Raw genomic sequence first — 41,929 nt, 5'->3', positions numbered from 1 at the left:
ACCAACCGTTGATCGCCGTCGTACCACCATTCGTGATCGTGTACTTGCCCTCGAAACCGGTACCCCAGTCCGAGGTCTTGGTGAAGACGGCGGTGACCGAGGCGGCCTGGGCGGGTAGCGCGACCGTCATCGCCAGGAGGAGGGCCGCCAGTGCGACGAGGGAACGAGCGATGGCGTGTGGTTTCACGTTGACCTCATGCATTCCGTGGGGTGACCGTACGGCCCGCGCCGCGCGAGGGGGGATGCGCGGATGTGGCGCGAGCCGTACGGCGGGGTGGGCTCGGTCTCGCCCGAGGGGCGGAGACCGTTCCGTTGATCGGCGCGGGGCGCCGGGGACCGCCGGGACCGGCGGAGCGTCACCGGCTCGTGGCTCCCGGGCGGCGGTGTTCGGCCGTGGCTCGCGGGCGCCGGCCTGAGTCCTCGGGGCGGGCGACGGCGGCGCCGATGAGCGCCGTGGGGACGCCCGTATCGATGGCGGGCGTGGCGATGGCCGTGACGGCGAGGAGGGGGGCGGCCGTGACGCCGGGCGTGGGCAGGCCTCGGCGAGGGCTTGCAGCCGCAGTCAGGACGGGCGGGGAAAAGGTGCGCCGCATGATCGCTCCGATGGACGTGGAACCTGGGGGGTGAGGCGTCCGGACGGTCGGACCTTCGGTGGCGACGGCTGCCGCCGTCGGTTGTCGCAGCTAGGGGTCGGCGAGAGGGGACGCGCGAGCCATGGGCACCCCCAGTCGGCACTTCTTTTAGGAAAGTTTCCTAAGAGTTGTCGTGATCGTAGCCTTGACAGACCCCTGACACAAGGCCCAAAAAACGTCGGCCGCTCACGCCGTCCGGGAAACCCGGGAGAGGATGGCGCCGGCCGCGGACGAGCGCGGGCGCGCCGTTCGTCGACTTCGGTGCGAGGTCGGCCATCGCGGACTCCGGTTCGCGATGGCGACGCCGACGAGCGAGAGGAGCGACCCGAGGTCGGCTGTCACGAGCCCTGATTCACCGTGGTCGCGACGCCGACGAGCGAGAGGAGCGGCCCCGGGTCGGCTATCGCGAGCCCTGGTTCGCCTTGATCGCGACGCTGACGAGCGAGAGGAACAGCTCGGCGTCGGCCCGGCCCTCGATGGACATGGCCACCCACCCGTCGTCGGCTCCGGGGGTGACCCGGCGACAGTCGGTGAGCACCCGCGCCCATCGGTCGATCACGGGTTTGGTGAGGAGCAGCTCCGCCGTATGGTCGCCGGACATCCTGACGATCTCCCGGCCGCCGGCCTGGAACCCCAGCCCTTTTCTGGTGCGCCTCAGCGCCAGGTCCGGCCAGCGGAGGAGCTGGGCGGCCACATTCTCGACACCCTCGGTGGAACGGCGGGACGCGTGCGTGCGCAGCACTGCCATGTCTCTCATCGTCGCGGACCGGACACGATCGGGAAAGCTACCGTTTCTTAACCGTTACCGGCACAGTGATCCTTTTGGCGAATCGTAATGATCCTCACCGGTCTCAACCGTTATTGCAGTGTTATTGACTTGTTTTCGCGAAGGCACGGGCCGAGGTCAGGTACGGTGAGTGCCCGGTGACCACCGGAGGTAGCCCTCTCCAGCACCCCCTGCGACTGCTGACATGTTCGTGTCACGCCGGGGTAGGCGTGAGCGTCCAGCGTCTGCCACCGCACCAGCCCGTGGAGCGTCAATGAGCCACCAGCCCATCGTCCTCCCCCGTCTCGCCGCTCTCGCCAGGCAGGCCGCGCCGAGACTGCTGGAGGGCGTCGTCGCCCCCCTCGCCGTCTTCTACGCCGCCCTCGCCCTCCTCGGCCTCAAGGGCGCGCTGATCGCGGCGGTCGCCTGGGTGTACGCGGGGGTGGGGTGGCGGCTGGTCCGGCGGGTCCCCGTGCCGGGGACGATGATCCTCGCCACCATCGCGATCACCGTGCGAGCGCTGCTGGGGTTCTGGACCGGGAGCGCGGTGATCTACTTCCTCCAGCCGGAACTCGGGACGATCTGCATCAGCGTGGTCTTCCTCGCCTCGGTGCGCCTCAACCGCCCGCTGGTGCAGAGGCTCACCCTTGACTACATCCATCTGCCCTCCGCGGTGCTGAGACACGAGCGGGTCCGCCGCTTCTTCGCCCGCATCACCCTGCTGTGGGCCTTCGTGCTGCTCGCCAACTCCGCGGTGAGCATCTGGCTCCTGCTGCACGAGTCGATCGGCACCTACCTGCTGGTCCGCACCACCGCCGTGGCCGTGATCAGCGGCCTGGCGGTGGCCTTCTCCCTGTACGCCTTCCGCCGGATGCTGAGCCGCCTGCACTACGAACCCGTCGCCACCCCGGCCATCGCCGCCCCGCCCGCCTAGCGCTCCGGCTCCCGCCCGTCCCGGCCACCTGACCGCTCGGGCTCCCGCCCCGCGCGGCCGTCGCCGCGCCGGTCACCCGGTGTCCGGGCGTCCGGCGCGGTCCCCCGGTGTTCGGAGCGTCCGGAGCGGTCAGCGCCTCGCCTGGAGCCGTACGGCGGGGCGGGCGGCGAGTACGGCGGCGCAGACGGCGAGGGCCAGGCAGGCGGCGATCACCCCCAGGATGAGCGGCCACGGCACCACGAGGGGGACGTCCGCGTGCATCGCCGTGGCGAGGGCGCCTCGCATTCCCAGCAGCGCGGGCAACGCCACCACGAGCCCCAGTCCCGCGCCGAGCAGCACCACGAGCGCCGACTCGGCGGCCACCGTCCCGAGCACCTGCCGTCCCGTCGCGCCCGACAGGCGCAGCACCGCGAGGTCGCGGACGCGCCCGGCCGCCGACATCACCATCGTGTTCACGATCGCCACGCCCGCGTAGGCCGTGGACACCACGACGAGGAGCACGGTCGCGATCCACACCAGCCGGTCCTCCTCGGCGTCCGCCTCCGCCGAATAGGTGCGGACGTCCACCGCGCGTGCCCCCGGACCTGGCGGCGCCGGGGCACCGGCGACGTACGCCTCCTTGGCGAGGGTCGTCGCGTCGTGCCTTCTGAACAGTTCGCGGGACAGCAGGACGTCGGCGTCCGCCCCCCGGATCACGCCCCCCACCGTCGGTGACGCCGAGGTGCCGTCCTCGAACGACACCGGCAGCGGCGAGCCCGGCCGCAGCCCCCGATCCTCGGCCAGCCAATCCGCCACGAGCACCCGGTCAGCGTCCCTGAGCGCGTCGAGCGAGCCGGACACCACCTGGACGTCACCCGCCGACTCCAGGAGTTCCGGGGTGGCGCCGATCGCGCTCAGGACACCGCCGTCCGGTTCGAACAGAGCGCCGAACAGGGACGATCGTGCGCCCGACGCCGACGCCGCCGTGTCCGTGAGCCCCGGCGTGCCGTCCGGCACGATCACCGCGTCCGCCCGGATCGTGGTGGCGCGCACCTCGGCGAACGCCGCGGCCGTCGTCTGCACCATTCCCGTGATCAGGATCGCGCAGCCCACCGTGACCAGTACCGGGGTGGCCGTGGCCGCGGTGCGGCGGACCGCGGTCAGCGCGTTCTCCCTGACGAGCGTCCCGGTCGCGCCCCGGCCTCGGGCGAGCGGCCACGACACCAGCCGCGCCACCGGCGGCACGACCGCGGGAGAGAGCAGCGCGAGCCCCGCGATCACCCCCATCGCCGCGACCAGGCCAGACAGCGCGAACGCCTCCGAGCCGTCAGAACCCCACGCGTCGACCGCGGCCGCCAGTCCCAGCGCGCAGCACGCCGCCCCGGCGATCCACCGCGCGCGCGGCATCGGCCGGTCGTCCACCTCGGCCTCGCGCAACGCCTCCAGCGGACGTACACGCGCGGCCCGTCCGGACGCCGACCACACCCCCGCCAGCGTGACGACCACTCCCATCGCGAACGAGCCCGCGAGCGGCGGCGCCGACGATCGCACCGCGAAGCCCGGTGGTTCGAACCCGGCCGTGATCAGCACGTCCCCCAGCACGGGAGCGAGCGAGGCTCCGGCCGCCACCCCCGCCGCCGTCGCGATCACGCCGACCACCAGCGCCTCGCCGTACACCATCCTCCGCACCTGGCGCGGCGTCGCGCCGACGGCGCGCAGCAGGCCGAACTCGCGGCGCCGCTGCGCCACCCCCACCGCGAACGTCGAGCCCACGACCAGGATCGACACGAACACCGACAGCGTGGCCATCCCGGTGAGCACCTGCAGGCCGATCCAGCGGGTCCGCTCGTGTTCCCTCGTCTCCAGGACGTCGCGCCCCTCCCCCGTGCGCACCACGCCGGACGCGCCGGCCACCGTCCGTGCGGTCGCGGCGACCGCGGCGACGTCCGCCCCCGGCTTCGTGACCAGGCCGATCGCGCGCACCCCCGCCGATACGCGGGCCGCCTCGGTGTCGCTCAGGTACACGCCTGGCCCGTTCACCGTGCCGGACACCGTGTACGTCACCGGCCCGTGCGCGGTCAGCACCCGTACCCGCGCCCCCGGCGCGAGCCCCAGCGTCCGGTCCAGCGCCACCTCGCCCTCCCTCGGCGCGGCACCCGCCGTCAGTGTGTACGGCGCCAGCGTCGCCGCCGACCACGCGTACCCCCGGTCACCCGGCACCGGCCTGCCGTCGATGACCGGCTGTGCGTAGAACATCCGATCCGGTATGGCGTGCGCCACCCCGGGGATCGCGCCCAGCCGTTCCCGCAGCGACGCGACCGTCTCCGGCGACCAGGGACGATCCGGGGCGAAGTTACCGTCGCCCCGCTCGATCGTCGGCACCGAGACGAACACGGGCGTCCCCGCCAGCCGGTCGGGCACCCTCGCCCCGGCCGAGGTGAGGGCGAGGACGCTCATCGACACCATCGTCATGCCGAGGAACAGCACGACGAACCCCCCGGCGAAGGAGTGCCACCGCTCCCGCAATGTCGCGAAGGTCAGCACGGCACGGCCTCCAGTGCGGCCATCCGGGCGGCGACGAGCTCGGCGGTGACGGTTCCGGTGTACTCGTCCACCACGCGCCCGTCGGCGAGGAAGAGCACCCGGTCGGCGTAGGAGGCCGTCACCGGATCGTGCGTCACCATGATCATTGTCTGTCCGTGGTCGTCGACGAGCCCGCGCAGCATGCCGAGGACCTGGTGCGACACCCTGGTGTCGAGCTGGCCGGTCGGCTCGTCGGCGAACACCACGGCGGGCCTGGTGATCAGCGCCCGCGCGATGGCCACACGCTGCTGCTCGCCGCCGGACAGACCGCTTGGCCGGTGCCCCGCCCGGTCCGCGAGGCCGACCTCCGCCAGCGCCGCCCGGATCAGGCCGGGCGGGGCCGCGCGGCGGGCCAGACGCAGCGGCAACGCGACGTTCTGCTCGGCGGTGAGCGCGGACACCAGGTTGAACGCCTGGAAGACGAACCCCACCCGCTCGCGGCGCAGCAGGGTGAGGCCGTTCTCGCTCAGCGAGCCGAGGTCGGTGTCCTCGATCACGACCGTGCCGTCGGTCGGCCGGTCCAGGCCCGCCGCGCAGTGCAGCAGGGTGGACTTGCCGGATCCGGAAGGACCCATGATCGCCGTCAGCGTGCCCGCGTGGAAGCTCGCCGTCACCCCGTCGAGGGCCCTCACCCGGTGGTCTGCCGTGCCGTACGACCGGCGCACCGCCCGCAGCCGCACGGTCTCCCGGTGATCGGCACCGGCCCCTTTCCTGTGCGCGCGGTCCCTGCCGCCGATGGGCTCCTTCGGGTGCGCGCGGTCTCGGCCGTCCGAGGCGGCTGACGGGTGACCATGCTCTCGTCCGCCGGTGGACTCCGTCGGATGCGTGCGGTCCGGGCCGTCCGGAGTGTCTGTCGGATGCATGCCATTCAGCAAAGCCGCCCATGCCGTTCCGGCGCATTGGCGCAGGGGCGAGAGGTGAGGGTAGACCTGGCACTACCGCGCCCGCGCCCCCGGATCGGTTAACGTCGGGGGGATGTTCGCCCGTACTGCCCTGGCGGCGATGACCCGCAGGCCGTCGGTGTTCCTCCGCTCCTCGTGGCCCTGGCGTTCGCTCGCCTACCTGCTGTGCAGCGCGATCCACGCGGTGGCCGCGTGCGTGATGATCTACGCGGCCTACGCCTACGGCGTCGGGATCGCGAGCGTGGCCGGGCTGATCGCCGTGATCGTGCTCACCCTGCCGTCGGCGGCGTTCGAACGATGGCGGCTCCGGTTGGTGGACGGCGCGCCCGTGCCCGACCCGCACCTGAGGCCGCCGCGCCCGGGTCCGTGGGCCTGGATCACCACCCGCCTGCGCGAGCAGGCGACCTGGCGGGAACTCGGGTTCACGGTCGTCGCGGTGTCCGTGATGTGGCTGATGGACCTGGGACTGGTCTCGTCGGCGCTCTGGCTGCCGCTGCTGTTGATGTCGGGGCCGTTCCAGCCGAGCATGGACCCGCTGGACGGCGTGCCGCTGTTCGTCGCCGGGCTGCTGCTGTTCCCGCTCTTCGCCTACATGATGGCCGCGTGGGCGGGCACCCGGGCCCTGATCGCGCGGGCCCTCCTCGCGCCGGACCACACGGAGATCATCCGCTCTCGCGCCCGGCTCGTCGACGCGTTCGAGGCCGAACGCCGCCGGATCGAGCGCGACCTGCACGACGGCGCCCAGCAACGACTGGTGTCCCTCAGCATGAGGCTCGGCCTCGCCCGGCTCGACCTTCCGCCGGGATCGCCCGCCGAGGCGCAGATCGTCGAGGCGCACGAGGAGGCCAAACGCGCCCTCGCCGAGCTGCGCGAGCTGATCCGGGGCGTCCATCCCCAGGTGCTCACCGACCGAGGGCTGGGCGCGGCGGTACGCGATGTGGCGGGCCGCTCCCCCGTCCCCGTCCACGTCGACGTCTCGCTGCCCTGCCGGTTGCCGTCCCCGATCGAGGTGACCGCCTACTACGTCGTGTCGGAGGCGCTCACCAACCTCGCCAAGCACAGCCTGGCCCGGCGCGGTTTCGTGTACGGCCGGCTCCACGACGGCACGCTGGTGCTGGAGATCGGCGACGACGGGGTGGGAGGCGCCGACCCGGCGGCCGGGTCGGGGCTTATCGGCCTCGCCGACCGGGTCGCCGTGACCGACGGCGTGATGACCCTGTCCAGCCCGCCCGGCGGGCCGACGTCGCTGCGTGTGGAGATCCCGTGTCCCGTCTCCGGATAGTCCTCGCCGAGGACGGCGTACTGCTCCGCGAAGGGCTCGCCGGGCTCCTCGACCGGTTCGGCCACGAGGTCGTCGCCTCGGTCGGCGACGGCGAGGCGCTGATCGCCGCCGTGTCCGAGCACGAACCCGACATCGTCGTCGTCGACGTGCGCATGCCGCCCGACTTCACCGACGAGGGACTGCGCGCCGCGCTCGCGCTGCGCGCCTCCCACCCCGGGCTCGCCGTCCTGGTGCTCAGCCAGTACGTCGAGCAGACTTACGCGGCCGAGCTGCTCGACTCCGACGGCGGCGCGGGAATCGGCTACCTGCTGAAGGACAGGATCGGCGAGGTGCGGGAGTTCGTGGACGCGGTGGAGCGGGTCGCCGAGGGACACACGGTCGTGGACCCGGAGGTGGTGCGGCAACTGCTCAGCCTCCGGCGCGGGCCGCTGTCCCGGCTCACCCCGCGCGAGCGGGAGGTCCTCGGCCTGGTCGCGGAGGGCCGCTCCAACGCCGCCATCGCCCGCGCTCTGGTGGTCACCGAGGCGGCGGTGTCCAAGCACATCGCCGGCATCCTCACCAAGCTCGACCTGCCCGTCGCGCAGGACGACCACCGCCGCGTCCTCGCCGTCCTCGCCTATCTACGGGGCCGGCCGGACGGACCGGAGGCGGAGCGACCGCTCCGGCGCTGATCGCGCCTCCTCGGTCCGGCCGGTGAGCTCGGGGGCCCCACCACGAGCGGCGCGTGGCCCCGCTGCCCCGCCCGGCCGGTGCGCTCGGGGGACGCCCCCCGGAAGGCGCTTTCCATGCCTCACGCCTCATGTCGATCGAACCCCGCTCCCCCGTACGGGGAAACCACCGCGGGGTAGTTCCACGAAGAAGAGGGCAGGGGGTTTCTATGGTCATCACACAGCAACCGAAACGCTGGGCCGGCCTGCCGGTATTCGTCGTCGCGCTCGTGCTGGTGGCGGTGGTGGGCTCGCTGGCGGCCGTCAACGCGGGTGGTGAGTACCTGTCGCTGGAACGGCCGCCGTGGGCGCCGCCGCAGTGGCTGTTCGGCCCGGCCTGGACGGTCCTGTACATCATGATCGCCCTGTCCGGCTGGCTCGCCTGGTCGGCGGGCGGCCTCACCCCGGCGCTCGGCGTCTACGCGGTCCAGCTGGTCCTCAACATGGCCTGGACGCCGCTGTTCTTCGGCGCCGGGCAGTACGGACTCGCGTTCGCGGAGATCGTCGTCCTCTGGCTCGCGATCGCGCTCAACATCGCGATGTTCCGGCGGATCAGCCGCCCGGCCGCCTGGCTGCTCGTGCCCTACCTGCTCTGGGTGACGTACGCGGCCTCGCTGAACTTCGCCATCTGGCAGCTCAACTGAGTCCCCTACCCGAGGGCTTCTCAGGGGCGGTTCCTCAGGGGCGGTGAGACGGACCCCGGTGTTCTTCAGGGATGTGCGGTGAAGAACCCCGGGGCGCTCCCCGATGTCCGGGGGGTGGTGGGCCGTCAGCCTGCTGGGTGAGACATCCGCGACCCCCCGGCTGGAGCCCGACGTGACACAGGCCATCCTCGACGCCCTGCACGATGTGATGACATCTCCCTGGATCTACCTGGCGCTGTTCGCGCTGGCGATGCTCGACGGGTTCTTTCCCGTGGTCCCGGCGGAGACGTCCGTCATCACCGCCGGGGTGTTCGCCGCCGCCACCGGGGCGCCCGACCTGCTCCTGGTGATCGTGGTGGCCGCGCTGGGCGCGTTCGTGGGCGACCACGTCTCGTACGCCATCGGGCGTACCACCAACGACCGGCTGCGCAACGGCAGGCGCAGCCGCCGGGCGTTCGCCTGGGCGGAGAGGGCGCTGGCCGAGCGGGGCGGGCTCGTCCTCGTGGTGGCCCGCTACATCCCCGGCGGCCGGACCGCCTGCACCCTGACGATGGGCGCGGTTGCCTATCCCCGGCGCTCGTTCGCCCTCTTCGACGCCCTCGCCGCGGGGAGCTGGGCGATCTACTCGGGACTGATCGGCTACGTGGGCGGCGCGGCCTTCGAGAACGACCCGATCAAGGGTCTGCTCCTCGGTCTCGGCATCGCCCTGACGATCACCGTCGTGGTCGAGGTCGTCCGCCACCTCCGCCACCGCCGTACCGCGCCGCGCGTGGAGAGTGCGCCGCTCACCTCGGGTGAGCGGCGCGGCGGCGCGGCCGCCTGAGGCGGAGGCGTCCGGACACGAGGACGCCGTCGGCGACGTCGGCCTCGGGTTCGGGGCCGGGTTCGGCCTCGGGGACGGGGACGGGGACGGGTTCGGGTTCGGGGACGGGGACGGGGACGGGTTCGGGTTCGGGGACGGGGACGGGGACGGGTTCGGGTTCGGGGACGGGGACGGGTTCGGGTTCGGCGACTTCGGCGGTGAGGGAGGCGCTCCCCGCCTGGTCGAGCCCGCTCAGGAGAGGCCCGCGGGGCGACGGCCCCGACGCGAATCCCGGGGAATCCCCTGCGAAGTCAGGGAGAACCCCTATGGCTCCGCTGCCCGCCCTCGCGGGACGCTTCGACTGTTCACCACAAACCCCTCAACGGACGCCTCCACGAGGTGATCCGGTCATCTCGCCATGGCTTCATCTGCTTGGGAGGAGTGCGCATGACTGTGCTGGCGGTCGGCCTGGCGTTGCTGGGATCCCTGTTCTTCGCACTCGGTGCCGCGCTGCAGCAGTTCGAGGCGGCGGGCACGCCCCACGCCGGCCTTGGCCGTCTCGCCAGGCGACCCCGGTGGCTGATCGGCGGCCTGGCCATCGCGGGCGGCACGGCCCTGCACATCGTCGCGCTGAAATACGGCCCGCTCACGCTGGTGCAGCCGCTGGGCGTGGCCAGCCTCCTGTTCGCCCTGCCCTGCGCCGCGGCCCTGCGACACCGCAGGCCACGGGCCGGCGAGCTGGCCTCGGCCGCGGTGATCGCCGTCGGGCTGATCGGCCTGGTGATGGTCGTGCCCGAGCACGCGGGCAAACCCCACCTCAGCACCGGGGAGGCGGTGGCCCTGCTCGCGGGGGCGGCCACCGCCGCCCTGATGCTGTGGGCCCTCGCCAGGCGGGTCTCCCCCGCCGTGCGGGCCTGTCTGCTCGCCGTGGGAGCGGGCGTGCTGTACGGCGCGACCGCCACGCTCACCCGCGTCCTGGTCGACGGTGACTGGGAGTTCTGGTTCCTGCTCGCCGTCCCGATGCCCGCCCTGATCGCGCTGGTACTGCTCCAACGCGCCTACGCCGTCGGCCACTTCGGCGTGGCGTTCGCCGCCCTGCAGGTGGCCGACCCCCTCACCGCCGTCGCCTTCGGCGCCCTCCTGCTCGGCGAACCCCTGCCGACGGGCGCGGCGAGCGCGCTCACCGCCCTGGTGGCCGCCGCCCTCGTCGCAGGCGGAACCGTCGCGCTGGCCCGTACCACCCCGATGTCCCCCCACATGACGTGACAGCACGACGAACGGAGCCTTGATGGCCATGTCAGCCACCACCCTGCAGCCCTCGATACCGGGCCCCACCCTCCTGCCCACCCGGCCCCGCCGGGTGCTGATCGGGGCCGACACCTACCCGCCGGACGTGAACGGTGCCGCCTACTTCGCCCACCGGCTCGCCCAGGGACTGGCCGAGCGGGGGAACGAGGTCCACGTGGTGTGCGCCTCGGACGAGGGACCGGCCAGGACCGAGCACCTGGACGGGGTGACCGTGCACAGGCTGCGCTCGGCGCCGGTGCTGGTCCACCCGACCATGCGGGTCACGGTGCCGACCCGGCTGGACCGGCTGATCGACAGGATCGCCCCGGACGTCGTCCACGTGCAGGCGCACTTCGTCGTCGGCCGCGCGGCGATCTCCGCCTCCCGGCGCGCGGGCGTCCCCGTCGTGGCGACCAACCACTTCATGCCGGACAACCTCTTCCAGTTCGCGCACATCCCCGGCCGCCTCCGCGAGGGGGCGGGGGCGCTGGCCTGGAGGGACTTCAACCGCGTCTACTCCAGGGCCGACCGCGTCACCACGCCCACCCGGATCGCGGCCGGGCTGCTCACGGCCAAGGGTTTCGGCCCGCCGGTGGAGCCCATCTCCTGCGGCATCGACCTGGCGAGGTTCCAGCCGCGCCCCGAGCCGAAGGCGTGGGCCCGCGGGGCCTTCGGCCTGCCCGACCGGGACACGATCTTGTTCGTCGGCCGGCTGGACGAGGAGAAGCGGCTGGACGAGCTCATCCACGCCCTGCCGCACGTGCTCGACAACGTCGACGCGCAGATCGCGCTGGCGGGCACCGGAGGGCAGCGGGCCGCGCTCGCCAGGCTCGCCGACCGGATCGGGGTCGGGGACCGGGTGTCCTTCCTCGGGTTCGTGCCCGACGAGACGCTGCCCCAGGTGTACGCCGCAGGCGACGTCTTCGCCATGCCGGGCGTCGCGGAACTGCAGAGCATCGCCACGCTGGAGGCGATGGCCAGCGGCCTGCCGGTCGTCGCCGCGGACGCGATGGCCCTGCCGCACCTGGTACGGCCCGGCGAGAACGGTCACCTGTTCCAGCCCGGCGACGTCCGGGAACTGGCCGGACACCTGACCGCCCTGCTCGTCTCACCCCGGGAGCGGGCCACGATGGGCGCCGCGAGCCGTTCCATCGCGCTGACCCACGACCACCAGGCCTCCCTCGCCCGGTTCGAGAGGATCTACCAGGAGGTGGCGCGATGAGGTCCGGGGCGATCGCGCTCGGAGGCGGTCCGCGGGGAGACGCCGCGAGGAACTCCACGTTCGGATTTCAGGAAGGCCGCGTGACGGACTCCGAGACGATCCGTCGGGGGGTGAGGCGGTGAACGAGCGCTCGCAGTCCGTCTGGCCGGGTGTGGCCGGGCCGCTGGTCGCCCTGGCGGCGATGGGCTACGCGCACCTGGTCGCGGCGGACACGGTGAACCCGATGGGTGGCCTGATCAGCGACTACGCGCTGCGTGACGGCAGCGCCTGGGCGATGGTGGGCGGCACGATCGCTCTGGCCATGGGCTGTCTCTGGGTCGCGTACCTGCTCGCCCGGGTGGAGCCGGTGCGCGGCGCCGCGGCGCGGGCGCTGTTCGTCGCCTCGGCGCTGGGACTCCTGCTCACCGCCGCGTTCCCCACCGACGCGGCGCCCGGCGTCGTCTCGATCGCCGGGGAGATCCATCGCTGGTCGGCGGCCGTGGTCTTCACCGCGCTGCCCTGCGCGGGGTGGATGCTCGGCCGCCGGTCGGGGAACGGCCCCCTGGCGGCGGTCTCCATCTTCTCGACGGTGCTCCTCGCCTGGTTCCTCGCCGCCCACCCGGGCTCGCTCGTCTCGGAGCTGATCGAGGGCGCCGACCACTACGGCCTGGCGCAACGCCTGCTGGTGCTCTCCCAGACGGCGCTGATCCTGATGGCCGCCCTCTGGGCGGGGCACCGTGACGACGCGCCCGCTCACCGGTCGGCCGTACGGGCGCAGGACCTGGCGATTCCCGCCCAGCCCGGCCCTGAAGACACCCGCCATCCTCGCGAGCCGATCGGTCTCGGCTGACGGCGAAGCGGCTCCCTTGAATCGCTCATGGTCGAGTAAACGAGACATGTGGCACGTACCGATTACGGCCTTACCTACGCTAACGTAGGTTACGGTTCCGTAGTCTTCGAGGGAGAAACCTGATGCGAGAGTTCAGTGAGACCGAGCTGCTGCTCGAACTTGAGCCTGTCGTCGCAGGGGAGCTGGACCGGCACCACAAGGTGGCCAAGGAGTGGTTCCCGCACGAGTACGTTCCCTGGTCGGAGGGGCGAAACTACGACGGCCTCTACGACGGGGACGCCTGGGTCGAGACCGACACCAAGATCCCCGAGGAAGCCCGCATCTCCCTCATCGTCAACCTGCTGACCGAGGACAACCTCCCCAGCTACCACCACGAGATCGCCACCACCCTGGGCCGCGACGCGGCGTGGGGCACCTGGGTGCACCGCTGGACCGCCGAGGAGGGACGCCACGGCACCGCGATCCGCGACTACCTCACGGTCACCCGCGCGGTCGACCCGGTCGCGCTGGAGCGTGCCCGGATGGTGCACATGAGCGAGGGCTTCACCAACTCCTACGAGGGTGTGCTCGCCTCGGTGGCGTACGTCTCCTTCCAGGAGCTGGCCACCCGCATCTCGCACCGCAACACCGGCAAGGCCTCCGAGGACCCGAACTGCGAGCGGCTGCTCGCCAGGATCGCCGCCGACGAGAACCTGCACATGCTCTTCTACCGCAACCTGCTCAACGCGGCCTTCCAGCTCACCCCCGACCAGACCATGCGCGCCGTGACCGACGTCGTCACCACCTTCCAGATGCCCGGAACCGGCATCGAGGGCTTCACCCGCAAGGCGATGACCATCGCCAACGCCGGGATCTACGACCTGCGCCTGCACATCGACGACGTCCTGCAGCCGGTCCTGCGCCAGTGGGACGTGGCCAACATGAAGGGCCTCGGCGCCGAGGGTGAGAAGGCCCGCGAGGAGCTCTACGACTTCCTCGACCGGCTGGAGACCACCGCCTCCCGCTTCGTCGAGCGCCGCGAGGCCCGCCGCGCCCGCCAGGCCGCCGGCGCCTGACCCCCCGCCCGGTCGGCATACCCCCGGCATCGACCAGCGTCGCTCAGTTGCCCGGGACGCTCTCGGCCGCGGCCTTCTTCGCCGTCACGGTGGGCCGGTACCGCACGTTCACGACCGACGTGGGGTCGCCCTCGCCCACCCGGTGAAGGCGTACCGGCTCACCGCCGGGGTTGTCGTACAGCCGGATGCCCTCGCCGAGCAGGACCGGCGCGATGTGCAGGTCGATCTCGTCGATCAGGCCGAGTTCGAGAAGCTGACGGCCGATGGTCGGCGAGAGCACCTCGAGGTTCTTGCCGCCGGCCGCCGCCAGCCCGATCCGGACCGCCTCGGCCAGGTCGCAGCTCAGGAACGTGACCCCTTCGGCCGGCTCGGCGTCCTCGGGGTGGTGGGTGAGCACGAAGGTCGCCCCTTTCCAGGCACCGCCGTATGTGTTGCCGGCGTCCGGGAAGGCGTCCCAGCCGTCTCGCCCTCCCAGCACGGCGCCCGTGGTCTGGACATACTCCTCGACCAGGTCAGGACGGAACGAGATCCCGGTCATCATCCAGTCCATCTCGTGGTTCGGTCCCGCCACGAATCCGTCCAGGGACATCGTGAAGTGCCAGAGCACCTTCCCGCCCGCGGTCTGCGGCTCGGTGTCGCCCATTCTTCGCCTCCCGCATCTGCTTGCGATTTGCAATCGGTAGGCGAACGCTAGGCCAAACCGGTAGCAGATTGCAACCACTTCGGAGGTGGGGTGCGAGTCGACGCGTTCGGGTTGTGCGATCGATGGCGCGGCCGAGGCGGCTACGCGTACTCGCTCAGACTCAAGCCTCCTCACCGGCCGGTTCAGGCCGCGGAGACCAGCTCGCGGGCCGGGGAGCGGTCGGCCGTCGGCCGCAGGCTGCGCAGGAAGACCAGCACGAGCAGGGCGGCCAGGCCGGTCGTGACCGGGGGGACGAGGAAGGCGAACGTCGCGCCGAAGCGGTCCACGAGCTGGCCCGCGACGGCCGCTCCCGCCGCGATGCCCATGCCCACGGAGCCGTTGAGCCAGGTGAACGCCTCGGTCCTCACCTCGGCGGGCACGAGGCCCTCGACCAGGGTGTAGCCGGTAATGACGGCCGGGGCGATGACGAACCCGGCCACGGCGGCTCCGGCGTACAGCGGCGGGATCGATCCGGCGAGCGTCAGGGCGACGGTGGCCGCGGAGAGCAGCCCGAGGGCGGCGGCCAGCCTGGCCGGGGCGCCGATCCGCCAGCGGACCACGCCGTAGAGGACGCCGCCGACGAAACTCGCGCCGGAGAAGCTCGCGTACACCGGCCCTGCGGCACCGGCCTGGCCGAGCGCCGCGGTGTAGGAGGTGACGCCGACCTGGAGGCTGCCGAAGACGGTGCCGAGGGCGACGAAGGCCCCCGCGAGCACGGCCACCCCGCGCAGCCGCAGCACCCCGTGCCGGGAACGGACCCGGACCGGCATCGGCTCCGGGGCACCCCCACGCACCCCCGCGAACACGAGCGTTCCCACCACGACCATGACCAGCGCCCCCGACAGCGCCCACACCGGCGAGAACCCGGTCGAGATCGCCACGAGCAGCACCGGAGCGAGGGTGAAGGTCAACTCGTCGGTGATGGATTCGAGGGCGAAGGCCGTGTCCAGCCTGCCCGACCTGCCGAGCACGTACGCCCAGCGGGCGCGGACCATCGAACCGACCTGCGGCATCGTGGCCCCGGCCAGCGCCGAGACGACCACCAGCGAGACCGCGGAGGCGTGCGCCGAGGCGAGCACCAGCAGGGCGCCCAGCGCGACCGCGTGCACGACGACCTGCGGGACCAGAACCCTCGCCTGGCCGTACCTGTCGGCGAGCCGCCCGGTCCGCGGGCCGACCAACGCGGGCGCCACCGCGGCCACCGCGGCGGCCACCCCGGCCACGCCGTAGGAGCCGGTGGACCAGTGCACGAGCAGCAGCACGCCGAGCTGGAGCATCGCGTTCGGCAGGCGCGCGGCGAAGGCGGGGAGCAGGAACCGCCAGGCTCCGGGCGTACTGAGCACGGCGAGGTACGACTTCAACAGATCTCCGTCCAACATCCAGACGGAGGCTCCGCCCGGCTCGGGAGCCCACCGGGGGTGGTGGGCTTCGACCGGGGTGATACCGCTCTCGCGGCCGCCGAGCGGTCAGTGCGTGCGTCCCTGCAGAACGCGACAATTATTCACCTTATGCCACGAACCACCATCTTTCGAAGTCGGCCTCTCTCCGGCCGGGGTCCCGGGTCAGTCGGCCGAACGGCCCAGGGACTGCCGCCGGGAGGCGCCGATACTGCCGAGGAGGGTGAGTGCCTGGGCGCTAGGGCTACCGGGTTCTGCGTGGTAGATGATCAGTTGCTGGCCGGGCGCGTCGCGCACGTCGAAGGCCTGATAGGTAAGCACCAGAGGACCGACGTCCGGGTGCATGAGATGTTTCGCGTCCCGGGTCTTGCCCCGCACGTCGTGCGCGCTCCACAGGGCCGCGAACTCGCCGCTCCGCTCGGTCAGGGTCCGTACGAGCTCGCGGAGCCGGGGATCCTCGGGGTCGAAGCCGGCCGCCTGCCGCAGGTTGGCCACGGTGGCCTGGGCGGTCCAGTTCCAGCGGGTGTAGAAGTGCCGCCCGGCGGGGTCGAGGAAGGCCATTCGTGCCAGGTTGTCGGCGGGCTCGAAGGGCGAGAACAGAGCGTCGGCCAGCGCGTTGGCGGCGAGGATGTCCAGGGTGCGGTTGATGACGAACGCGGGAGTGTTCGGGTAGCCGTCCATCAGCTGGCGCAGCGCGGGACCGACCGTGTCCGGGATCCGGCCCGGCCGCTCGTCCGGCGCGGCGCCCGCCAGCCGGTACAGGTGCGCGCGGGCGTCGGCGTCCAGGTGCAGGGCACGGCTGAGCGCGTCGAGCACCTGGGGGGAGGGACGGCGTTCACGCCCCTGTTCCAGGCGGGTGTAGTAGTCGGCGTTCATACCGGCCAGAACGGCGACCTCCTCGCGCCGCAGTCCGGCGACCCTGCGGACCCCGTAGGTCACCATGCCGACGTCTTCCGGCCGCAGGCCCGAACGGCGTGCGCGCAGAAAGTCTCCCAGCTCGTTGTTGGCCATGTCCCCAGGCTAGGCGGGCGGACGGCGGCCTGCCCGGGTGTGTCACACCCAGGACCTGCCCGGGTGTGCCGCAGCGAGGGCGCTCGCCGCCCGGGTGCGGCACACCCAGGCGGCGAGCGTCCTGGTTGGCGGTCCGCACCCGGCCCAGACTCGGTGCCGAAGGACAGATCACCACGTACGGGAGAAGAGCATGACGAGAACCGTCGATGACGGGAAGGTGGACGTGGTCGGCATGTGGGTGACCGCGGACAGCCACATCCGCCAGGAACTACGAGCGGACGGCCGGTACGACGAGGCACGCGGCGGCCGACGCAGCGCGTACACCGGCCGGTACACGGTGACCGGCGGCCATCTGGACTACGTCGACGACACCGGGTTCACCGCCACGGGTGACATCCGCGACGGTGTGCTCTACCACGAGCACCTCGTGCTGTACCGGGAGAAGGAGCGGGCATGAGGGCATCGACCAAGGTCATCGCGGTTACCGGGGCGAGCAGCGGGATCGGCGAGGCGACCGCGCTCCGCCTGGCCGCCGACGGCCATCACCTCCTCCTCGGCGCGCGGCGTACGGACCGGCTGGAACAGTTGACGGCGAAGATCACCACCGACGGCGGCAGCGCCTCGTTCCGGCGGCTGGACGTCACCGACGCCGCTGACGTGCGGGCCTTCGTGTCCGCCGCGCGGGAGCGGTACGGGCGGCTGGACGTGATGGTCAACAACGCCGGTGTGATGCCGCTGTCGCCGCTCGCGGAACTGAAGGTCGACGAGTGGGACCGGATGATCGACGTGAACGTCCGCGGGGTACTGCACGGCATCGCCGCCGCTCTGCCGGTCATGCGGGAGCAGGGCGGCGGGCACTTCGTGAACATCGCCTCCGTCGGCGCCTACGAGGTGTCGCCGACCGCCGCGGTGTACTGCGCCACCAAGTTCGCGGTGCGCGCGATCTCCGAGGGGCTGCGCCAGGAGTCCGCGGGCGACATCCGGGTGAGCGTCGTCTCCCCCGGCGTCACCGAGTCCGAGCTCGCCGACTCCATCTCGGACCCGGTGGCCCGCGAGGCCATGAGGACCTACCGGTCGGTGGCCATCCCGGCCGAGGCGATCGCGGACGCCATCGCCTTCGCGATCAGCCGGCCCGCCGAGGTCGACGTCAACGAGATCGTGATACGCCCGGCCGCCGGCGCCCAGTGACGACGTCACGCCGGAGCCTGATCCGGAAACGGGCGACCAGGCTCCGGCGGGCGGACTGCCGGATGGGATGGGGTGCACGACAGCACCGGAGCCGAACTTCCGAGCGCCATCCGGTCGCCTTGAAATCCCGGCAGATCGAAAGGCAGACGTTCGGCAGATCGAAAGTGACGACCGGCAGTAAACGATCTTTTCCATCGAGCGCTCGGGTACCAGGGAAACCTCGTACGCAGGCCACGAAGGCGAATCGGCAGGGGTCAGACGGGCGTCATGGGGTTCGACCGCTGATCTTCTCCGCATGGTGAAGGTCACCGCGCTCCCACGGGGAGCCGGTGTGGACGGCCGTTCGCAGTGCGGGCCAGGACAGGGCCGCGAGGGCGGCGGCGAGGGCGGCGACGGCCACCATCGCCCCTGACAGGCCGGTCGCCTCGGCCCAGCGCCCGACGTAGACAGGACCGGCGAGGAAGCCGAGGTAGGCCACGGTGGCCACCACGGATGTCGCCCTCCCCCGGGCGGCCTCGCCGACCTGGGCCGCGACGACACCCATCAGCGTGGGGAAGAGCACCGCCGTACCGGCCGCGGCCAGGGCGAGCCCGAGCAGGACCACGGGGACGGACCGCGCGCCGGACACCAGCAGGGTTCCGGCCGCGGCCGTCACCGCGCCGGAGATCAGCACGACCGTGGCGTACCGGGAGCCGAACGCGCCGACGGCGAAGCGGGTGAGGGCGACGACGGCGGCGAAGACCGCGGGACCTGCCGAGGCGAGCGCGGGGCCGGCGCCGGCCACGTCGGCGAGGTAGACCGCGCCCCAGCTCTGGTGGGCGTTCTCCACCGCGAAGGCGAGCGCGCCCAGGCCACCGACCACGAGCAACGGGAACAGGCGCACGACGTGCCGCCCCCGGGCGGCCCCCGCCGCGTCCGGGACGGCATCCTCGGCGCCCGAAGCGGCCCCCGCCGGAACCGGCGCGGTTTTCTCGTTGACCGGAGCGGCCCTCACCGTGTCCGGGGCGAGACTCCCGCCAACGGAGGGGACCCCCGCCGCCTCCCGGACGGTTCCCTCGGCTCCCTCGGCTCCCTCGGCGGTCGAGGCGGTCGAGGCGGTCGAGGCGGCTCGCCGGTCGGCCGCGACGCCGAGTGCCGCACCGGCCGAGGCCGCCGCGACCAGCAGGAACGGTACGACGACCGGCGCCCCCAGGCCACCGAGCAGCAGCCCTGCGGAGAGGCTGCCGACCACCACCATCGCGGAGAAGGTGCCGTGCGCCCGGGTGATGACCGGCCTGCCCGACGCCCGCTCCGCCGAGGCCGCCGCCGCGTTGATCGCGACGTCGGCCGCTCCCGAGGAGGCCCCGAGCAGCGCCAGCCCCGCCGACAGGCTCCAGAAGTCGCGCCCCGCCACGGCCACCAACGTCCCCACCGCGCCGAGCGTCACCAGCAGGAACGCGGCCACCCGAAGCCCCCAGCGGTCGACCGCCCTCCCGGTGACGAGCATCGCGGGCAGCGCTCCCGCCCCCACGAACAGCAGCGTCGTGCCCAACTGCCCGTCGCCGAGCTCGGCCTGGGCGCGGATCGCGGGCACCGAGGCGCCCCACACTCCCCAGAAAGCACCGAACGCGGCGAACCCCACATAAGCGGTACGTGCCCGAACTCCGCCCTTTCCTCCTGCCATGTGTGTAACGATACACAAATCAGCTGTGTATCGATACACAGATACCCTCGGACCATGAGCGGACGGACAACGCGACGCAGGGTGACCATGGCCGAGGTCGCCCGCGCGGCAGGCGTGTCGGTGATGACCGTCTCGTACGCCTACGGGCAACCGGGCCGGGTCTCCGACGAGGCACGGGCCAAGGTCCGCGAGGCCGCCGAGCGCCTCGGCTACCCCGGCCCGCATCCCGGCGCGCGCTCACTGCGCAGCGGCAGGACCGGCAACCTGGGCGTCGTCCTCGGCGAGCACCTCACCTACGCCTTCGACGACCCGCAGGCCACTCGTTTCCTGTCCGGTGTCGCCCAGGTCTGCGCCGATCACGGCATGGCGCTCACGCTCGTACCTGTCACGGGAAGCCCTTCCGACGTCGACCGGGTCACCGAGGCCGCCGTCGACGCCTTCGTGGTCTGGACGACCGCCGACGACGACCCCGTCATCGACGCCATCTCCGCCACCGGCCTGCCCGCCGTGGTCCACGGCGGCCCGCGCCGCGACGGCCTCTCCTTCGTCGCCGCCGACGACCGCGCCGCAGCGGCGGCCGTGGGCCGCGAGGTCTTCGCGGGAGCGCGTCACCCGGGAGTGCTGAGCTTTCCCCTCGACCGTGCGAGAGTCTCCCGCGTCGCCTTCGGCGTCCCCATTAGTCGTGTGCTTCCGGGAGCGAGCGACGCTCCCGGGAGCGAGCCTCCCCAAAACGCCGGCGCCGCTTCCGGAACCGCCGACAGCACTCCGGGCGTCACCGACGCCGGCTCCCGAACCACCTCGGCCGACGCGTCCGCAGGCATCGACCCCGACACCTCGACCTTCCGGGTCACCCGCAGGCGCCTGCGCGGCTACCGCGACGCCTGGGCCGAGACCGGCGGCGACTGGTCACAGGTCCGCGTGGCGGTCTGCTCCACCAACAGCGCACGAGAGGCCGAGACACTCGCGGCCGAGTTGCTCACCGGCCCGAACGCCTGCGACGCGATCGCCGCGATGAGCGACGAGCTGGCCCTCGGCGTCCTGCGCGCCGCCGCCCACCTGGGCCTCACCGTTCCCGGCGACCTCACCCTCGGCGGCTGGGACGACTCCGACGCCGCCGCCCCGGCCGGGCTCACCACGATCGCCCAGTCCCTGCGCGACCAGGGAGCCCGCTGCGCCCGTACCGCCCTCGGCCACCTCACCCCGGCCGACCGGGACGCCGAGGTCGCCTGGCATTTGATCAGCCGTACCTCCACCCGACGACCTTGAATGGACTTTTCTCCCCGGACGACCCAGGAAACATGAAACTCATTTCATCCCTGGGCGGCCGAGTCGCTGGTCACGACATGATCGCGAGTTGAGGGTTCGTCCTCGACCGTCCCTACTTTTCGGGCAAGCATCGGGTCCACGGCATGAACGTACAAGTGATCGCGGGCCCGGACGGGACGATCCTGCGGACGTCCGGCGCGATGCCGGGCAGCACACACGACCTGACCGCGGCCAGAGGATGGAGCATCCTGCGCGGACTGGAGAAGGCGGGGGGATCCTCACCCTGGCCGACGAGGGCTGTCAGGGGGCCGAGGCCACCGTCGTTGTCACTCCGTACAAGGGCCGGAACAAGCCTCGGTCCCGGCAACAGGCCAACCGATCACACGCCAAGCTCCGCGGACCCGGCGAGCGCGCGAACGCGCAGCTCAAGCCATGGAGAATCATGCGAAAGCTGCGCTGCGGCCCCAGCAAGGCCGGCCACCTCGTCAAGGCCATTGCCGTCCTACAGAACCACCGTGTTGCCCAGGAGACCCGAAGATGAAATGGGTTCAATGAGTCCCGACACGATGAGATGACAGGTGGTCGCCGGCTATGAGTACCTTCGTTTTGATCCATGGCGCGGGAGACGTCGGCTGGTACTGGCACCTGGTGGAGGCCGAGTTACGGGCCCGTGGGCACGACGTGGTCGCTCCGGACCTTCCCTGCGACGACGACTCGGCGGGGCTGAACGAGTACGCCGACGCGGTGATCGAGGCTGTCGGTGACCGTGAGGACCTCGTCGTGGTCGGTCAGTCGTTCGGAGGGTTCACCGCTCCCCTGGTCGCCGCTCGGCTTCCGGTCGATGTGCTGGTCCTGGTGGCCGCGATGATTCCGGCGCCCGGCGAGTCGCCGGTGGAGTGGTGGGAGAACACCGGCTTCCAGGACGCGAAACGGGAGCAGGCACGAAGTGATGGTGAAAGCACCGGCGGCACCGGGGATCCGTACGCCGACTTCTATCACGACGTGCCGCGTGAGCTGGCCGAGGAGGCCATGCGTAGGGAGCGTCCGCAGGCAGAGGCCCGGATGGATGAGCCCTGGCCCCTCGACGCGTGGCCGGACGTGCCGACGAGATTCGTGCTGTGCGATCAGGATCGTTCCTTCCCGCCTGACTTCTTTCGCCGCCTGGCGGCCGAACGCCTGAACATCACCCCTGACGAGATCACCGCCGGGCACTGCGTCGCGCTGAGCCGGCCGAAGGAACTGGCGGAAATCCTGGAAGGCTATGCTGCGGCTCGTCGAGCCGGCGGATGACGCCAACGGTCACGCCTCACCCGTCACCTCCGCCGGTACGAGACGGGCACGACGGCTTCGACGGCGCCGCACCAGGGCGGGCGTCCAAGGGGCGAGACCGATGACGAGCAGCAACGCCAGCAGCGGCGTGCGCCACCATGGCGAGATGGTCGCCGGGGGCGGTGAAGGGGGTGGCGCCACCCATGGGCGGGCGGTCTTCGCCCAGGCCAGGAAGGCGTCACCGATCGGGAGGAGGCCGAAGGCGTACCTCTTGGTCCAGGGGGTGTCGATCGGCAGCCCGGCCAGCTCGCCGTAGTTCGCCAGCGCCTCGGCGAGCGGGGCGTCGCCGTGGATCTGGGCGGTGCCGAGGGCCACCGCGGTCGCCGACAGGCTCACGCCGAGCGGGAGCGGGCCGGAGTCGACATCACCAGGGCCGTCCATGCCCACGGGGTACTCGCGTACGGCCGGTCCGAGGCCGAGCGGGGAGACGACGTAGAGGTCACGGAAGCGCCGGTACTGCTCGGCGGCGAAGGCCGGGTCGATCTCGACGAGGAAACGCTGGCCGAGGCTCTGCGAGCTGCCTCTGGCCACCTCGGCCGGGGCGCCGGTGCCGGGGTCGGCGCGGTGCGGGAGCAGGGCGAGCGTCCCGCCGCGCAGCCAGTTGGTCCAGCCCCGGTAGAAGACGCCGTGCGGCGGGGTGAGGTCCGCGCTGAACGGGGCGCGGCCGGACGGCGACTCCAGCCGGGCCAGCGCCCAGCGCGCCTCCCGCAGCGCCGCCGACCGCTCGCCGGCCGGTTCGCGCATGCCGAGCTCGACCCAGCTCAGGCCGTACAGGGCGTGCAGGAAGACGTAGCCCTCGGGGAACAGGTTCTGCGCCTGGTCTCCGGCGCCGCCGTCGAGTGCCGCGCGCAGGAAAGTCAGCTGCCGCCGACCCCGGGCGGCTCGTCGGCCGTGCCCGCCGTGGCGGGCACGACGAGCCGCACCGCGCCCAGCCGCGCGCAGACACCGACCGCGACGGCGATCACTCGTCGCAGCACCCGGTGTACCGGTGTACGCGTTCTCGGAGGCGGTGTCACCTGCGCTGCGGAGGGTGGCCTGGACATTCGATGATCTTAGTTCGGCGCGCGGTCGGCATGTCCTGCCCGTCCCCGCCGGGTCCTCAGCCGCCGAACGCGGGGTAGCCCGGCAGCGGGGGGACGTCCCAGCCGTCGGCCACGTCCCGGAGCAGCAGCCGCATCGTCTCCGCGAAGGCCGGGAACTCCTCCATGGTGCTCGCCATCTCCCAGCGGTGTCTCAGCAGCTGCCGCAGCGTCGGGACGGGACGCCGGGTCCTGTGCGCCGGCTCGTCCTTCGCCGTGCGCGGGATCAGGTTGGCCGTCAGATACACCGTCCAGAGCACGACCGCCCGCCGGATCCCGGGCTGCCAGATCTCGTCCTCGACCAGCTCCGGGTACACCTCGACGACCTCCGCGCGGTAGGTCTCCTCGATCTTCTCCGCCAGACCGGCGGGCAGCCTGAAGACGCACCAGCAGGTGGCGAAGGGCATCCGGCAGTACGCGGCCGTCATGAAGACCGGCAGGTAGCAGGCCGACTCGAAGTCGATGAGCCGCAGGCCCTGCGGGGTGAGCAGGTTGTTGTCCGGGCAGGTGTCGCCGGGGGTGAAGGCGAGAAACTCGTCCGCGCCCGTCGCCGCGATCCGTTCCAGCTCCCCGGCCAGCTCCGGCGGCGCCTCGACGCCGATCCCGGCGAGCGCCGAGGGGAACCCGGCCGCGTACCGGAAGATCCACGGCTCCTCGTCCCAGGACGGCACGCCCTTGCCGTACCCGGCGGACAGGGCGGCCAGGTCGGCGCGCCGGTGAACCGACGCGGCGGCCAGTCGCCCGAGCCCGCGCGCCCAGGCCGACAGTCCGTCCAGGGCGGCCTGCGGATCGTCGCCGAGCAGCACGTCCGCCAGTGTCGGCGCGGACCCGAGGTCCTCCATCACCAGCAGCGGGACCGAGCCGTCCACGCCCAGCAGTTCGGGACCGGCCAGCCGCAACGAGAGCCCGGCCGCCTCGGCGGTGAAGGCGCGCAGGTCATCGGGCTCCGTGCCGTACTTCTTGACGACGACGCTGCCGCCGGAAGCCGTCCGGCAGCGCAGGACGACGCTGCGCGGGCTGCCACCGAGGTCCATCGGGTCGGACAGCTCAGTTCCCACCACTTCACCGGCGGCGCGCAGGATCGCATCCATCCCGACATCCTGCATCATCCGTCTCCGGACCGGTCTCATCGCGGCAGTAAGGTCGCCGGTATGAGCGGTGTACGGGTGGTGCTGCTCGGGGGAACGTCGAACGTCGGGAAGTCGACCGTCGGCCGGGCGGTGGCCGACAGGCTCGGTTTCGAGTACCTGTCGACGGACAAGCTGGCGCGACACCCCGGGCGTCCCTGGCGGACCCCGGAATGGGAGGTGCCGGCGCACGTCGCCGAGCACTACAGAACGCTCACGGTCGACGAGCTGATCACGTCCGTGCTCGACCACTACGAACGGCTGTGGCCCCGCATCGAGGAGCTGATCACGACCCGTTCTTCCGGGACCGGCACGGGCCTGGTCCTGGAGGGGTCGGCGCTCTGGCCCGCCCGTGTCGCGGAGCTGAACGTCCCGCACACGGCCGCCGTGTGGCTCACCGCGGACGACGCCGTCGTGCGTGCTCGGGTGCGCGCGGCCGGCCGCTACGAGGTGGCGACCGGCGACGAACGATATTTGATGGACAGTTTTCTGGCTCGGACGGAGCGTTATCAGTCGCTCATGTTGGAGGTCGTCGACAGGTTGGGGCTGGATCGCATCGACACGGGTGGTGGCCGGTCCATCGCGGAGCTGGTCGACTCGGTGCTCTCGGTGGTCAACGCGCAGGACGCGTTGGGTCGGTCGTCCCCTGAGCGCTGACGACACCGACGCGATGGACCGATCGCCCTGCAGGACGGTGACCACGGCGATGCGGTTCTCCGCGTGGACACGGGACAGGGCGGGGCGTGGACACGGAACGGAGCGGGCGGGCCGCGAGGGTCACCCGCGCGTCGCGCGAGTCCGGAAGTACGCGTACGGCGGCGAGGGCACCGTGGCCGGGATGTGCCAGGCGGCCGGCAGTGCCCAGCGGGCGAAGACGACCTTTCCGCCGCCCGGTGAGGGGTAGTGGCCCCATTCGTCGGCGCACATGCCGACGAGCAGCAGGCCCCGGCCGCTCTCGTCGTCCTCCCCCGCCTCGGTGACCTCGGGCGAGCCGTCGCAGCTGTCCCAGACCTCCGCGAGCAGGCCCCCTATGGTGAGCCGGAGCCGCAGCAGGATCGGGTACGGGCCGGCGGTTCGCGCGTGGCTGCTGCCGGGTGGACGATCAGAGGTGTGCGAGTGGCCGGGCATGGGTGGATGGCCGGGAGTCGGCGGGTGGGTGTAGCCGTACGGGATCGGCGGGTTGGCGGTGGCCTTGATGGCGTTGGTGGTCATCTCGGAGACGACGAGGACACAGAGGTCGGACAGCTCCTCCAGGCCCCATATCCGCAGTTGCGCGAGCGTGAAGTCGCGTGCCTGGGAGGCCGCGGTCGGCTGCGCCGCCAGCCGCAGCTCGTTCGCGTCCAGGGAGTCCAGGGAGTCCGGGGACGGGTGGTCGGTGGCGTCCGGTTCAGGGTGAAACGGTGAGTGCATCGGTCCCGGCCGTTCGACGGGGAGCACGGTCATTGCTGGCTCCAGGGAGATTCAACAGAGGTTCGGTCGCACGTCCCCGGCGCAGAGTAGGGACGCCCCGCCCAAGCTGGTGAGACCACACGGATCCGACGGCTCAGGCGTTGTCTCAAGCCTGCTGCACGGGGCGGGCTGGAAACAGGCGACGACACCGACTCTGTTCGTCACCCTGAGGGGTCATGTCGTCCCCTAGAGCGATGTCGGTGCAAGGAGCGGTGATCTGGTCGCCGGTTTCTGCACTCGGCAGTCACCGAACGTGATCGACCAGTAACGTTCAGCCCGAAGAATCGCCGCCGGAGAACCCGCCGGGAGGGGCCGAGCCGATGCCACGTGCACCGCGCAGCGTCAAGCAACAGATGGATGCCTTCAGCGCTGAGCTTCGCGAACGTGGTTGCACGTGGGCCGAGGTCGCCGCTGAATTCAAGCGACGCTGGCGTCTGAACTCCCGCCAGGGCTTCCGTGAGGCGCATCGCCTGACACAAGCCAAGGTCTGCCATCTATGGAACGAATACTGGCCGAACGAGCCACTGACGACCCGGAAACTCGGGTCGTGGGAAGCGTGGCCCGGCCCCACCGGCAACGAGCCGCCGATCGCCGGGCTCAACCGGCTGGCACGCATATACCAGTGCCGCACCGCCGACCTGGTCGACGGTGAAGATCACCGCGATGCCGACGAGCACAACACACCGGCCGTCCGGTCCCGGGGGCGGGCGCTGGTGGCGGCTGGGGCCGCGGGCAGCCTCGGCCCCGAGGACATCCAGGGGGTGTTGGCGGCCCTGCCCACCCTGTCCACGGGTCCCGTGTCGTTCGGGACGTCGCTCGATGAGGAGTACGACGCCCTGGTGCAGGCGCTCGCCCGGTGGGCGGCGGACATGAAACGACGCGACGTCCTGGCCCTGATCAGGGCCGCCGCGGCGGCGGCGGCGGCCTCTCCACTGCTGGACCGGCTCAACGACGACGAGCTCGACCGGCTCACCCTGATCGCCGCGGAACCGTCCCGGGTGGACGAGGCCACCGTCGCTCACATCGACGCCGTGCTGCACCACTGCATGCGCCAGGAGGACAGCCTCGGCCCCCAGTCGGTGCTGGGGACCGTGCTCGCCCAGCACCACCTGGTGCGGTCGCTGATCCCGGCCGCGTCGACCGACGAGGTGCGCGACCGGCTGCTGTCGCTGTTGGCCAACATCTGCAGGTTCATCGCCTGGGTGTTGTTCAACCTCAACGACTTCAACGGGGCGAACCACTACTACGAGCAGGCCAAGTCGGCCGCGCACCAGGCCGACGACGACGCGATGAACAGCTTCGTCCTGGCCAACTGGTCGCAGCTCGCGACCTGGCGGGGCGACCCCAGGCAGGGTGTCGAGCACGCGCTGGGGGCGCTGGCCTGGGGGCAGCGCGCCAACAGCAAGCTGCTGGTGTCGTACGCCTGTGACGTGGGGGCCCGCGCCTATTCGGCGGTGTTGCGCCGCTCGGGCAAGAACGACCGTCACAAGGACCACGCCCGGTGCATGACCAGCCTCGACCAGGCCCGCCACGAGCTGGGTCACGCGGGCGAGGGCGACGTGGGGGCCAAGCTGCTCTACTTCTACGGCGACGGACAGTATCTGTCGACCAAGACCAAATGCCTGCTGGACATGGACGACGCCCAGACCGCGATCGAGATGGCCGCCCGGTCCCTGACCCGGATCGATCCGGCGTTCGTCCGCAACATGGCGTTCATCCATCTGGATCTGGCGCGCGGGCACCTGCGGCTGCGCGGTATCGACGAGGCGTGCGAGCAGATCGGTGAGGCCGCCCGTCTGACCTGCAGAAACACCTCGCCGCGGCTGGCGCGCTCGGTGGTGGAGGTCCGCGAGACGCTGAATCCGTGGGCGAGGACCCGTCATGTCGTCGCCCTGGACGAGAAGCTGCACGCCTTCCAGCTCATCGCCTGACCGTTTTCCGATCCTTCGCCTCACGGCTCGCGGTTCATCGTTTGACGGCTCGCGGTCCATCGCGAGCGATCAGCGCGCCACGGGCGTCCACGATCGATCAACGTACGCCGGGCGTTCACGACCGATCAGCGTGTCCCTGGCATCTTCTCCAGCACCAGGATGTCGAAGACAGGGGCGGGGATCGGCGGGTCCATCAGCCTGTGGGACACCTTCCGCCATCCCCATCTGCGGTAGATCTCCCGGGTCCGTACGGCCTTGGGCTGCACCGAGAGGGTGGCTCGTTCGGCCCCTGACCCGGAGAGCAGTTCGTCGTGGATCCGGTGCCCGACTCCGGCGCCCCGCCGGTCGGACAGCACTCCGTAGTCGATGAGGGCGAACGTCCTGGTCCCGGTCTCGGCCGCGAACTCCTCGCCGACCGGTTCCGCCAGCGTGCTCCACCAGCGGGTGTCGGCGGGCAGCAGGTATCCGTACCCGAACCCGATGAACTCCGGCCCGGAGCGCGCGGTGGTGAGCCGGAACCCTCGCCGCTCGGCCAGCTCGGGAAAGTAGGAGCGTTGGTTGGCGAACTCGGCGGCGCTGCCGTTGAACGGAGGTGGTGAGAACACCGCCTCATAGAGGTCGCAGATCGTCCCGGCCAGCGCGAGCGCCTCCCGGCGACCGTGTGTCTCTATGGTCATATCGGTGATGGTGGTCGTGTCGGTCATGCTCGTCTCCTCGCTCGCGCCGCCCTCCCCCTTCGAGAGGTTTTACCCGTGGGCGGGCGCACTAGCCGCTCCGGTTCACGCGGGGAAGCCGGGTGGTGGGTGCGGGTGGCTCTTCGCGAGGTCGGCCGGCGGTGCGGTGGCGAGCCGGTACGGGGCGAAACTCGCGCCGCCACGGATCGGCTCCTGCGCCGGATAGATGCCCTCGCCTCACCGGTTGAAGTGCGTGCCCACCGCCGAACCGGAAGGCGCGGCGGACAGGCCGCGCTAATTTCACCACTTGTTGACTTCCTGGCATCTCCGGTTTAACGTTGTGGCGACGCATTAGTTGCAGTGATGCAAGGAGTTAGCCGATGAACCCCGTGGGCGGCGCGGAGCGCGACCGGCTGGCCGACGACATCGGCGATCTCCGGCGGGCGCTCATCCCCGGTCTACTGCTCCATCTGCTGAGCGGGTTCGAGGACGACGAGCCTTCCATGATCCAGATCGCCACGCTCTACACCCTCGACGTCCCGGCCCCCCCGACGCTCCGCGAACTCGCCGGGCGCGTCAGCCGATCCGTCTCGGCCACCAGCCGCCTGGTCGACCAGCTCGTACGACGAGGGCTCGCCGGTCGCCGGGAGGATCCCGGCGACCGGCGGGTGCGGCGGATCACCCTCACCCCTGCCGGAGCGGACTTCCTCCGCACGTTCGAGCGCGTCCGTGCCGACGCCCAGCTCGAAGTCATGGCCTATCTGACCGCCGAAGAACGCGAGCTCGTGATCCGAGCCACGGCGCTTCTCGGCGAAGCCTCAAGGAGACGCGCCCATGCCCAAGCCTCTCGTCCTGAGATTTGATGACATCGGGGCGGAGATGCTGCCCCTGGTCGGCGGCAAGGCCGCCAATCTCGGCGTGCTCACCGCCGCCGGGCTTCCCGTTCCCCCCGGTCTGTGCGTCACCACCGAGGCGTACCGCAGGGTCACCGAGCGAGCCGGGCTGGAGGACGTGCTCGCGGCACTCGCCACGACGTCCGCCGGGGACGTCCCCGCCCTGAACGCGCTCGCCGCGAAGGCTCGCGAGCTCGTGCTCGCCGCGCCGGTCCCCGGCGACATCGCGAGCGCCGTACGCGACAGCGCGACCGGTCCCGTCGCGGTCCGCTCCTCCGCGACCGCCGAGGACCTGCCGCACGCCAGCTTCGCCGGGCAGCAGGACACCTACCTCAACGTGATCGGCGCCGACGCCGTGCTGGACGCGGTCCGGCGGTGCTGGGCCTCCCTCTGGACCGACCGGGCCGTCGCCTACCGGGCCGCGAACGGCATCGACCACCGCGCGGTGCGCCTGGCGGTGGTCATTCAGGAGATGGTCCAGTCGGAGGTGGCCGGGGTGATGTTCACCGCCAATCCGGTCACCGGGCGGCGCCGCGAGGCGGTGATCGACGCCAGTCCCGGGCTCGGCGAGGCCGTGGTCTCCGGCACGGTCAACCCCGATCACTTCGTGGTCGACACCGCCACCGGTGAGATCACCGAGCGTCGCCTCGGCGACAAGCGGCTGGTCGTACGGTCGCTGGCGGGCGGCGGTGTCGAGCAGGTCGAGGTGCCGCCCGTGAACCCGTCGTCCCTGGTGGAGTCCACCGAGAACGCCTGCGTCACGGACGCGTGGGTGCGGGCGCTGGCCGAGCTCGGCGACCGGGTCGAGCGGCACTACGGAGCGCCCCAGGACACCGAGTGGGCGATCGACGCCGACGGCGTCCTCTGGCTGACCCAGTCGCGTCCCATCACCACGCTTTATCCGATCCCCCACCACGCGGAGCCATCCGCGAGCCCTTCGTCCGTGGCGGGCAGTACGGGCACAGGCACGAGCAGCGCGAACACGAGGGAAACAGGCGCGGACGGCACAGGCGCAGAGGGAGCACACGCGGAAGAAACCGGCGCCCTGGACGCGCGGCCCGGAGGCGTCGAGCCCGAGGGCACGCGGGTCTACTTCTGCTTCAGCCTGGCCCAGGGGCTCTACCGGCCGATCACCCCCATGGGCATGTCGGCCTTCAGGCTGCTGTCGTCGTCGGCAATGGAGATCGTGGGGATCCCGGTGGCCGACCCGGTGGCCGGGGCCCCCGTCATCGCGGAGTCGGGCGGGCGGCTGTTCTTCGACATCACCGGCTTCATGCGCGGCAGGGTGGGCCGCGTCGTCTTCCCGAGGATGCTCGACGTGATGGAGGCCAGGTCGGCGAAGGTGCTGCGCGGGCTGCTCGACGATCCCCGGTTCAGCATCACCCAGCCCTCGCTCCGGCCGCCCCTGCGCCGGGCGGTCAGACTCGCGTCCCGCTTCCGCGCCCCGCAACGCGCCGTACGGGCCCTGTTCGACCCCGCGTCGGCGCACCGGGACGTGGAACTGCTGAACGCGCGTCTGCGCAGGGAGCTGAGCGCGCCCGAGGGCTCCACCCCGATCCAGCGTCTCGACCACGTGGAGCGGGTGCTGAGCCACCGGGTCTTCCCGCTGATGCCGACGATCGCTCCGGCCGTGGCGGTCGGGTTCGGGATGCTCGGCCTGGCCGCCAAGGCGCTGGGTGACCGGGCCAGGCCGGGTGAGCTGCAGACGGTCCTGCGCGGGCTGCCGCACAACGTGACCACCGAGATGGATCTGGCGCTGTGGCGGGTGGCCGCTCGCATCCGCGAGGACCGCGAGGCCGCCTCCCTGCTGCTGGGCACTCCCGCCGCCGAGCTGACCGAGCGCTTCCGCACCGGATCGCTTCCCGGCGTGGTGCAGAAGGGCCTGACGGACTTCCTCTCCGTCTACGGCGTCAGGGCCGTCGCCGAGATCGACCTCGGGCTGCCGCGCTGGTCGGAGGACCCGACCCACATCATCGGCGTTCTCGCCAACTACCTGCGGCTGGAGGACCCGGCCCTCGCCCCCGACGCGCTGTTCGCCACGGGCGCCGCCGAGGCCGCCCTCATGATCAAGACCTTGAGCGGGCGCGCCGGAGGTCTTCGAGGGCGGTTCGTCCGCTTCGCGCTCGGCAGGACCCGGGCGCTGGCGGGTCTGCGGGAGATGCCCAAGTACGCCGTCGTGACCGCCCTGGCCGCGATGCGGGCCGAGCTGCTCGCCGTCGGTGTCGAGCTGGCGGCGCGCGAGCTGCTCGCCGATGCCGACGACGTCTTCTTCCTCACCTTCCGCGAGGCCAGAGGGGCCCTCGACACCGCCTCGCCCGGCGAGGCCGCGCGCCCCGCACCGGCGGAGCTCGTGGCACGGCGGCGCGAGGAGGCCGCCCGTGAGCTGCGCCGCAGGCATGTCCCCCGCGTCCTGCTGTCGGACGGCACCGAGCCGGAGGCCGTCGGCGTACCGGCGCCGGTGGACGGTGCGCTGACCGGCACTCCGGCCTCGGCCGGCACCGTCACCGGCGTCGCCCGGGTCGTCCTCGACCCGGTCGGCGCGCACCTGGAGCCCGGGGAGATCCTGGTCTGTCCCTCCACCGACCCCGGCTGGACCCCGCTCTTCCTCACGGCGGGCGGCCTGGTGATGGAGATGGGCGGCGCCAACTCCCACGGTGCCGTGGTGGCCCGAGAGTACGGCATTCCCGCAGTGGTGGGGGTGAGGGGGGCGACCGAGCACATCGTCACCGGCCAGGAGATCACCGTCGACGGTGCCTCCGGCGTCGTCACCGCCACCTGAGCGGGCACGGCCGGCCCTGACTCACCCACGGCTCCCCTCACGGCTCGCTCACGGCCCTGCGGCTCGCTCACGGCCCACTCGTGGTCACGTGGGCGAGCCCGCTACCGGTGATGTCGCCGGAGCGCCTGCCGTGCCGTCTTCACGAAGATCCTTCACGAAGATCCTCCAGGAAGATGCCCTCACGAAACCGACCCGGAAGATGCCCGGGGGACCGTCTCCACGAAGATGCCTTCAAGAAGACACCTCCACGAAAGGCAGGGATCATGCCCTCCACCCAGGTCGCCGTGCTCGGCGAGTGCGTCGCCGACGCGTTCACCGCCGACAGTTCGGAGAACGAGCTCACCCTGCGCGTTCTCCCGGGTGGCGGGCCCGCGAACACCGCGGTGGCCCTGGCGCGCCTGGGCACCCCCACCCGCTTTCTCGGACGCCTGTCGGGCGACGCCTTCGGCTCCCTGTTCCGCGCGCGCCTCACCGCCTCGGGGGTCGATCTCGGCGGCTGCGTCGCCGCCGTCGAGCCGAGCACCCTGGCGGTGGCCACCCTGGACAAGTCGGGACAGGCCCGCTACTCCTTCCACGCCAATGGCACCGCCGACTGGGGATGGAGCGCGGCGGAGCTCACCGCGGGGCGGATCGGCGACGTCTCCTGCCTGCACACCGGCTCGCTCGCCCTGGTCCGCGCGCCGGGCGCGGAGGTCGTCGAGGAGGCACTGGCGGCGACCGCCGCCCACGCCACGATCTCGATCGACCCCAACGTGCGGACCGCGCTCGTCGACGCGGCCGTCTACGCCGAGCGGATGCCCCGGTGGTGCGCGCTGGCCGACATGATCAAGCTGAGCGACGACGACCTGGAGCACATTCACCCCGGCGAGCCCGTCGAGCGGGTCTGCGACACCTGGCACGACGCCGGGGTCCGTCTGGTCGTGGTGACCCGCGGCCCGCGGGGGGCGCTGCTGTCCGTCGACGGTGAGCGTGCCACGGTCCCCACGCCGCCCACGGAGGTCGTCGACACCGTCGGCGCCGGTGACTCCTTCACCGCCGGGCTCCTGCACCGGCTGGACGCCTCCGGCCTGCTCGGCGGGCGGCTCGACCGGCTCGACCTCGACCTGGCGGTGGACGCCGCGACCTTCGCCGCCCGGGTCGCCTCGCTCACCTGCTCGGTGGCCGGCGCCAACCCTCCGTGGGTGGGCGGGCCCACTGGGCTCGTCGCCTCCCGCCCCTGAAAACCCTTCCCCCTGAAATCCTCCCTCCGCGAGACCTCCGCGAGCACGCCGAGGCTGAGCGGGGGCCGCGACCGGGGGATCCGGCGGCCCCCGGGCGCTACACGGTCGTCCACGACGAGTACGACCTCGGCGACACCGCCATCACCCTGGCCGGCCTCGGCGGCAGGCAGGCCGGGATCCGCGCGAAGACGTACCCGCCGAAGGAGGCCACCGGCAGGCTTCCCCTCGTCGTCTTCCAGCACGGCCGCCACTCCGCGTGCTACAACCCCGTCACGCGCCAGACGTCGAACACCACCTGGCCGTGCCCGGCCGGGCAGCAGCCGATCCTCGGCTTCACCGGGTACGGCGGCCCCGCCGACGTGCTCGCCAGTCACGGGTACGCCGTCGTGTCGGTCAGCGCCAACGGCGTCAACGCCGCCGACAACCCGTTCAGCGAGGACCGGGCACGCTCGCACGCGGCGAGGTCGTCATGCGCCATCTCGGCCTGCTCGCCGACGCGACGAAGGGGAGGGCGACGCCAAGCTCGTCGAGCTTTTCGAGGGCCGCCTCGACATGGACGACCCGATGTCGTCCTTCGACGAGGTCAACCTGCGTGACGTACGAGAGGTCCGCCTCACCGGCGCGAGCCCCACCAGCGGCGTGTACCTGGGCAACCTCGCGTTCTCCGACGTCCGCGTGGGCAGGTCCGAGCTGGACGAGTTGCCGCAGGTCTCGCTGCAGAGTCCCACGCTCCCCGAAGGGGACGGTCCCGGCGTCGCCACCATGACACTGACGCTCTCGGGCCGGAGCAAGAAACCGGTGACGGTCGACGTCCAGTCGATCGTCACCGGCGTCGCACCGGTGATCACGGCGCTGGCCCAGCAGGTCGTCATCCCCGTCGGGACGAGGTCGGCCACCTTCGAGGTGCCGATCGTGGGCGACACCACACCGGCGACGACCGCCCAGTCATACCGGGTGGTCGCGTCCGTGCCGACGAACGCGACGATCGGAAGTGGGTTCGCCCGCCTCGTCGTCACCGACGACGACGCGCTCTGACCTCGAACGCAACGGGTACGAACGAAGCGGGCACGGCCGTCGGGCCGTGCCCGCTTCGTTCGTGCCCGTCTCCGTGAGTCCGGCGGCCCCCCAGCACGGCCGGCGCGATGTTCTCGGTCGGTCCGTCCCCGCGACGGCTCGACGCGGTGCGGGCGCCGGGACCGATGGGGGCCTCAGCCGCTCCGCGTGGCCGGTCGGAGCGAGGACCATCCGGCCCGGAGGAGACGCGCGGCGAGAAACGTAACAGTACGTAACATAAGGCAACTCTCTCACCTGCGCATACGTGAAGATGTCAACTCGTTACCTCGCAACAAGGTGCACACCGGACACTTGCGTGTTACAAACCTCATTAGTTGATTGCCGAGACAAAAGAAGGCGGTGGCCACGCATGACCCACGGGTACAGCGTCACCCACGCGACCGGCACCGCCTTGCCGACCAGCTCCCCCATGGTGCGCCAGACAAACCTCTCCCTGGTCCTGCGCCACCTGCGCGACAACGTGTCCCAGTCCCGGGCCGACATCGCGGAGGCGACCGGCCTGCACCGGGCCACGGTCTCCAACCTGGTGTCCGAACTGCTCGACCGGCGACTGGTCCGCGAGGTCGACACCGAGCACGTCGGCGCGATCGGCCGCCCACGGCGGCCCCTGGCCCTGCACGGCACGCACGTCGGCGCGCTGGGCCTGGAGATAAACGTCGACTACATCTCGGTCCACGGATCCGACCTCGGCGGCCGGGTCCTGGTGGAGCGCCGGATCGGCTTCAACGCGATCGCCGGCGGACCGGATCACGCGCTGCGCATGCTCGGCCGGATGGCCATGGAGGCCATCGAGGCGATGAGACTTGCCGGGGCCGTCCCTGCCGGTCTCGGGGTGGCGGTCCCGGGCCTGGTCGACGTGGCGCGTGGCGTCGTCACGTTCGCACCCAACCTGGGCTGGCACGACCTGCCCCTCGCGGAACGCCTCTCCGACGCACTCGGCACAGGGAACGTTCCAGTATCGGTGGACAACGACGCCAACCTCGCGGCCGTGGCCGAGCACACCGTCGGCGTCGCCGCCGGCACCCCCCACCTCGTCTACCTGACGGGCGAGGTCGGCGTGGGTGGCGGCATCTTCGTCGACGGCAAGCTGCTGCGCGGCGCGGACGGCTTCTCCGGCGAGGTCGGCCACCTGCCGGTCGACCCGGGCGGCATCCGCTGCGGCTGCGGGCGGCACGGCTGCTGGGAGACCAAGGTGGGCCTGGCCGCGCTGGTACGGGCGACCGAGCCGGACCAGGCGCGCAGGCCGGCCGATCTGCCGGTATCCGACCCCGAGGAGCACGCCACGGAGATCGCCAGAGGACTGGTCGCGGGCGACCGGCAGATGACGGACGCGGTCGCGCAGGTAGGGCGGTGGCTCGGGCTCGGCGGCTCGATCCTGGCCAACCTGTTCAACCCGCGAGTGATCGTCGTCGGCGGCTACTTCGCCACGCTCGCCGAATGGCTGTTACCCCACGCCCAGGCGGAGCTGGAGCGGCTCGTCGTGGCCGGCTCCGCCAACCGGTGCAGGTTCGTCGCCTCCGATCTCGGCTTCGGAGCCGCCTCACGGGGCGCGGCGAACATGGTGGTCAACCGGCTCATCGACCATCCAACCATGATCACGGATCCGTTACCCCAGCTCTCGACCGGCTAACGGATCCCCACAAGCCTGGAGGCGGCACCCTCCAGATCACCGCAGTACCCAACCTCATCCCCATGTAACAAGTGGCACCAGCGCGGCGGCGCGCGCTTTGCCTGACGACCCCCCAGTCAGGAAAGGGATCACCATGTCACCACGTTCTCGAACGTGGGCCGGGCTCTCCAAGAGCCTGCCGTTAACAGAAAACCGCTCCCTACGTCGGACGGCGGCGATGATGGCTCTGGCCATCGTCGCGCCCCTGCTCCCTGTCTTCACATTCCTGACGTCACCGGCGAACGCCACCACCGGCTCCGCCTCAACCAGCCTGGCGTCGGCGGCCAACGTCGCCGATCCCGACTTCAAGGTCCTGGTCTTCTCCAAGACCAGCGGCTTCCGGCACGACTCGATTCCCGAGGGAATCGCGGCGGTCCAGCAGCTCGGCCTGGAGAACAACTTCGCGGTCGACACGACCGAGGACAGCGCCAAGTTCACCGACGCCAACCTGGCTCAGTACCAGGCCGTCATCTTCATGTCCACGACCGGCGACCCCGTGACCACGCCGGACCAGAAGGCCGCCTTCGAGCGCTACATCCAGGGTGGCGGCGGCTTCGCCGGCGTCCACGCGGCCTCTGACAGTGGCTACAACTGGGAGTGGTACGGCAAGCTCGTCGGCGCGTACTTCAAGTCGCACCCGGCGATCCAGCAGGCCACCGTCAAGGTCGAGGACCCCGCGCACCCCTCGACGGCGCACCTGCCGACCTCGTGGACCCGTACCGACGAGTGGTACGACTACACGACCAACCCGCGTGCCAACGTGCACGTGCTCGCGTCGATGGACGGGAAGTCCTACACCGGTGCCACCATGGGCATCGACCACCCGACGGTGTGGTGTCAGGACTACGACGGCGGACGCTCCTGGTACACCGGCCTCGGCCACACCAAGGCGAGCTTCGTCGAGCCGAACTTCCTGAAGATGCTCCTCGGCGGAATCAAGACCGCCGCGGGCGCCGAGAAGGCCGACTGCTCGGCCTCGCAGAGCGGCAGCTTCGAGAAGGTCACGCTCGACGACAACACGTCGAACCCGATGATGACCGACATCGCCAAGGACGGGCGGGTCTTCTACATCGACCGCCTGGGCGACGTGAAGGTCATCAAGACCAACGGCTCGACCGTGACGGCCGGCCGTCTGAACGTGTTCACCGCCAACGAGAGCGGTCTGCTCGGCCTGGCGCTGGACCGGAACTTCGACACCAACAACTGGCTGTACCTCTTCTACTCGCCGGTGGGCCAGAACGTCGACCGGCTGAGCCGGTTCACGGTCAACGGCGACACGCTCGACTTCTCCAGCGAGAAGGTCGTCCTCGACGTGCCGGTGCAGCGGGCCGAGTGCTGCCACCACGGTGGCGGCATGCTCATGGACCACAAGACCGGCGACCTGTGGCTGGCCACCGGTGACAACACCAACCCGTTCGCCTCGGACGGCTACACGCCGATCGACGAGCAGTCCGGCCGGTCCTCCTGGGACGCTCAGCGCACCTCGGGCAACACCAACGACCTGAGCGGCAAGCTGCTGCGCATCACCCCGCAGGCCGACGGCACCTACACCGTGCCGAGCGGAAACCTGTTCCCCGCGGGCACGGCCAAGACCAAGCCCGAGATCTACGCCATGGGCTTCCGTAACCCGTTCCGCATGGGCCTGGACCCGAAGACCGGCTTCCCGATGGTCGCCGACTACGGACCCGACGCCGGCTCCGCGAATGCCAACCGTGGTCCGCGCGGCACCGTCGAGTGGAACCTGGTCGACAAGCCGGGCAACTACGGCTGGCCGTTCTGTGTGGGCGACAACACCCCGTACAACGACTACAACTTCGCCACCAAGGTGTCGGGCGCCGTGTTCAACTGCGCCGCGACGACCAACGACTCGCCCAACAACACCGGTCTGACCACGCTGCCCCCGGCGATCGCGGCGAAGATCTGGTACGTCAGCTCCACCAACGCGAACTCCTTCCCGGAGCTCAACGGTGGCGCGCCGATGGCCGGTCCGGTCTACCGCTACGACGCCGACCTCGCGTCGACCGTCAAGTGGCCGGCCTACTGGGACGGCAAGGCGATCTTCGGTGAGTGGAACACGAACAAGATGTTCTCGTTCCAGCTCAACGAGGCCGGCACCGCCCAGATCAAGATCAACCAGATCCTGCGGTCCATGAGCTTCAAGCGCCCCATGGACATCAAGTTCGGTCCCGACGGCGCGCTGTACCTGATCGAGTGGGGCTCCGGCTTCGGCGGCGACAACGCCGACTCCGGCATCTACCGCATCGAGTACACCAAGGGCGTCCGCCCGCCGGTCGCCCGCGTCTCCGCGGACAAGACCGACGGCCCGGCACCGCTCACCGTGCAGTTCTCCAGCCAGGGATCGAGCGACCCGGACGGCAAGCCGCTCACCTACTCGTGGGACTTCGACGGTAACGGCACCGCCGACTCGACCGAGGCCAACCCCTCGCACACCTACACCCAGGCCGGGCAGTACAGCGCGGTCCTGACCGTCAGCAACGCCGACGGCGTCACCGCCACGGCGAACCTGCCGATCACGGTGGGCAACACCCGTCCGACGGTGACCCTCGAACTGCCCCCGAACGGCGGGTTCTTCGAGTTCGGCGACCAGGTGAAGTACAAGATCGTCGTCACCGACCCCGAGGACGGCACGATCGACTGTGACGACGTCCAGATCCAGGCGTACCTGGGCCACGACAGTCACGGTCACCCGCTCGACCAGCACGAGGGCTGTGAGGGCACCATCCAGACGCTGTCCGACAGCGGCCACGGCATCGACGACAACCTGTTCTACATCCTTGAGGCGACCTACACCGACAAGGGCGGCCAGGGTGGCGCCCAGTCGCTGACCGGGCGGGCCGAGGTCATCCTCCAGCCCAAGCGCAAGCAGGCCGAGCACTTCTCGTCGACCGGCCGGGTCGCGGACGGAACGGGAACGGACGCCGCCGGCGTCCAGGCCGAGACGACCACCGACCCTCAGGGCGGCGCCCAGAGCATCGGCTTCACCACCGACGGCGACTTCTGGTCCTACACCCCGCTCAACCTGGGCGGTATCTCCCAGGTCCGGTTCCGCGTCTCCTCGGGCGGTGCCGGCGGCACGGTGCAGATCAAGGCGGGTAACGCCGACACCGGGACCCTGCTGGGCTCGGTCGACATCGCGCCCACCGGCGGCTGGCAGACGTTCCAGGACGTCACGGTCGACCTGAACAACGTTCCGGCGACGACCGGCCCGGTGTTCTTCATCGTGCGCAAGCCGGCGAGCGCGGCCAACGACGCCTACCTGCTCAACTTCAACTGGGTCGACTTCATCGGCCAGGGCGTCACCGACAACCAGCGTCCGACGGTGGACGCGACGGCCACCCCGACCACGGGCGTCGCCCCGCTGAAGGTCGACTTCACCTCGACCGCCACCGACCCCGACAACAACACCCCGCTCACCTACAAGTGGAACTTCGGCGTGAACGGCTCGCCGCAGCCGACCACCGCCGACGCCAGCTACACCTACAACGCCCCCGGCACGTACAACGCCACGGTGACCGTGACCGACTCCAAGGGCGCCGCGGCGAGCAAGACGCTCACGATCAAGGTGGACCCGCCGACCACCGCGTGCCTGAGTGGTCGTTCCGACGACTTCCTGGGCACCGAGCTCGACAGGAACCGCTGGTCGGTCGTCCGTGAGGACCAGAACCTCAAGGTCGCCGGCGGCAACCTCGTCCTGCCGACCTCGCTCACCGACATCTACGGCACCGGTACCGGAACCACGACCAACATCGTGCTCCAGCCGATGCCGCAGGGTGCCTGGACGGCCACCACCAAGGTCACGCTGAACGCCCGCGACATGTACCAGCAGGCGGGTCTGATCATCTACGGCGACGACGACAACTACGCCAAGATGGTGCTCCAGGCGCGGGGGACGAACGACCACGCCGCTCGCGTCTTCCAGTTCATCCGTGAGGAGAACGGCACGCCCAACGAGGTGACGGACAGCAACACCGCCAGCCTCGGGGACGCCTACCCCGACACGGTGTACGTGAGGTTCGTCAGCGACGGCACCAACATCACCGCCCACTACTCCTCGGACGGCACCACCTTCACGGCGATGCCGCAGACCAAGGCCCTCGCCGGGATCACCAACCCGAGGATCGGCTTGCTCTCCCTGGCGAACACGGGCACCCGCCCGATCGTCGACGCCTCCTTCGACTGGTTCCAGATCAACCCCGACGACACCGCGGGCAGGCCGGCGCCGAACGACGAGTTCAACGGCTCGTCCCTCGACACCTGCCGCTGGGACGCGATCGTCCGTAGCGACACCCCGACCGTCCGGGTCACCGGCGGCAACCTGGAGATCGACACCACCACGGGTGACATCTACGGAAGCACCAACGGCACTCCGAAGAACTTCATCCTGCAGACGGCGCCGAGCGGCGACTGGACGCTGGAGACGAAGGTCGACGGGTCGGCGTTGAACGAGCAGTACCAGCAGGGCGGCCTGATGGTCTACGCCGACGACGACAACTACGTGAAGCTCGACTACCTCACCGGTAACACCGCGGGTTCCGCGGTGTCGCGCCGGATCGAGCTGCGCAGCGAGATCGGCGGGACCGTCCAGAACCCGCAGCCGCAGACCGGCACGCTCACCCAGGGCGTCTGGCACCTGCGTCTGAAGAAGGAGGGCACCACCTTCAAGGGCTCCTACTCCGCCGACGGCACCACGTGGACCGATATGGCGCAGACGGTGGCGAACACCGCCGTCGGCAACGGCAAGATCGGCGTGTTCACCCTCGGCACCGCGCAGCAGGCGTCCAAGACGGTCAAGTTCGACTACTTCCGCCTCACCGGCGGTGGAACGGCCGACACGACCGCCCCGGTGACCACGGCCACCCCGAACCCGGCGCAGCCGGAGAACGGATGGTTCACCGGTCAGGTCCTGGTCACGCTGGCCGGCGCCGACGAGGCGCAGGGCAGCGGCGTCGACAAGACCGAGTACCAGCTCGACGGCGGCGCCTGGACCACGTACACCGCGCCGGTCGCCATCACCGGCGACGGTGACCACAACCTGGCGTACCGCTCCGTCGACAAGGCGGGCAACGTCGAGGCGACCAAGACGCTCGCCGTCAAGGTCGACGCGAAGGCTCCGACGACGACCTCGACGGTCGGCTCGCCGGACAACGGCGGGGTGCCGGTCACCCTCTCCGCGACGGACGAGACGTCCGGCGTGGAGAAGATCGAGTACTCCCTGGACGGCGGCGACTGGACGCCCTACACCGAGACGGTGAACGTCACCGGTGAAGGCGACCACGAGCTGCGCTACCGCGCCACCGACAAGGCCGGGAACGTCGAGGAGATCAAGACCCAGACCGTCACGGTGTCGGCCGCTCCGTCGGTCCCGCTCACCGTTACGGCCCAGGCTCGTTGCGTGGGTACCACGGCGCACCTGGCGGTCACGGCCGTCAACAACGGCACCGTGCCCGCCAACATCACCCTGACCACCCCCTACGGTTCCAAGACGGTCACCAACGTGGCCCCGGGCAAGCAGGCCTACCAGTCCTTCAACACCCGGACCGGGCAGCTCGCCGCCGGCACCGTCACCACCAGCGGCACCGCCACCATCGGCGGCCAGCCGGTTACCACCGACTACGAGACCGCCTACACCGCGCTCAACTGCGGCTGACCTGACCGGCGGCGACCACGGCGTACGCGCCGCGGTCGCCGCCCTGATCAACCGGGGCCGGCCGACAGACCGGCCGGCCCCGCCCCCCATAAACGGAGCAAGCCCATGAAAACCACCCGCACCACCCGGGTCATCGCCGCGTCCCTGCTCGGCCTCGCCCTCGCCGCCACCGCCGCCCCCGCGATGGCCTCCGCCGACCCCGACGA

35 protein-coding genes and 1 pseudogene are annotated in these 41,929 nt (G+C 71.3%); 23 read left to right on the top strand and 13 right to left on the bottom strand.

Annotated elements, in window-relative coordinates; translation table 11 throughout:
* Positions 1-187, bottom strand: a 187-nt coding sequence (locus tag ACIBH4_RS38305) for a cellulose binding domain-containing protein (protein ID WP_362769757.1), incomplete at its 3' end; no start/stop codon positions are given.
* An 845-nt stretch (positions 188-1,032) separates the two neighbouring features.
* Entirely contained in the window at positions 1,033-1,380 is a 348-nt protein-coding gene (locus ACIBH4_RS38300; protein WP_362521523.1) for a luciferase family protein, read from the bottom strand.
* 292 nt (positions 1,381-1,672) lie between these two features.
* Here ACIBH4_RS38300 and ACIBH4_RS38295 point away from each other — a divergent pair, with 292 nt between their 5' ends.
* Positions 1,673-2,332, top strand: a complete 660-nt coding sequence (locus ACIBH4_RS38295; protein WP_362521526.1) for a VC0807 family protein — start codon at positions 1,673-1,675, stop codon at positions 2,330-2,332.
* A gap of 129 nt (positions 2,333-2,461) precedes the next feature.
* On the opposite strand, the gene ACIBH4_RS38290 is transcribed toward ACIBH4_RS38295, so the two are convergent.
* Positions 2,462-4,855 carry an ABC transporter permease gene (locus ACIBH4_RS38290; RefSeq protein ID WP_362521529.1) on the bottom strand — a complete coding sequence of 798 codons (2,394 nt, stop codon included), beginning with the start codon at positions 4,853-4,855 and terminating at the stop codon, positions 2,462-2,464.
* Positions 4,849-5,757, bottom strand: a complete 909-nt coding sequence (locus ACIBH4_RS38285) for an ABC transporter ATP-binding protein (protein ID WP_362769755.1) — start codon at positions 5,755-5,757, stop codon at positions 4,849-4,851. The genes ACIBH4_RS38290 and ACIBH4_RS38285 overlap by 7 nt, the downstream gene beginning before the upstream one ends.
* A gap of 112 nt (positions 5,758-5,869) precedes the next feature.
* On the opposite strand from ACIBH4_RS38285, the gene ACIBH4_RS38280 reads away from it, so the two are divergent.
* From ACIBH4_RS38280 to ACIBH4_RS38245, 8 genes are all read left to right on the top strand, one after another.
* Complete coding sequence (locus tag ACIBH4_RS38280) at positions 5,870-7,078, top strand: sensor domain-containing protein (RefSeq protein WP_362521535.1); 1,209 nt, start codon at positions 5,870-5,872, stop codon at positions 7,076-7,078.
* On the top strand, positions 7,060-7,749 hold the full coding sequence (locus ACIBH4_RS38275; protein WP_362769753.1) for a response regulator transcription factor: 690 nt from the start codon (positions 7,060-7,062) through the stop codon (positions 7,747-7,749). Before ACIBH4_RS38280 ends, ACIBH4_RS38275 begins: the two co-directional genes overlap by 19 nt.
* A 206-nt stretch (positions 7,750-7,955) precedes the next feature.
* On the top strand, positions 7,956-8,429 hold the full coding sequence (locus ACIBH4_RS38270; RefSeq protein WP_362521541.1) for a TspO/MBR family protein: 474 nt from the start codon (positions 7,956-7,958) through the stop codon (positions 8,427-8,429).
* A 103-nt stretch (positions 8,430-8,532) separates the two neighbouring features.
* Positions 8,533-9,252 (top strand): DedA family protein, encoded by a 720-nt coding sequence (locus ACIBH4_RS38265; RefSeq protein WP_362521544.1) that lies wholly within the window; start codon positions 8,533-8,535, stop codon positions 9,250-9,252.
* 426 nt (positions 9,253-9,678) lie between these two features.
* The gene (locus ACIBH4_RS38260; protein ID WP_362769751.1) at positions 9,679-10,497 is read left to right on the top strand and encodes a DMT family transporter; all 819 of its coding nucleotides are present in this window, start codon (positions 9,679-9,681) and stop codon (positions 10,495-10,497) included.
* 22 nt (positions 10,498-10,519) lie between these two features.
* Complete coding sequence (locus ACIBH4_RS38255) at positions 10,520-11,740, top strand: glycosyltransferase (RefSeq protein WP_362769749.1); 1,221 nt, start codon at positions 10,520-10,522, stop codon at positions 11,738-11,740.
* Between the two features lie 118 nt (positions 11,741-11,858).
* The gene (locus ACIBH4_RS38250; RefSeq protein WP_362769747.1) at positions 11,859-12,569 is read left to right on the top strand and encodes a DUF998 domain-containing protein; all 711 of its coding nucleotides are present in this window, start codon (positions 11,859-11,861) and stop codon (positions 12,567-12,569) included.
* Between the two features lie 122 nt (positions 12,570-12,691).
* On the top strand, positions 12,692-13,624 hold the full coding sequence (locus ACIBH4_RS38245) for an acyl-ACP desaturase (protein ID WP_362769746.1): 933 nt from the start codon (positions 12,692-12,694) through the stop codon (positions 13,622-13,624).
* Positions 13,625-13,667: 43 nt separating this feature from the next.
* Here the strand turns inward: ACIBH4_RS38245 and ACIBH4_RS38240 are convergent, their stop codons facing one another.
* From ACIBH4_RS38240 to ACIBH4_RS38230, 3 genes are all read right to left on the bottom strand, one after another.
* Complete coding sequence (locus ACIBH4_RS38240; protein ID WP_362769744.1) at positions 13,668-14,267, bottom strand: dihydrofolate reductase family protein; 600 nt, start codon at positions 14,265-14,267, stop codon at positions 13,668-13,670.
* A gap of 182 nt (positions 14,268-14,449) precedes the next feature.
* Complete coding sequence (locus ACIBH4_RS38235; protein WP_364237648.1) at positions 14,450-15,667, bottom strand: MFS transporter; 1,218 nt, start codon at positions 15,665-15,667, stop codon at positions 14,450-14,452.
* A 201-nt stretch (positions 15,668-15,868) separates the two neighbouring features.
* Entirely contained in the window at positions 15,869-16,714 is an 846-nt protein-coding gene (locus tag ACIBH4_RS38230; RefSeq protein ID WP_362769738.1) for a helix-turn-helix transcriptional regulator, read from the bottom strand.
* A 190-nt stretch (positions 16,715-16,904) separates the two neighbouring features.
* On the opposite strand from ACIBH4_RS38230, the gene ACIBH4_RS38225 reads away from it, so the two are divergent.
* Together ACIBH4_RS38225 and ACIBH4_RS38220 are read left to right on the top strand one after the other, a co-directional pair.
* The gene (locus ACIBH4_RS38225) at positions 16,905-17,171 is read left to right on the top strand and encodes an Atu4866 domain-containing protein (RefSeq protein WP_362769736.1); all 267 of its coding nucleotides are present in this window, start codon (positions 16,905-16,907) and stop codon (positions 17,169-17,171) included.
* Positions 17,168-17,902 carry an SDR family oxidoreductase gene (locus ACIBH4_RS38220; protein WP_362769734.1) on the top strand — a complete coding sequence of 245 codons (735 nt, stop codon included), beginning with the start codon at positions 17,168-17,170 and terminating at the stop codon, positions 17,900-17,902. Before ACIBH4_RS38225 ends, ACIBH4_RS38220 begins: the two co-directional genes overlap by 4 nt.
* A 265-nt stretch (positions 17,903-18,167) precedes the next feature.
* On the opposite strand, the gene ACIBH4_RS38215 is transcribed toward ACIBH4_RS38220, so the two are convergent.
* The gene (locus ACIBH4_RS38215; protein ID WP_362769732.1) at positions 18,168-19,565 is read right to left on the bottom strand and encodes an MFS transporter; all 1,398 of its coding nucleotides are present in this window, start codon (positions 19,563-19,565) and stop codon (positions 18,168-18,170) included.
* 54 nt (positions 19,566-19,619) lie between these two features.
* On the opposite strand from ACIBH4_RS38215, the gene ACIBH4_RS38210 reads away from it, so the two are divergent.
* The 3 genes and pseudogenes from ACIBH4_RS38210 (at position 19,620) to ACIBH4_RS38200 (ending at position 22,121) form a co-directional block, all read left to right on the top strand.
* Entirely contained in the window at positions 19,620-20,831 is a 1,212-nt protein-coding gene (locus ACIBH4_RS38210; protein ID WP_362769730.1) for a LacI family DNA-binding transcriptional regulator, read from the top strand.
* Positions 20,832-20,935: 104 nt separating this feature from the next.
* Positions 20,936-21,372, top strand: a pseudogene (locus ACIBH4_RS38205) (transposase family protein); the annotation flags it as partial.
* Between the two features lie 50 nt (positions 21,373-21,422).
* A complete protein-coding gene (locus ACIBH4_RS38200) occupies positions 21,423-22,121 on the top strand; it encodes an alpha/beta hydrolase (protein WP_362769728.1) in 699 nt (232 codons plus the stop codon).
* Positions 22,122-22,130: 9 nt separating this feature from the next.
* Here ACIBH4_RS38200 and ACIBH4_RS38195 read toward each other — a convergent pair whose 3' ends face one another.
* The 3 genes from ACIBH4_RS38195 to ACIBH4_RS38185 all read right to left on the bottom strand — a co-directional run bounded on the left by ACIBH4_RS38195 (position 22,131) and on the right by ACIBH4_RS38185 (position 24,330).
* Positions 22,131-22,904: a hypothetical protein gene (locus ACIBH4_RS38195; protein ID WP_362769726.1), complete on the bottom strand. Its 774-nt coding sequence runs from the start codon at positions 22,902-22,904 to the stop codon at positions 22,131-22,133.
* A 113-nt stretch (positions 22,905-23,017) separates the two neighbouring features.
* Complete coding sequence (locus tag ACIBH4_RS38190; RefSeq protein ID WP_362769724.1) at positions 23,018-23,203, bottom strand: hypothetical protein; 186 nt, start codon at positions 23,201-23,203, stop codon at positions 23,018-23,020.
* Positions 23,204-23,259: 56 nt separating this feature from the next.
* On the bottom strand, positions 23,260-24,330 hold the full coding sequence (locus tag ACIBH4_RS38185; protein WP_362769722.1) for a hypothetical protein: 1,071 nt from the start codon (positions 24,328-24,330) through the stop codon (positions 23,260-23,262).
* Positions 24,331-24,390: 60 nt separating this feature from the next.
* Here ACIBH4_RS38185 and ACIBH4_RS38180 point away from each other — a divergent pair, with 60 nt between their 5' ends.
* Positions 24,391-25,023 (top strand): AAA family ATPase, encoded by a 633-nt coding sequence (locus ACIBH4_RS38180; RefSeq protein WP_362769720.1) that lies wholly within the window; start codon positions 24,391-24,393, stop codon positions 25,021-25,023.
* 120 nt (positions 25,024-25,143) lie between these two features.
* On the opposite strand, the gene ACIBH4_RS38175 is transcribed toward ACIBH4_RS38180, so the two are convergent.
* Positions 25,144-25,809: an ATP-binding protein gene (locus tag ACIBH4_RS38175; protein WP_362769719.1), complete on the bottom strand. Its 666-nt coding sequence runs from the start codon at positions 25,807-25,809 to the stop codon at positions 25,144-25,146.
* A gap of 326 nt (positions 25,810-26,135) precedes the next feature.
* Between ACIBH4_RS38175 and ACIBH4_RS38170 the strand changes: the two genes are divergently transcribed.
* Positions 26,136-27,746, top strand: coding sequence for a hypothetical protein (locus ACIBH4_RS38170; protein WP_362769717.1), 1,611 nt, complete (start codon positions 26,136-26,138; stop codon positions 27,744-27,746).
* 125 nt (positions 27,747-27,871) lie between these two features.
* On the opposite strand, the gene ACIBH4_RS38165 is transcribed toward ACIBH4_RS38170, so the two are convergent.
* The gene (locus tag ACIBH4_RS38165; protein ID WP_362769715.1) at positions 27,872-28,450 is read right to left on the bottom strand and encodes a hypothetical protein; all 579 of its coding nucleotides are present in this window, start codon (positions 28,448-28,450) and stop codon (positions 27,872-27,874) included.
* A gap of 350 nt (positions 28,451-28,800) precedes the next feature.
* Between ACIBH4_RS38165 and ACIBH4_RS38160 the strand changes: the two genes are divergently transcribed.
* The 7 genes from ACIBH4_RS38160 (at position 28,801) to ACIBH4_RS38130 (ending at position 41,723) form a co-directional block, all read left to right on the top strand.
* Positions 28,801-29,283 (top strand): MarR family transcriptional regulator, encoded by a 483-nt coding sequence (locus tag ACIBH4_RS38160; RefSeq protein WP_362769713.1) that lies wholly within the window; start codon positions 28,801-28,803, stop codon positions 29,281-29,283.
* Positions 29,255-32,092 (top strand): PEP/pyruvate-binding domain-containing protein, encoded by a 2,838-nt coding sequence (locus ACIBH4_RS38155; protein ID WP_362769711.1) that lies wholly within the window; start codon positions 29,255-29,257, stop codon positions 32,090-32,092. The genes ACIBH4_RS38160 and ACIBH4_RS38155 overlap by 29 nt, the downstream gene beginning before the upstream one ends.
* A 263-nt stretch (positions 32,093-32,355) precedes the next feature.
* Positions 32,356-33,312, top strand: coding sequence for a carbohydrate kinase (locus ACIBH4_RS38150; protein ID WP_362769709.1), 957 nt, complete (start codon positions 32,356-32,358; stop codon positions 33,310-33,312).
* The gene (locus ACIBH4_RS38145) at positions 33,270-33,908 is read left to right on the top strand and encodes a hypothetical protein (protein WP_362769707.1); all 639 of its coding nucleotides are present in this window, start codon (positions 33,270-33,272) and stop codon (positions 33,906-33,908) included. The genes ACIBH4_RS38150 and ACIBH4_RS38145 overlap by 43 nt, the downstream gene beginning before the upstream one ends.
* On the top strand, positions 33,877-34,347 hold the full coding sequence (locus ACIBH4_RS38140) for a hypothetical protein (RefSeq protein ID WP_362769705.1): 471 nt from the start codon (positions 33,877-33,879) through the stop codon (positions 34,345-34,347). Before ACIBH4_RS38145 ends, ACIBH4_RS38140 begins: the two co-directional genes overlap by 32 nt.
* 388 nt (positions 34,348-34,735) lie before the next feature.
* A complete protein-coding gene (locus tag ACIBH4_RS38135; protein ID WP_362769703.1) occupies positions 34,736-36,016 on the top strand; it encodes an ROK family transcriptional regulator in 1,281 nt (426 codons plus the stop codon).
* 220 nt (positions 36,017-36,236) lie between these two features.
* Complete coding sequence (locus ACIBH4_RS38130; RefSeq protein WP_362769701.1) at positions 36,237-41,723, top strand: ThuA domain-containing protein; 5,487 nt, start codon at positions 36,237-36,239, stop codon at positions 41,721-41,723.
* The last annotated feature ends 206 nt before the right edge of the window (positions 41,724-41,929 follow it).

This window comes from Streptosporangium sp. NPDC050284 (genome assembly GCF_044459525.1).
Taxonomy (GTDB): Bacteria; Actinomycetota; Actinomycetes; order Streptosporangiales; family Streptosporangiaceae; genus Streptosporangium.
The sequence above is the reverse complement of the archived record's forward strand: the minus strand, read 5'-3'. Positions and strand labels throughout refer to the sequence as shown.

Bases quoted from the DNA above. Each gene is read 5' to 3' on its own strand.
- ACIBH4_RS38190 (WP_362769724.1), bottom strand. From the start codon at position 23,203: ATGTCCAGGCCACCCTCCGCAGCGCAGGTGACACCGCCTCCGAGAACG.
- ACIBH4_RS38300 (WP_362521523.1), bottom strand. From the start codon at position 1,380: ATGGCAGTGCTGCGCACGCACGCGTCCCGCCGTTCCACCGAGGGTGTC.
- ACIBH4_RS38210 (WP_362769730.1), top strand. From the start codon at position 19,620: ATGAGCGGACGGACAACGCGACGCAGGGTGACCATGGCCGAGGTCGCC.
- ACIBH4_RS38215 (WP_362769732.1), bottom strand. From the start codon at position 19,565: ATGGCAGGAGGAAAGGGCGGAGTTCGGGCACGTACCGCTTATGTGGGG.
- ACIBH4_RS38280 (WP_362521535.1), top strand. From the start codon at position 5,870: ATGTTCGCCCGTACTGCCCTGGCGGCGATGACCCGCAGGCCGTCGGTG.
- ACIBH4_RS38170 (WP_362769717.1), top strand. From the start codon at position 26,136: ATGCCACGTGCACCGCGCAGCGTCAAGCAACAGATGGATGCCTTCAGC.
- ACIBH4_RS38195 (WP_362769726.1), bottom strand. From the start codon at position 22,904: ATGCGCGAACCGGCCGGCGAGCGGTCGGCGGCGCTGCGGGAGGCGCGC.
- ACIBH4_RS38295 (WP_362521526.1), top strand. From the start codon at position 1,673: ATGAGCCACCAGCCCATCGTCCTCCCCCGTCTCGCCGCTCTCGCCAGG.
- ACIBH4_RS38130 (WP_362769701.1), top strand. From the start codon at position 36,237: ATGGCTCTGGCCATCGTCGCGCCCCTGCTCCCTGTCTTCACATTCCTG.
- ACIBH4_RS38165 (WP_362769715.1), bottom strand. From the start codon at position 28,450: ATGACCGACACGACCACCATCACCGATATGACCATAGAGACACACGGT.
- ACIBH4_RS38245 (WP_362769746.1), top strand. From the start codon at position 12,692: ATGCGAGAGTTCAGTGAGACCGAGCTGCTGCTCGAACTTGAGCCTGTC.
- ACIBH4_RS38140 (WP_362769705.1), top strand. From the start codon at position 33,877: ATGTCGTCCTTCGACGAGGTCAACCTGCGTGACGTACGAGAGGTCCGC.
- ACIBH4_RS38200 (WP_362769728.1), top strand. From the start codon at position 21,423: ATGAGTACCTTCGTTTTGATCCATGGCGCGGGAGACGTCGGCTGGTAC.
- ACIBH4_RS38180 (WP_362769720.1), top strand. From the start codon at position 24,391: ATGAGCGGTGTACGGGTGGTGCTGCTCGGGGGAACGTCGAACGTCGGG.
- ACIBH4_RS38155 (WP_362769711.1), top strand. From the start codon at position 29,255: ATGCCCAAGCCTCTCGTCCTGAGATTTGATGACATCGGGGCGGAGATG.
- ACIBH4_RS38185 (WP_362769722.1), bottom strand. From the start codon at position 24,330: ATGGATGCGATCCTGCGCGCCGCCGGTGAAGTGGTGGGAACTGAGCTG.
- ACIBH4_RS38285 (WP_362769755.1), bottom strand. From the start codon at position 5,757: ATGCATCCGACAGACACTCCGGACGGCCCGGACCGCACGCATCCGACG.
- ACIBH4_RS38160 (WP_362769713.1), top strand. From the start codon at position 28,801: ATGAACCCCGTGGGCGGCGCGGAGCGCGACCGGCTGGCCGACGACATC.
- ACIBH4_RS38265 (WP_362521544.1), top strand. From the start codon at position 8,533: ATGTCCGGGGGGTGGTGGGCCGTCAGCCTGCTGGGTGAGACATCCGCG.
- ACIBH4_RS38175 (WP_362769719.1), bottom strand. From the start codon at position 25,809: ATGACCGTGCTCCCCGTCGAACGGCCGGGACCGATGCACTCACCGTTT.
- ACIBH4_RS38255 (WP_362769749.1), top strand. From the start codon at position 10,520: ATGGCCATGTCAGCCACCACCCTGCAGCCCTCGATACCGGGCCCCACC.
- ACIBH4_RS38260 (WP_362769751.1), top strand. From the start codon at position 9,679: ATGACTGTGCTGGCGGTCGGCCTGGCGTTGCTGGGATCCCTGTTCTTC.
- ACIBH4_RS38225 (WP_362769736.1), top strand. From the start codon at position 16,905: ATGACGAGAACCGTCGATGACGGGAAGGTGGACGTGGTCGGCATGTGG.
- ACIBH4_RS38230 (WP_362769738.1), bottom strand. From the start codon at position 16,714: ATGGCCAACAACGAGCTGGGAGACTTTCTGCGCGCACGCCGTTCGGGC.
- ACIBH4_RS38220 (WP_362769734.1), top strand. From the start codon at position 17,168: ATGAGGGCATCGACCAAGGTCATCGCGGTTACCGGGGCGAGCAGCGGG.
- ACIBH4_RS38135 (WP_362769703.1), top strand. From the start codon at position 34,736: ATGACCCACGGGTACAGCGTCACCCACGCGACCGGCACCGCCTTGCCG.
- ACIBH4_RS38150 (WP_362769709.1), top strand. From the start codon at position 32,356: ATGCCCTCCACCCAGGTCGCCGTGCTCGGCGAGTGCGTCGCCGACGCG.
- ACIBH4_RS38240 (WP_362769744.1), bottom strand. From the start codon at position 14,267: ATGGGCGACACCGAGCCGCAGACCGCGGGCGGGAAGGTGCTCTGGCAC.
- ACIBH4_RS38270 (WP_362521541.1), top strand. From the start codon at position 7,956: ATGGTCATCACACAGCAACCGAAACGCTGGGCCGGCCTGCCGGTATTC.